At 64.7% G+C, this 56,094-nt stretch carries 53 protein-coding genes and 2 tRNA genes (2 of these 55 only partly in view); 35 read left to right on the top strand and 20 right to left on the bottom strand.

All coding sequences use genetic code 11. The features are described from left to right. The 7 genes from BMI91_RS02485 to BMI91_RS02455 form a co-directional block, all read left to right on the top strand. On the top strand, nt 1-1,523 hold the 3' portion of the coding sequence (locus BMI91_RS02485) for an ABC transporter permease (RefSeq protein ID WP_078604450.1). It extends 40 nt beyond the left edge of the window; the window shows 1,523 of its 1,563 coding nt (coding positions 41-1,563); its start codon lies beyond the left edge, outside the window; its stop codon occupies nt 1,521-1,523. 48 nt (nt 1,524-1,571) lie between these two features. Continuing rightward, a tRNA-Thr gene (locus BMI91_RS02480) sits at nt 1,572-1,647 on the top strand. Between the two features lie 36 nt (nt 1,648-1,683). After that, nucleotides 1,684-2,373, top strand: a complete 690-nt coding sequence (locus tag BMI91_RS02475; RefSeq protein WP_078603854.1) for a MotA/TolQ/ExbB proton channel family protein — start codon at nt 1,684-1,686, stop codon at nt 2,371-2,373. 10 nt (nt 2,374-2,383) lie between these two features. Continuing rightward, nucleotides 2,384-2,767: an ExbD/TolR family protein gene (locus BMI91_RS02470; RefSeq protein ID WP_078603853.1), complete on the top strand. Its 384-nt coding sequence runs from the start codon at nt 2,384-2,386 to the stop codon at nt 2,765-2,767. Further along, nucleotides 2,764-3,177, top strand: coding sequence for an ExbD/TolR family protein (locus BMI91_RS02465; RefSeq protein ID WP_078603852.1), 414 nt, complete (start codon nt 2,764-2,766; stop codon nt 3,175-3,177). The genes BMI91_RS02470 and BMI91_RS02465 overlap by 4 nt, the downstream gene beginning before the upstream one ends. Next, a complete protein-coding gene (locus BMI91_RS02460; protein WP_078603851.1) occupies nt 3,174-4,016 on the top strand; it encodes an energy transducer TonB family protein in 843 nt (280 codons plus the stop codon). The genes BMI91_RS02465 and BMI91_RS02460 overlap by 4 nt, the downstream gene beginning before the upstream one ends. A 57-nt stretch (nt 4,017-4,073) precedes the next feature. Beyond that, nucleotides 4,074-5,246 (top strand): M20 aminoacylase family protein, encoded by a 1,173-nt coding sequence (locus BMI91_RS02455; RefSeq protein ID WP_078603850.1) that lies wholly within the window; start codon nt 4,074-4,076, stop codon nt 5,244-5,246. Nucleotides 5,247-5,249: 3 nt separating this feature from the next. Here BMI91_RS02455 and BMI91_RS02450 read toward each other — a convergent pair whose 3' ends face one another. Next, a complete protein-coding gene (locus tag BMI91_RS02450; RefSeq protein WP_078603849.1) occupies nt 5,250-5,657 on the bottom strand; it encodes a universal stress protein in 408 nt (135 codons plus the stop codon). Between the two features lie 152 nt (nt 5,658-5,809). Then, nucleotides 5,810-6,817 (bottom strand): GTP 3',8-cyclase MoaA, encoded by a 1,008-nt coding sequence (gene moaA / locus BMI91_RS02445; RefSeq protein WP_078546490.1) that lies wholly within the window; start codon nt 6,815-6,817, stop codon nt 5,810-5,812. A gap of 135 nt (nt 6,818-6,952) precedes the next feature. Here moaA and BMI91_RS02440 point away from each other — a divergent pair, with 135 nt between their 5' ends. The 4 genes from BMI91_RS02440 (at nt 6,953) to BMI91_RS02425 (ending at nt 11,207) form a co-directional block, all read left to right on the top strand. Then, nucleotides 6,953-7,441: a hypothetical protein gene (locus BMI91_RS02440; protein WP_078603848.1), complete on the top strand. Its 489-nt coding sequence runs from the start codon at nt 6,953-6,955 to the stop codon at nt 7,439-7,441. An 8-nt stretch (nt 7,442-7,449) separates the two neighbouring features. Beyond that, complete coding sequence (locus BMI91_RS02435) at nt 7,450-7,896, top strand: methyltransferase family protein (RefSeq protein WP_244176536.1); 447 nt, start codon at nt 7,450-7,452, stop codon at nt 7,894-7,896. Nucleotides 7,897-8,183: 287 nt separating this feature from the next. Further along, on the top strand, nt 8,184-9,758 hold the full coding sequence (locus BMI91_RS02430) for a Re/Si-specific NAD(P)(+) transhydrogenase subunit alpha (protein ID WP_078599360.1): 1,575 nt from the start codon (nt 8,184-8,186) through the stop codon (nt 9,756-9,758). Nucleotides 9,759-9,773: 15 nt separating this feature from the next. Further along, on the top strand, nt 9,774-11,207 hold the full coding sequence (locus tag BMI91_RS02425) for an NAD(P)(+) transhydrogenase (Re/Si-specific) subunit beta (RefSeq protein ID WP_078603847.1): 1,434 nt from the start codon (nt 9,774-9,776) through the stop codon (nt 11,205-11,207). A gap of 247 nt (nt 11,208-11,454) precedes the next feature. Here the strand turns inward: BMI91_RS02425 and BMI91_RS02420 are convergent, their stop codons facing one another. Continuing rightward, nucleotides 11,455-11,883, bottom strand: coding sequence for a SufE family protein (locus tag BMI91_RS02420; protein ID WP_078603846.1), 429 nt, complete (start codon nt 11,881-11,883; stop codon nt 11,455-11,457). Nucleotides 11,884-12,021: 138 nt separating this feature from the next. Here BMI91_RS02420 and BMI91_RS02415 point away from each other — a divergent pair, with 138 nt between their 5' ends. Continuing rightward, nucleotides 12,022-12,519: a hypothetical protein gene (locus BMI91_RS02415; RefSeq protein ID WP_078519497.1), complete on the top strand. Its 498-nt coding sequence runs from the start codon at nt 12,022-12,024 to the stop codon at nt 12,517-12,519. Nucleotides 12,520-12,751: 232 nt separating this feature from the next. Here BMI91_RS02415 and rnd read toward each other — a convergent pair whose 3' ends face one another. From rnd to purM, 4 genes are all read right to left on the bottom strand, one after another. Further along, the gene (gene rnd, locus BMI91_RS02410; RefSeq protein WP_078519496.1) at nt 12,752-13,915 is read right to left on the bottom strand and encodes a ribonuclease D; all 1,164 of its coding nucleotides are present in this window, start codon (nt 13,913-13,915) and stop codon (nt 12,752-12,754) included. A gap of 121 nt (nt 13,916-14,036) precedes the next feature. Beyond that, nucleotides 14,037-14,789: an acetyltransferase domain-containing protein gene (locus BMI91_RS02405; protein ID WP_078603845.1), complete on the bottom strand. Its 753-nt coding sequence runs from the start codon at nt 14,787-14,789 to the stop codon at nt 14,037-14,039. A gap of 80 nt (nt 14,790-14,869) precedes the next feature. Beyond that, nucleotides 14,870-15,457 carry a phosphoribosylglycinamide formyltransferase gene (gene purN, locus BMI91_RS02400; protein ID WP_078603844.1) on the bottom strand — a complete coding sequence of 196 codons (588 nt, stop codon included), beginning with the start codon at nt 15,455-15,457 and terminating at the stop codon, nt 14,870-14,872. Continuing rightward, nucleotides 15,454-16,500 (bottom strand): phosphoribosylformylglycinamidine cyclo-ligase, encoded by a 1,047-nt coding sequence (purM, locus tag BMI91_RS02395; protein WP_078603843.1) that lies wholly within the window; start codon nt 16,498-16,500, stop codon nt 15,454-15,456. Before purM ends, purN begins: the two co-directional genes overlap by 4 nt. Nucleotides 16,501-16,635: 135 nt before the next feature. Here purM and BMI91_RS02390 point away from each other — a divergent pair. From BMI91_RS02390 to ybaK, 5 genes are all read left to right on the top strand, one after another. Beyond that, a tRNA-Ile gene (locus tag BMI91_RS02390) sits at nt 16,636-16,712 on the top strand. A gap of 269 nt (nt 16,713-16,981) precedes the next feature. Then, entirely contained in the window at nt 16,982-19,303 is a 2,322-nt protein-coding gene (locus tag BMI91_RS20275; RefSeq protein ID WP_146683990.1) for a Hint domain-containing protein, read from the top strand. A 105-nt stretch (nt 19,304-19,408) separates the two neighbouring features. Continuing rightward, the gene (betC, locus tag BMI91_RS02380) at nt 19,409-20,953 is read left to right on the top strand and encodes a choline-sulfatase (protein ID WP_078603842.1); all 1,545 of its coding nucleotides are present in this window, start codon (nt 19,409-19,411) and stop codon (nt 20,951-20,953) included. A 132-nt stretch (nt 20,954-21,085) separates the two neighbouring features. After that, on the top strand, nt 21,086-21,913 hold the full coding sequence (locus BMI91_RS02375) for an aldo/keto reductase (protein WP_078603841.1): 828 nt from the start codon (nt 21,086-21,088) through the stop codon (nt 21,911-21,913). A gap of 8 nt (nt 21,914-21,921) precedes the next feature. Beyond that, a complete protein-coding gene (ybaK, locus tag BMI91_RS02370; RefSeq protein WP_078603840.1) occupies nt 21,922-22,401 on the top strand; it encodes a Cys-tRNA(Pro) deacylase in 480 nt (159 codons plus the stop codon). Here the strand turns inward: ybaK and BMI91_RS02365 are convergent. The 4 genes from BMI91_RS02365 to BMI91_RS02350 all read right to left on the bottom strand — a co-directional run bounded on the left by BMI91_RS02365 (nt 22,395) and on the right by BMI91_RS02350 (nt 28,953). Then, nucleotides 22,395-23,699: a DUF3422 family protein gene (locus BMI91_RS02365; protein ID WP_078603839.1), complete on the bottom strand. Its 1,305-nt coding sequence runs from the start codon at nt 23,697-23,699 to the stop codon at nt 22,395-22,397. The two genes, ybaK and BMI91_RS02365, sit on opposite strands and share 7 nt — an antisense overlap. Before the next feature lie 199 nt (nt 23,700-23,898). Next, the gene (locus tag BMI91_RS02360) at nt 23,899-26,349 is read right to left on the bottom strand and encodes an ATP-dependent helicase (RefSeq protein WP_078603838.1); all 2,451 of its coding nucleotides are present in this window, start codon (nt 26,347-26,349) and stop codon (nt 23,899-23,901) included. 236 nt (nt 26,350-26,585) lie between these two features. After that, on the bottom strand, nt 26,586-27,680 hold the full coding sequence (folE2, locus tag BMI91_RS02355) for a GTP cyclohydrolase FolE2 (RefSeq protein ID WP_078603837.1): 1,095 nt from the start codon (nt 27,678-27,680) through the stop codon (nt 26,586-26,588). A 97-nt stretch (nt 27,681-27,777) separates the two neighbouring features. Continuing rightward, nucleotides 27,778-28,953 carry an aminotransferase class I/II-fold pyridoxal phosphate-dependent enzyme gene (locus tag BMI91_RS02350; RefSeq protein WP_078603836.1) on the bottom strand — a complete coding sequence of 392 codons (1,176 nt, stop codon included), beginning with the start codon at nt 28,951-28,953 and terminating at the stop codon, nt 27,778-27,780. Nucleotides 28,954-29,162: 209 nt separating this feature from the next. On the opposite strand from BMI91_RS02350, the gene BMI91_RS02345 reads away from it, so the two are divergent. After that, nucleotides 29,163-30,080 carry an alpha/beta fold hydrolase gene (locus tag BMI91_RS02345; RefSeq protein ID WP_078570207.1) on the top strand — a complete coding sequence of 306 codons (918 nt, stop codon included), beginning with the start codon at nt 29,163-29,165 and terminating at the stop codon, nt 30,078-30,080. A 34-nt stretch (nt 30,081-30,114) separates the two neighbouring features. Further along, entirely contained in the window at nt 30,115-30,804 is a 690-nt protein-coding gene (locus tag BMI91_RS02340; RefSeq protein ID WP_078546524.1) for a glutathione S-transferase N-terminal domain-containing protein, read from the top strand. Nucleotides 30,805-30,874: 70 nt separating this feature from the next. Here the strand turns inward: BMI91_RS02340 and BMI91_RS02335 are convergent, their stop codons facing one another. Next, entirely contained in the window at nt 30,875-31,297 is a 423-nt protein-coding gene (locus tag BMI91_RS02335; RefSeq protein ID WP_078603835.1) for an OsmC family protein, read from the bottom strand. Nucleotides 31,298-31,357: 60 nt separating this feature from the next. Next, a complete protein-coding gene (locus BMI91_RS02330; protein WP_075774417.1) occupies nt 31,358-32,569 on the bottom strand; it encodes a deoxyguanosinetriphosphate triphosphohydrolase in 1,212 nt (403 codons plus the stop codon). 93 nt (nt 32,570-32,662) lie between these two features. On the opposite strand from BMI91_RS02330, the gene BMI91_RS02325 reads away from it, so the two are divergent. Next, the gene (locus BMI91_RS02325) at nt 32,663-32,992 is read left to right on the top strand and encodes a HesB/IscA family protein (protein ID WP_078519481.1); all 330 of its coding nucleotides are present in this window, start codon (nt 32,663-32,665) and stop codon (nt 32,990-32,992) included. A gap of 88 nt (nt 32,993-33,080) precedes the next feature. On the opposite strand, the gene BMI91_RS02320 is transcribed toward BMI91_RS02325, so the two are convergent. From BMI91_RS02320 to BMI91_RS02300, 5 genes are all read right to left on the bottom strand, one after another. After that, a complete protein-coding gene (locus BMI91_RS02320; RefSeq protein ID WP_146683988.1) occupies nt 33,081-33,797 on the bottom strand; it encodes a C40 family peptidase in 717 nt (238 codons plus the stop codon). A gap of 98 nt (nt 33,798-33,895) precedes the next feature. Further along, nucleotides 33,896-34,363 carry a DUF6869 domain-containing protein gene (locus BMI91_RS02315; RefSeq protein WP_078519479.1) on the bottom strand — a complete coding sequence of 156 codons (468 nt, stop codon included), beginning with the start codon at nt 34,361-34,363 and terminating at the stop codon, nt 33,896-33,898. 53 nt (nt 34,364-34,416) lie between these two features. Continuing rightward, nucleotides 34,417-34,779: a hypothetical protein gene (locus BMI91_RS02310; protein ID WP_244176535.1), complete on the bottom strand. Its 363-nt coding sequence runs from the start codon at nt 34,777-34,779 to the stop codon at nt 34,417-34,419. A 67-nt stretch (nt 34,780-34,846) separates the two neighbouring features. After that, nucleotides 34,847-36,442, bottom strand: coding sequence for a peptide chain release factor 3 (locus BMI91_RS02305; protein ID WP_078519478.1), 1,596 nt, complete (start codon nt 36,440-36,442; stop codon nt 34,847-34,849). A gap of 222 nt (nt 36,443-36,664) precedes the next feature. Continuing rightward, nucleotides 36,665-37,966: an Nramp family divalent metal transporter gene (locus tag BMI91_RS02300; RefSeq protein ID WP_078603834.1), complete on the bottom strand. Its 1,302-nt coding sequence runs from the start codon at nt 37,964-37,966 to the stop codon at nt 36,665-36,667. A 202-nt stretch (nt 37,967-38,168) separates the two neighbouring features. On the opposite strand from BMI91_RS02300, the gene mntR reads away from it, so the two are divergent. Continuing rightward, complete coding sequence (gene mntR / locus BMI91_RS02295; RefSeq protein ID WP_078519476.1) at nt 38,169-38,594, top strand: manganese-binding transcriptional regulator MntR; 426 nt, start codon at nt 38,169-38,171, stop codon at nt 38,592-38,594. Here the strand turns inward: mntR and BMI91_RS02290 are convergent. Both BMI91_RS02290 and BMI91_RS02285 read right to left on the bottom strand, forming a co-directional pair. Continuing rightward, a complete protein-coding gene (locus BMI91_RS02290) occupies nt 38,577-39,359 on the bottom strand; it encodes a 23S rRNA (adenine(2030)-N(6))-methyltransferase RlmJ (protein WP_078604447.1) in 783 nt (260 codons plus the stop codon). The genes mntR and BMI91_RS02290 overlap by 18 nt on opposite strands. A gap of 685 nt (nt 39,360-40,044) precedes the next feature. After that, nucleotides 40,045-40,248 carry a DUF1127 domain-containing protein gene (locus BMI91_RS02285; RefSeq protein ID WP_078519474.1) on the bottom strand — a complete coding sequence of 68 codons (204 nt, stop codon included), beginning with the start codon at nt 40,246-40,248 and terminating at the stop codon, nt 40,045-40,047. 339 nt (nt 40,249-40,587) lie between these two features. Here BMI91_RS02285 and BMI91_RS02280 point away from each other — a divergent pair, with 339 nt between their 5' ends. The 14 genes from BMI91_RS02280 to BMI91_RS02215 form a co-directional block, all read left to right on the top strand. Next, the gene (locus BMI91_RS02280) at nt 40,588-41,676 is read left to right on the top strand and encodes an Mrp/NBP35 family ATP-binding protein (protein ID WP_078603833.1); all 1,089 of its coding nucleotides are present in this window, start codon (nt 40,588-40,590) and stop codon (nt 41,674-41,676) included. A 722-nt stretch (nt 41,677-42,398) separates the two neighbouring features. After that, nucleotides 42,399-42,884, top strand: a complete 486-nt coding sequence (gene mraZ, locus BMI91_RS02275; RefSeq protein ID WP_078520010.1) for a division/cell wall cluster transcriptional repressor MraZ — start codon at nt 42,399-42,401, stop codon at nt 42,882-42,884. Nucleotides 42,885-42,887: 3 nt separating this feature from the next. Beyond that, nucleotides 42,888-43,895 (top strand): 16S rRNA (cytosine(1402)-N(4))-methyltransferase RsmH, encoded by a 1,008-nt coding sequence (gene rsmH / locus BMI91_RS02270; protein ID WP_078603832.1) that lies wholly within the window; start codon nt 42,888-42,890, stop codon nt 43,893-43,895. Then, nucleotides 43,892-44,269, top strand: a complete 378-nt coding sequence (ftsL, locus tag BMI91_RS02265; protein WP_078519471.1) for a cell division protein FtsL — start codon at nt 43,892-43,894, stop codon at nt 44,267-44,269. The genes rsmH and ftsL overlap by 4 nt, the downstream gene beginning before the upstream one ends. Further along, entirely contained in the window at nt 44,269-46,083 is a 1,815-nt protein-coding gene (locus BMI91_RS02260) for a peptidoglycan D,D-transpeptidase FtsI family protein (RefSeq protein WP_244176534.1), read from the top strand. Before ftsL ends, BMI91_RS02260 begins: the two co-directional genes overlap by 1 nt. A gap of 134 nt (nt 46,084-46,217) precedes the next feature. Then, a complete protein-coding gene (locus tag BMI91_RS02255; RefSeq protein ID WP_078546540.1) occupies nt 46,218-47,699 on the top strand; it encodes a UDP-N-acetylmuramoyl-L-alanyl-D-glutamate--2,6-diaminopimelate ligase in 1,482 nt (493 codons plus the stop codon). Continuing rightward, on the top strand, nt 47,699-49,147 hold the full coding sequence (locus tag BMI91_RS02250; protein ID WP_078603830.1) for a UDP-N-acetylmuramoyl-tripeptide--D-alanyl-D-alanine ligase: 1,449 nt from the start codon (nt 47,699-47,701) through the stop codon (nt 49,145-49,147). The genes BMI91_RS02255 and BMI91_RS02250 overlap by 1 nt, the downstream gene beginning before the upstream one ends. Then, nucleotides 49,147-50,229: a phospho-N-acetylmuramoyl-pentapeptide-transferase gene (mraY, locus tag BMI91_RS02245; RefSeq protein WP_078519467.1), complete on the top strand. Its 1,083-nt coding sequence runs from the start codon at nt 49,147-49,149 to the stop codon at nt 50,227-50,229. Before BMI91_RS02250 ends, mraY begins: the two co-directional genes overlap by 1 nt. A 191-nt stretch (nt 50,230-50,420) precedes the next feature. Then, nucleotides 50,421-51,011, top strand: coding sequence for a hypothetical protein (locus BMI91_RS02240; RefSeq protein WP_078603829.1), 591 nt, complete (start codon nt 50,421-50,423; stop codon nt 51,009-51,011). Nucleotides 51,012-51,242: 231 nt separating this feature from the next. Beyond that, a complete protein-coding gene (gene murD, locus BMI91_RS02235) occupies nt 51,243-52,640 on the top strand; it encodes a UDP-N-acetylmuramoyl-L-alanine--D-glutamate ligase (protein ID WP_078570219.1) in 1,398 nt (465 codons plus the stop codon). A 434-nt stretch (nt 52,641-53,074) separates the two neighbouring features. After that, nucleotides 53,075-53,257, top strand: coding sequence for a Flp family type IVb pilin (locus tag BMI91_RS19980; RefSeq protein ID WP_078599334.1), 183 nt, complete (start codon nt 53,075-53,077; stop codon nt 53,255-53,257). A gap of 70 nt (nt 53,258-53,327) precedes the next feature. Continuing rightward, nucleotides 53,328-54,134: a Flp pilus assembly protein CpaB gene (gene cpaB, locus BMI91_RS02225; RefSeq protein ID WP_078519463.1), complete on the top strand. Its 807-nt coding sequence runs from the start codon at nt 53,328-53,330 to the stop codon at nt 54,132-54,134. Between the two features lie 12 nt (nt 54,135-54,146). After that, complete coding sequence (locus BMI91_RS02220; protein ID WP_078603828.1) at nt 54,147-55,676, top strand: pilus assembly protein TadG-related protein; 1,530 nt, start codon at nt 54,147-54,149, stop codon at nt 55,674-55,676. Between the two features lie 5 nt (nt 55,677-55,681). After that, nucleotides 55,682-56,094, top strand: partial view of a TadE/TadG family type IV pilus assembly protein gene (locus BMI91_RS02215; RefSeq protein WP_078603827.1) — the 5' portion only. 97 nt of this gene lie beyond the right edge of the window; only the first 413 of its 510 coding nucleotides appear in the window; the start codon lies at nt 55,682-55,684; its stop codon lies off the right edge, out of view.

Below are 56,094 nucleotides of genomic sequence, written 5' to 3'. Positions count from 1 at the left end.
TCGCGACGGTGCTGCCGCGTTACCTGATCAATACGGCGGTGCTGACGGGCGGCGTGGGGCTTCTGGCGTCAGCTGTCGGGGCAGGGGCTGCGTGGCTTGTCGTGATGTATCGCTTCCCGGGGCATCGCATCTTGCAATGGCTGCTGCTTCTGCCGCTCGCGATCCCGGCTTATGTCGGCGCTTACGCCCTCACCGATTTCCTCGACTATTCCGGCCCGGTGCAGACCGCGATGCGCGGCGCTTTCGGCTGGGCCTCGGCGCGTGACTACTGGTTCCCCGAGATCCGCTCGCGCGAGGCGGCGGTGGTCGTGCTCTCGGCCGCGCTTTACCCCTATATCTACCTGATCACCCGCGCGGCCCTGCGCGAGCAATCCGGCGCCAGCTACGAGGTCGCCCGCGCCCTCGGCACCGGGCCGTGGGGGATGGTCTGGCGCGTGGGCCTGCCGCTTGCGCGTCCCGCCATCGCCGCAGGCGCCGCGATCGCGATGATGGAGACGGTGGCGGATTTCGGCGTCGTCGATCATTTCGGCGTGCAGACCCTGACGACAGGCATCTTCTCGACATGGCTTTCGGGCGGCAATGCGGGCGGGGCCGCGCAGCTCGCGCTGGTAATCCTCGGGATCGTCCTTGCGCTTCTTATGCTCGAGAAGCTCTCGCGCCGCCGCGTTCACTATTACCAAAGCGCGCGTCAGGCCCGCCCGGTGCAGCCACAACGTCTGAAAGGCGCGGCTGGCTGGGTGGCGACGCTGGCCTGCGTGCTCCCGGTGGCCTTGGGCTTCGTGCTGCCGGTCGCGGTGATGGGCGGTCATGCGCTCGCCAATCCCGAGGCGTGGTTCGGCCGGGGCCTCGGGCTTGCGCTGTGGCACACGATACTGACCGGAGGGGCGGCGGCCGCGATCACGGTGACGCTCGCGCTGTTCATGGTCTACGGGGTGCGCCTGTCGGGGCAGCGCCTGCCGCGCGCGGTGCTGCCGCTGACGACACTGGGCTATGCCGCGCCGGGGGCGGTGCTGGCGGTCGGCATCCTGATCCCGCTCGCCGGTCTCGATCACATGCTGGCCGACACCGTGCTGGCGATCACCGGCCACGATCCCGGGCTGCTGCTGACGGGCTCGGCCTTCGCGATCATCCTTGCCTATGTCGTGCGATTCTTCGCCATCGCCCAAGGCGCGAGCGACGCCGCCTTCGGGCGCGTGCCGCCCTCGCTGCCGATGGCCGCGCGTTCGCTGGGGCGCACGCCGGGCGGCGTTCTGCGCAGCCTCTACCTGCCCCTGATGCGCGGCTCGGTTGGCTCGGCGTTGCTTCTGGTCTTCGTCGATTGCGTGAAGGAACTGCCCGCGACGCTGCTGCTGCGCCCGTTCAATTTCGAGACGCTGGCCACGCGCACGCAGGAAAAGGCGAGCCTCGAGAACCTCGGCGATGCCTCGCCCGCCGCACTTCTGGTCTGCGCGGTGGGGCTGGTCGCGGTCGCGATCCTCGCCCGCGCAGATCAAGCCCGCGCCGATCTTGCCCGTTCCCGCTGAGCGGCGTCTTGCGCGAATTTCCAAGCCGCGCTATTGCGGGCCCGTCACGCCGGCGTAGCTCAGTTGGTAGAGCGTCTGATTTGTAATCAGGGGGTCGGGGGTTCGAGTCCCTCCGCCGGCACCACCTCACCGCGCCTGTGGGCGTGCATTGGAGGGCGCGATGGAAGCTGCCGCTCAGATTTCCGGAGCTCTTCCGGGGCGCATGTTCGATGCGCTCGTACTGGGCGGTCCGGCGATGTGGGCGATCGCGGCGCTGTCCGTGATCTCGCTCGCGGTGATTATCTGGAAAATCTGGGATTTGCTGGCCGCTGGCGCGTGGTCGGGCGGGGCGCATAGCCAGGCGGCGATTGCGGCCTGGGCGGCAGGCGATCCCGACGGGGCCGAGGCGGCTCTGGCCGGGCGGCGCTCGTTGCGCGCGCAGCTGGCCCGTGCCGCGATGGCGAGCCTGCGCGATCCGCAGCTCGATCGGGCCGGGGCCGAGGCCGAAACGGGCCGCGTCGCGCGCGATCTTCTGGCGCGCGCACGCTCGGGGCTTCGCGCACTGGAACTGGCCGTGGTGATCGGCCCGCTTCTGGGGCTTCTGGGCACGGTCGCGGGGATGATCGCGGCCTTCCGCGCGTTGCAGGAGGCAGGCGTTCAGGCCGATCCGGCGACGCTTGCGGGCGGCATCTGGGAGGCGCTTTTGACGACGGCGGCGGGCATGGCCGTGGCGATCCCGGCGCAGATCGCGCTGTCGGGCTTCGACGCGGTGGTGGACCGCCTGCGCCACGACATGGAAGACGCCGCGACCCGCATTTTCGCCCGCGCGCCCGCCACGCTCACCGAGCGGCCCCGCGCCGCCGCCGAGTGAGGCGCGCGCGATGTTCGCCTTCGGTCAACCGCGCCCCCGCCGTCGCCCGGCGCTGACGCCGATGATCGACGTGGTCTTCCTGCTTCTGGTGTTCTTCATGCTCGCCTCGCGCTTTGGGGTGGAGCGCACGCTGGACCTGACCTTGGGTGGCGGCACGTCTGGCGCGGAATGGTCCGGCCCGCCGCGTCTGGTCGATGTGGGCGAAGGCGGTACGGTCAGCCTGAACGGGCAGGTGGTCGCGCTCTCCGATCTGGCAGGCGCGCTGCAGCCGCTGGTGGAACAGCCTTCCGATCCGGTCGTGCTACGTCCCAAAGAGGGCGATCTGAGCGCGCTGACGCAGGTGATCGAGGCGTTGCGCGGCGCGGGGCTGAGCAATCTGGTGCTGGTGCCATGAGGCTCTTCACCGATCCGCCTCGACGCAGCTTGCCCGAGCCGCTTTTGCCGATGATCAACGTGGTCTTCCTGCTGCTGATCTTCTTCCTGCTGGCTGCGACGCTCGCCCAGCCGACGCCCTTCGAGGTGACCCCGCCCGAGGCTTCGGGCGAGGGCAAGGCCGATCCCGGCGCGCTGGTCCTGTTCGCGAATTCCGAAGGCGATATCGCCTATGGCGAGGCGCGGGGCGACGCGGCGATTGCGGCGCTGGGGGCGGCTGCGCAGGATGCGCGAGCGGACTGCGGCGATTGCGCCGACAGCCTGACGCTGCGCGCGGACGGGCAGCTTCCCGGCGACGCGCTGGCGAAGCTGATGCCGCAGCTGGCGGGTCTCGGTTTCACCGATCTCAAACTCGTGGTGCGGGACAAATGACGCTGCGCGGGTTGGCTTTCGCGGGCGCGCTCGGCGCGGCTTTGGCGGTCCATGCGGGCGTGCTGATGGTCTGGGAGCCTGCGCCTGCGGGCGGGGCGCAATCGGCAGGCGACGGGGGCGAGGCGCTCGTCTCGCTTGCGCCGTCTTCGCCGTCCATGGCCGCGCGCGTGGCCGAGTGGGAGCGCCCGCCCGAGGTCGAGACGGAGGTCGCGGCGACGCAGCCTGAGGCGCCAACCGCGCCCGAAGCACCTGAAGCCCCGACCGAGCCGGTCGAGACCGCGCCGCAGACTGCCGCAGCCCCCACGCTGACCGCGCCACCTGCGCCCGATGCGGCGCTGCCCGAACAGGCCGAACCCACGCCGCCCGACATGCCGCGGCCCGAGGCCAAGCCCACGCCGCCTGCGCCGAAACCGGCGAAGCCGAAGCCCAAAGCGCCCGCGAAGAAACAGGCCTCGCAGCCCGCCCCCGCCCAACCGAAGCAGCAGGCGAAGGGGCAGGGCGACAAAGGGGCCGCAGGCGACCGGCGCGCGGCCCCGGCGGCGACGCTCTCGGCGGGGCAGATCCGGTCCCTGATGGGATCGTGGGGCGGCGAAATTCGCGCCCGGATCGAACGCGCCAAGCAAACGCCCTCCGGGGCAGGCGCGGGCCGCGTGGTGGTGGCTTTGAGCATCGCGCGCGACGGGCGGCTCGTCGGCGCGTCGGTGGCGCAAAGCTCGGGCAATGCGGCGCTCGACCGGGCGGCGCTCGATGCCGTGCGCCGGGCGGGTCGTTTCCCCGCAGCGCCGCAAGGCTTGGGCAAACCCAGCTACAGCTTCTCCTTGCCGATGGCCTTCCGCTGAGCGCGGCTTGCACCCGAACGCGCAGCGAGGCAGGGTAGCGCCAACCAAGGAGCGAGCATGCCGATCAAGAACCGTTTCGCCGAGATGCACGCGGAAGCCACCGCATGGCGGCACGATTTTCACCGCAATCCCGAACTGCTCTACGATCTGCCGCGGACCTCCGCGCGCGTGGCCGAGCTGCTGCGCGAATTCGGCTGCGATGAGGTGGTTGAGGGGATCGGGCGCACGGGCGTCGTCGGCGTGATCGAAGGGCAAGGCACGCGCCAAGGCGGGCTGCGCTGTGTCGGTCTGCGCGCCGATATGGATGCGCTGCCGATCCGCGAGAAAACCGGCGCCGAACATGCCTCCGAAGTCGAGGGCAAGATGCATGCCTGCGGCCATGACGGGCACACGTCCACCCTGCTCGCGGCGGCGAAATATCTCTGCGAGACGCGGGCTTTCGCGGGCCGCGCCGTGGTGATCTTCCAGCCCGCCGAAGAGGGTGGGGCCGGGGCCAAGGCGATGATCGAGGACGGTCTGATGGAGCGTTTCGGCATCGAGGAGGTCTATGCGCTGCACAACATGCCGGGGATGGAAGCGGGCAGCTTCGGCATCCGGCCTGACGCGATGATGGCGGCGGCGGATTTCTTCGACATCGTGGTGACCGGCAAGGGCGGCCATGCCGCGAAACCGCAGGAGGTGATCGACCCGGTGCCGATTTCCGCGCATCTGATCCTCGCGCTGCAAAGCATCGTGTCCCGCGCGACCGATCCGCTGGAGGAGATCGTGCTGTCGGTCACGACGCTGGAGACCGACTCGAAAGCGCTCAACGTGATTGGCAATTCGGTGAGCCTTGGCGGGACGGTGCGTACGATGAGCGCCGAGACCCGCGATCTGGCCGAGCGTCGCCTGCGCGAGATCGCGCAGGGGGTGGCCGCGACGCATGAGGGGACGGCGGAGGTCGACTACCGGCGCGGCTATCCCGTCACGCGCAACGATGCGGCAGCCGCCGAGGTCGCAGCGCAGGTGGCCGAGGCCGTGGCAGGCACTTGCGATCGCAACGTCGATCCGATGATGGGGGCGGAGGATTTCGCCTATATGCTGGAGGTGCGCCCCGGGGCCTATGGCTTCATCGGCAATGGCCCCAGCGCGCCGCTTCATCACGCGGAATACGATTTCAACGACGCGATCCTGCCTGCGGGCGCAAGCTGGTTCGTCGGCATGATCGAGGCGCGCCTGCCCCCAGCGTGAGCCTCAGCGCATGACCATGACCGCGCATTTCGCATGGCGCACGACGCGCGAGGCGGTCGAGCCGATTAGGTAATCGCCAAAGCCCGGACGGTGCGACGCGATCACGATGCAATCGGCCCCGATATTTTCGGCGTAGTCGAGGATTTCATGGCCGGGCTGACCTTCGACGATCGCCCAGGCGCCCGCGTCGAAATCCGCCGCGCGCGTGGCGAGGTCTTGCTCCAGCGTCTTGCGCAATTCTTCGGCATAACCCTCGGGCATGTAATTGATCGCATAGGCGGGGACATCTTCCATCACATGCAGCAAGGTGATGCGCGCCCCGTCGCCTGCCAGCGCCCGCGCGACATTGAGCGCGGCATCGGGGTTGTGATCTTCGTCGAAGGCGACGGGCACGAGAATGTTGGAATACATTGGTTTGGCTCCCTTTCTTTGTCGGGAGCCTGCCAGACGGTCTGGCCCTGCGCATTGATTTGGGTCACGCCGGAGGGGAGCCACGCCACCAAATTCCCGTGAGTTGCCCGGGACCTGCGCCGCGCGCGTAGCCGACGCAGGTCCGGTGAGGCTCAGCCGCCGGTATGGCTCATGTGGCGCGACATCTGGCCCGAGACGGTCTGGCGTGAATAGTCGAAATCATGGCCTTTGGGCTTGCGCGAGATCGCCTCGCGGATCGCGGCTTCCAGCGCCGCGTCGTCCTCGTTGGCTCGCAGGGGCGCGCGCAGATCGGCGTTGTCCTCCTGGCCCAGGCACATGAACAGCTCGCCCGTGCAGGTCACCCGCACACGGTTGCAGTTCTCGCAGAAATTATGCGTGAGCGGCGTGATGAAGCCGATCTTCTGGCCGCTTTCCTCCAGCCGGACGTAGCGCGCGGGCCCACCGGTCGATTCCGCCAGATCGGTCAGGGTGAACCGCTCGGCCATCGCCTTGCGCACATCCGAGAGCGGCCAGTATTGATCGAGCCGCAGATCGTCGCCCATCTCGCCCATCGGCATCACTTCGATAAAGGTCAGATCGAAGCCCTCCGCCGCGCACCAGTCGATCAGGGTGAACAGCTCGTCCTCGTTGAAGCCCTTCAGCGCGACGGTGTTGATCTTGACCTTGAGACCCGCGCGTTTCGCGGCCTCCAGACCTTTGAGCACCTGTTCGAGCCGTCCCCAGCGCGTGATCTTCGCGAATTTGTCGGCATCGAGCGTATCGAGCGAGACGTTGATCCGCTTCATGCCCAGTGCCGCGAGATCATCGGCGAATTTCGCAAGCTGCGAACCGTTGGTGGTCAGCGTCAGCTCGCGCAGATCACCGGTCTCCAGATGCCGCGAGATCGAGCGGAAGAAGGTCATGATGTCACGCCGCACCAGCGGCTCGCCCCCGGTGATGCGCAGCTTCTTCACGCCGAGGCGGATGAAGGTCGAGCAGAGCCGGTCCAGTTCTTCGAGCGTCAGCAGTTCTTTTTTCGGCAGGAATTGCATGTGTTCGGCCATGCAATAGGTGCAGCGAAAGTCGCAGCGGTCGGTGACCGAAACCCGCAAATAGTCGATAGGGCGGGCGAAGGGGTCGATGAGGGGCGTGTTATCCATGGTTCGGAAAGTAAGGCGCGGCGGGCGGGGCGGCAAGGGTCGTCGCGTGGATCACGTGCGGGCAGGGCGCAGAGCGGGGGGTGGCAGTCGCCTCGGACTGCGCATAGGCTCAACGAAATTTTAAGGAGATTTCGAATGCGCAAACCCCTCTCCCGCCCGATCTTGGCGCTTACGCTGATGACGCCTATCGCGGGCTGCGCCACACTGGGGCTGAACGGCCCGAACGCCACGGGCCCGGCGACCACGGCAGCCCCCGACGCCGCCGCTCCGGTCGCGGCCCCGATCCCGAAACCGAGTGCGAAAACCGCCGATTCCCTTGATACCACCACCGCGGAGCAGCGCGCAGAGGCGGCGAAGAAACCCATGGGCGGCGAGACCAAGCTTGGCACCACAATCGCGAGCCTTGGCGATCCGGCCGATCCGGGCTTCTGGGTGAAGACCGGGCTGGTGAAAAGCGAGACCCCCGGCCGGATCGAAGACCCGAAGACCGGCAAATCCGCGAAGGTCACGCTGATCCCGTCGGGCAAGGCGGCTGGCTCGGGCTCGGAAGTGTCGCTGCCGGCGCTGCGCCTGCTCGAGGTGCCGCTGACCGATCTGCCTGAACTCACCGTCTACAAACTGTAAGCAGCGCGATGAACCCTCTGCGCGAGATCGACATTCCGCCGCTCTGGCTCGTGCTGTTCGCGGCGCTGGTCTGGGCGCTGGGGCAGATCGTGCCGATGCCGTTTCGCTATGATCGCGCGCTCGGGATGATCGCGATCGCGTTGGGGCTCGCACTCATGCTGGCCGCGGTGGGGCAGATGCTGCTTCACCGCACCACCTTCATTCCGCGCCGTGACCCGTCCGACCTCGTGACCTCCGGCGTCTTCGCGCTGTCGCGCAACCCGATCTATCTCGGCGACGCGCTGGTGCTGGCGGGGCTGGCGCTGATCTGGCATGCGCCTTTGGGGCTTCTGCTGGTGCCGGTCTTCATGTGGTTCATCACGCAGCGCTACATTCTCGGCGAGGAAGCCCGGATCGCCGCGCATTTCGGCGACGCGTACACCGCCTACCGCGCCCGGACCCGCCGCTGGCTCTGATCGAGCCGCGGCAAAGTGCTGCGCCCGTCAAAAAAGCTGGTGGCGGTGCAATCGGGTCGCAGCGCAAAATGGACGACCTAACGCTCTGATATTAAACCATAAATCACCCAAAAGTTCGGTATTCAATGGTATACACGAACCGGTGAGGCGCGCCGTGACCGATTAACAAGGTTTTACGGCCCATCGGTGCTTGTGAAACATTATTGCGCGATGCTAAGGAGTACGACGCAAGATTCCGGGTGCGCAGGCCATCGGCTAAACGCACCGCTATCCAAGGGGGAGTTAGAGTGAAAATCGGAGCTCCAAAGGAGATTTTCGAGGGCGAGGCGCGGGTCGCCATGACGCCCGACTCGGCTTTGCAGCTGCAAAAGCTGGGCCATGAGTGCTTCATCGAGACCGGGGCAGGCGTCCGTGCCGGCTTCACAGACGAGGCTTACGAGGCCGCGAATGTGACCGTCATCAAGACCGCCGCCGCGCTGTTCAAAGAGGTGGATTTCGTCATCAAGGTTCGCCCGCCGAGCGATACCGAGGTCAAGCGCCTCAAGCCCGGCCAGACCCTGATCTCGTTCTTCTACCCGGCCCAGAACGAAGAGCTTCTGAAAGCCGCCGAGAAGACCGGTGCGAACGTGATCGCGATGGACATGGTCCCGCGGATTTCGCGCGCGCAGAAGATGGATGCGCTGTCGTCGATGGCCAATATCGCGGGCTACCGTGCGGTGCTCGAGGCAGGCAACAACTTTGGCCGCTTCTTCACCGGTCAGGTGACGGCGGCGGGTAAGGTTCCGCCGGCGAAAGTGCTCGTGGTGGGCGCAGGCGTCGCGGGTCTCGCTGCGATCGGTGCCTCGACCTCGCTGGGGGCGATCACCTACGCGTTCGACGTGCGTCCCGAAGTGGCCGAACAGATCGAGTCGATGGGCGCCGAGTTCGTCTATCTCGACTTCGAGGAGGCCGCGAAAGACGGCGCCGAGACGGGTGGCTATGCTGCGCCGTCCTCGCCGGAGTTTCGTGAAGCCCAGCTTGCCAAATTCCGCGAACTGGCGCCCGATATCGACATCGTCATCACCACCGCGCTGATCCCGGGCCGTGACGCCCCGGTGCTCTGGACCAAGGACATGGTCGAGGCGATGAAGCCGGGTTCGGTGATCGTGGACCTCGCCGCCGAGCGCGGCGGCAACTGCGAACTGACCGTGCCGGACCAGAAGATCGTGAGCGACAATGGCGTGACCATCGTCGGCTATACCGATTTCCCGAGCCGCATGGCGACGCAGAGCTCCACGCTCTACTCGACCAACATCCGTCACATGATGACGGACCTGACGCCCGAGAAGGACGGTGTCGTCGTTCATGACATGGAAGACGACGTGATCCGCGGCGCGACCGTGGCCTATCAGGGCGAGATCACATTCCCGCCGCCGAAACCCAAGGTGGCCGCGATCGCGGCGCAAAAGCCGAAGGAAAAGGCCAAGGAGTTGACGCCGGAAGAGAAGCGCGCCGCCGAGGTGGCCGAGTTCAAGAAGCAGACCCGCAATCAGGTGACGCTGCTCGCCGTGGGCGCGATCGTGCTTCTGGGCGTGGGCCTCGTGGCGCCGGCCAGCTTCATGCAGCACTTCATCGTTTTCGTGCTCAGCTGTTTCGTGGGCTTCCAGGTGATCTGGAACGTCTCGCACTCGCTGCACACGCCGCTGATGGCTGTGACCAATGCGATCTCGTCGATCATCATCCTCGGCGCGCTGTTGCAGATCGGATCGGGCTCTTGGCTCGTGATCGTGCTGGCCGCGCTTTCGGTGTTCATGGCCGGGATCAACATCTTCGGTGGCTTCATGGTCACCCGGCGCATGCTCGCCATGTTCCAGAAGTCGTAAGAGGGGGAGAACGTAATGGAAAACGGATTCTCGACCGCCGCCTATGTCGTCGCGGCAGTTCTCTTCATCCTCTCGCTGGGCGGCCTTTCGGGGCAGGAAAGCGCGAAACGGGCCGTGTGGTATGGCATCGTCGGCATGGGCCTTGCGGTTCTGGCGACGCTGATCGGCCCGGGTTCGGGCCTGTGGCTTCTCTCGGTCATCCTGATCGCGGCCGGTGGCATCATCGGCTGGTTCGTCGCGAACCGGGTGCAGATGACGGAAATGCCTCAGCTTGTGGCCGCGATGCACTCGCTGGTCGGTCTCGCCGCCGTCTTCGTGGGCTACAACGCCTATATCGAGATGGCGCGCGTCGGCGCGATGGGCGCGGAAGAGCAGCACGCGCTGAAGGGCTTCGCCGCTCTGATCGCGCATAAGACGCCGGTCGAGCTGTCGATCCTGCGCGTCGAGCTGTTCCTCGGCGTGTTCATCGGGGCCGTGACCTTCACCGGTTCGGTTGTCGCCTTCGGCAAGCTCGCGGGCAAGGTGACCTCGAAGGCCACCAAGCTGCCGGGCGGTCACATGCTCAACGCCGCAGCCGCGATCCTCTCGGTGATCCTGCTGATCCTGTTCATCAACGGGGCGGGCGCCTGGGCGCTGATCGCGATGACGCTTCTGGCCTTCTTCATCGGTTACCACCTGATCATGGGTATCGGCGGCGCCGATATGCCGGTCGTGGTGTCGATGCTGAACTCCTATTCGGGCTGGGCCGCGGCGGCGATCGGCTTCTCGCTGGGCAACGATCTTCTGATCGTGGTCGGCGCGCTGGTCGGCTCCTCGGGTGCGATCCTGTCCTACATCATGTGTAAGGCGATGAACCGCTCGTTTATCAGCGTCATCCTCGGCGGCTTCGGCGGCACCTCCGGTCCCGCGATGGAAGTCGAGGGCGAGCAGATCGCGATCGACGCCGATGGCGTGGCTTCGGCTCTGCGCGACGCCGATAGCGTGATCATCGTGCCGGGCTACGGCATGGCGGTGGCGCAGGCTCAGCAAGCCGTGTCGGAACTGACCCGCAAGCTGCGCAGCCAGGGCAAGGACGTCCGCTTCGCGATCCACCCGGTCGCGGGCCGTCTGCCGGGCCACATGAACGTGCTGCTGGCCGAGGCGAAAGTGCCTTACGATATCGTCCTGGAAATGGACGAGATCAACGAGGACTTCCCGGATACCGACGTGGTGATCGTCATCGGTTCGAACGACATCGTGAACCCCGCCGCACAAGAAGATCCGAACTCGCCGATCGCCGGCATGCCGGTTCTGGAAGTGTGGAGGGCCAAGCAGGTCTTCGTCTCGAAGCGCGGTCAGGGCACCGGTTATTCGGGCATCGAGAACCCGCTATTCTACAAAGAGAACACCCGGATGTTCTATGGCGACGCCAAGGACTCGGTGAACCAACTGCTGCCGCTGATCGACTGATCGGCAGGGCAGGAAAATTGGAAACGGCCGGTCGATGGACCGGCCGTTTTCGTTTGGGATGACTGGCTCGGGGCGACTAGCCCCGGGCCGCGCCCGACCCTCCCCCCGGGAGGGCGCATTGGCGATGTCGGCGCGGGCATGGAAGTTGTTCGGGCTTGCGAGATAAACCGCCCAGCCACATGCGTTGCAACGCGCCCATCCGAGGCTCGGGCGCGTCCCTCTGTCGCTAAGTGGAAAATCTAGGGCCTTACGCCCCCACGGCCTCACCGGCCAGCTTGCGAATCCGCTCCACCATCGCGCGCAACCCGTTCGAGCGCTGCGCCGAGAGGTGGTCGTTCAGGCCCAGACGGCCCAGCTCGGCGGGCGCGTCGACCTTCAGAACGTCCTCGGCCGTCAGGCCGGAGTAAAGCGCATGCAGGATCGCGATCAGGCCCTGAACGATCATCGCATCGCTCTCGCCCTGAAAGTCGAAGGTCGCCTGCGGGCCCTCGCCCTCGATCCGGGGCAGCAGCCAGACCTGGCTCGCACAGCCCTCCACCTTGGTCGCGGGCACCTTCACCGCATCGTCCAGGGGCGGTAATTCGCGGCCCAGCTCGATCACGTGACGGTAGCGGTCCTCCCAATCGTCGAGAAATTCGAAGGTCTCGGCAATCTCTTCAAAGGCTTCGCGCGCCATGGTTACTCGCTCCTACGGACAGGGAATTGCCTATTGGGTAACGGGTTCGCGCCCGAGGGTCCAGACGCGGCTTTTCAAAAGCGCTACAATGGGCTACCACAAATCCGGGTCCAGACCCGGGACAGTATCGGAGCCATCATGAACAAAGCCCTGATCGCGGCACTTGCCCTGACGCTCACCACCGCAGGCTGCGGCACAATCCGTGACAGCAAGCTCAACCCGTTCAACTGGTTCGGGCGCGACACGGCTGCACCGGTGGAAACACTCGCGCCGCGCGGCGGCTACCCCGTGAAGGTCGGCAAGCCGAACCAGCAGCAGGTGTCGCAGGTTTCCTCGCTCTCGGTCGAGAAGATCCCCTCGGGTGCGATCATCACCGCGATGGGCCTGCCGCCGACGCAGGGCTATTGGGATACCGATCTGGTCCCGCTGAATGGCGGTGCGCCGGATGAGAACGGCACGGTGACCTATGTCTTCATGGTTTCGCCGCCGCCCGCCGACAGCCCCGATGCGCGCCGGGTGATGACCCCGCAGTCGCGCGAGGTTTCGGCGGCTGCGTTCCTGAGCACTTACAAGCTGCAGGGCGTGCGCAAAATCGTCGTGCAGGGCGTCTCCAACGCGCGGTCCGTCGCGCGTTGATCGTCACTTCAGTTGATTGAGATGAGGCTCGGGAGACCCCGAGCCTTTTTCTTGTCGCCTTGCCCGGATCAGCCGCGACAGCGGCCCGGGCAGCGCCCAAGCGCCCCCACGGGCGGGCGCTTGTGGGGTGTCAGCGCGCGCACTGAACGCGTCCGAAACTTTCAGGGATAAAGCGAAGACCACCAAAGAAGGGGGCGCCCACCCGGCGGTCAGGCGCAGCCCTCTGGTGACCTCACACGTCGATCAGCTTCACCGCGCCGCTATCGGCGGTCAGCGCCACTTCGCCTTTGGCCAGACGCAGCGCGTCAGTGCCGAAGACCTCCGCGCGCCAGCCCTGCAGGGCGGCGACGTCGCGCTTGCCGGCGGCGATGCGATCCAGATCGGAGGATGTCGCGATCAGCTTCGCGGCGACGCCTGCCTGCTGCGATTTCGCCTTCAGAAGCACCCGCAGCAGATCGCCGAGCGCGGTGTCGACCTGCAATTGCTGGGCCTGATTGTCGGGGCGGGGCAGCTTCTCGTTGGGCATCTCCAGCCCTTCGCGCACTGCCGTCAGAATGCCCTCGGCGATCTCGCCCTTGCGAGCTTCGCGCAGTAGCAGGCGCGACTTGCCCAGCTCTTCGATCGAAGAGGGCTTGGTCGAGGCCAGCTCCAGCAACGCGTCATCCTTGAAGATACGGCTCCGCGGGATGTTGCGGTTCTGGGCGTAGCCTTCGCGGAACTGCGCCAGCTCGCGCACGATGGCGAGGAAACGACCCGAATTGGTCCGCGTCTTCACACGCTTCCACGCCTCTTCGGGGCGGTTGATATAGGTCTCGGGGTTCAGCAGAACCGCCTCTTCCTCTTCCACCCAGGCATCGCGGCCGGTTTTCTTCAGCTGTTCGTCGAGGAATTCGTAGATCACGCGCAGATGGGTCACATCGGCGATGGCATATTTCTTCTGCGCCTCGGTCAGCGGACGGCGCGACCAGTCGGTGAAGCGCGAGGATTTGTCGAGCGATTGCTTGGCGATCTTGCGCACCAGCGTCTCGTAGCCCACCTGCTCGCCGAAGCCGCAGACCATCGCGGCGATCTGCGTGTCGAACAGCGGATCGGGGAAGACCTGCGCGTCGGTGTAGAAAATCTCCAGATCCTGCCGCGCGGCGTGGAAGACCTTCACGGTCTCCTTGTGGCGGTAAAGATCGTAGAGCGGCTCGAGCGAGAGATCGTCGGACAGCGGATCGACCAGAACGGCCTCGCCTTCGGTCTCGCCATGATTGGGGAGCGCCATCTGCACGAGGCACAGCTTGGACCAGTAGGTCCGCTCGCGCAGGAATTCGGTGTCGACGGTGACGTAGGGCTCTTGCTTGGCCTTTTCGCAGAAGGCCGCGAGGGCCTCGGTCGTGGTGATGGTCTGCATATCGCGCTTTCAATTCGGTGCGGGCTCATCCCGCGCAGGTGCAAATTCCCTAGACCTTCATGGGGCAAAAGGGAAGGGCGGCGCGTGTTACGGCCCGGTTTGCGTGGCAGAAGCGCCAGTTTCAGTGCTGAAGGAGGAACGCGGCCCAGGTCAGCCCGTAGAGCACCGGCTGGTGGATCAGGTAGATCGGCAGGGTGTGACGCCCCGCAAACAGCGCGACTTTCATCACCCCGCGCGTCTGATCGGGCTGGTAGCGCGCGGCCCGTTTCCAATAGCCCAGACGGTCGAGCAGTTTCGCCGCGCCCATGCCGATCAGGAACGGTCCGATCCACGGGAAGACCGGCTCGAAATCCATCGAGGGGCGCCACTTCGTCGACAGCCCCAGCCACCACAGCCACGGGTGATTGAGCAGCTCGAACGCGTAGTTCAGATGCACCCAGACCGCGATCACGCCAAGCGCCGCCAGCAGGATCCACGGCAGGAACAGAAGCGCGGCACCGATCAGCGAACTGACCGCGATGGAATGCAGGATGCCGTAATAGATGAAGTATTCCGGCATCATCACATAGGTCGCCGCACTCACCAGCGCCGCCGCGACCACCACCTTGCCGATCCGCTTCCAGAACGGGGCGGCACGGAAGCCATGGCGATGGGCGAGCACGAGGCTGGCGCCGGCCATGAAGATGAAGGTGCTGGCGACCACGCGGGCGAAATCGAGGAAGGCGGGGTGAAACACCGTGCCACGCGGCACAAAGCCGAAATTCTCGAGATCGTAGGTCAGGTGGAAGATCGCCATGCCGATCAGCGCCACGGCCCGGATCAGGTCGGGGGCGATCATGCGCCCGCGCGGGGCCGTATCCGGGGTCGTTTCCATGCGTCAGTCATGCGCGAAGCGACGGCCGCTCGCAAGCGGATGCGGCGCATTTCGGCGTGAGCGTGCTTACAAATGGGCGCTTACAGAAAGACCGGCGTGCGGTCGCCCTCGGCGAAGCGGCGCAGCACCGCCGGGTAGAGGCGGTGTTCCTGCACCAACACGCGGGCCGACAGATCGTCAGGCGTGTCGCCCGGCTCGATCGGAACGCGCGCCTGACCGAGGATCGGCCCGTCATCGAGCACCGGCGTCACCTCATGCACGGTGCAGCCCGCCACCGCATCGCCCGCCTCGATCGCGCGCTTATGCGTGTGCAGACCGGGATATTTCGGCAAGAGCGAGGGGTGGATATTGAGCATCCGGCCCTCGAACTGCGCCACGAATTCCGGCGTCAGCACCCGCATGAAGCCCGCGAGGCAGAGGATATCGGGCTTCGCGGCGAGGATCGGTTTCAGCAGCTCGGCCTCGAACGCGGCGCGATCCTTGCCATAGGGGCGGTGGTCGATGGCGGCGGTCGGTACGCCCATCCGCGCGGCCTTCTCCAGCCCTGACGCCCGCGCGTCGTTCGATGCGACGAGCACCGGGCGGGCAGGGTGGTCCTCTGCCATGCTCTCGACCAGTCGGACCATGTTCGAGCCACCGCCCGAGATCAGGATCGCGACACGGATCACAGCAGCGCGCCCTCGTAGGCGATGCCCTCATTGGCGGTGACGGTGCCGATGCGGGTGACGCTCTCGCCTTCGCCTGCGAGCAGGGTGGCGACCTCGTCGGCCTTGTCCGCTGCGACCACGACGATCATGCCGATGCCGCAATTGAAGGTCTTGAGCAGTTCGCGCTCTTCCATCGAAGCGGTCTCGGCCAGCCAGCGGAACACGCCGGGCAGTTCCCACGCGTCGAGGTCGATCGTCGCGCCCATGCCCTCGGGCAGAACGCGGGGCAGGTTCTCGGTCAGGCCGCCGCCGGTGATATGGGCCAGCGCGTGAACGCCGCCTGCGCGCACCGCGGCCAGGCATTGTTTGACGTAAAGCCGGGTGGGCGCCAGCAGCGCCTCGCCAAGCGCGCCCTCATCGAAGGGGCAGTCCGCGTCCCAGCCGAGGCCGGACATCGCGACCACCTTGCGCACGAAGGAATAGCCGTTGGAATGCACACCGTTCGAGCCGAGGCCCAGAAGCACGTCGCCCTCGGCCACGCCTGCGGGCAGGTCGGTGCCCCGCTCCATCGCGCCGACCGCGAAGCCCGCGAGGTCGAAATCGCCCTTGGAATACATGCCCGGCATTTCCGCCGTCTCGCCGCCGATCAGCGCGCAGCCCGATTGCGCGCAGCCTTCCGCGATGCCCTCGATGATGCGCGCGGCCTGATCCAGTTCAAGCTTCCCTGTCGCGAAATAATCAAGGAAAAACAACGGCTCCGCGCCTTGGCAGACCAGATCGTTGACGCACATCGCCACGAGGTCGATCCCGATCGTGTCGACATTGCCGGTGTCGATCGCGATGCGCAGCTTGGTGCCCACGCCATCGGTCGCGCCGACGAGGATCGGATCGTTGTAGCCGGCCGCCTTCAGATCGAACAGCGCGCCGAATCCGCCCAGACCCGACATCGTGCCCGAGCGCTGCGTGCGCTTGGCTGCGGGTTTGATCCGGTCCACCAAAGCATTGCCCGCGTCGATATCGACGCCCGCATCGGCATAGGTGAGGCCCTGTTTTTTCTCGGTCATCGCGGCGCACTCCGGCAAGTAAACTCCTGGCCGAAGCCCTAGCGTAACCGCACGCGCCCCGCAACGTCGAAGGGGATGGGGGTGCGCGCTTTCTTGACGCGCGCGTGCGGCCTGACTAGAGGAATACGCAATGGTGGGCCTGTAGCTCAATTGGTTAGAGCAGGGCGCTCATAACGCCTTGGTTGCGGGTTCAAGTCCTGCCGGGCCTACCAGTTTTCCGCCGAAATTTCCGCGGCTTCGTGGCCGTGTTGCCACGACTCTCCCTATGCGTGTCGCCTCGCCCGGAAAGCCCCCATTTCGCCCAATTTGCGCCGTGAGACGATCACGAACCCGCGCCAAATGAGGGCCTTGTTAGAGTATCAGTAACTATAAAAATCGAGCAGCCACGTCATAGGCCCCGATATTTTTGCACAGTCTTCGAAAGTCGGAGACCGGTCCCTCGCGGGCCTGTCCGGCAGAAACAAGGTAAAGCAGCGGCGACATGGCCACGACGTTCAACTGGATATATCTCGGCGTCGCCGAGGACGCGAACGGCAATATCTACTACTTGGATTCCCAAGAGGGAAATTCGAGCATGGAGAATTACAACCTTCTCCAGAACGCCTCCGCCGGGTCCTCCACCGATCCGCTGTTCAGCCACATCACCGAAGCAACGCTGATCGACAATGGCGGCTCGAGTGGCGTTCTCGACACCAATAACAACACGTCCAACGACACGATCCGGACCGATATCGGTGACGGTCAGGGCGTTCGCGATTTCACCTATGACGGTCTGGTGGTCTACAACACGACCATCACCTACACCGACGGCACCACGGCGAATGTGCAATCGGTCCTCGTGCAGACCACGACGGGCGAAGTGTTCCTCGCGCCGGAACTGTCGAATAATGCAACCACGGCGGCCTATGAGGCCAAACCGATCCAGTCGATGATCATCGGCTCAGCGGTGAGCTATCAAAACACCAATCTCGCGCAGGATCGCTACGTCACCGGCTTCGACGACGGCTACGTCGACGGCACCGATAGCGCGGACCGGATCGACGTGAACTACGTCGAGCCGATCGCGAATGGCTCCGACCGCGTGGACAATAACGATGCGGGGCTCGCGGGCAGCAGCGGCAATGACGACTACATCCGCGCCTATGGCGGCAACGATACCGTGCTGGCCGGGCTCGGCAACGACACGGTCGATGGCGGCACGGGCGACGATTCGATCGATGGCGGGTCGGGCAATGACTCGCTGATCGGCGGCACTGGCAATGACACGCTCCTCGGTGGCAGCGGAAACGACACGCTCACCGGCAACGACGGCAACGATTCCCTCGATGGCGGCGCGGATAATGACTGGCTCGACGGTGGCATCGGTAACGACACGCTGATCGGCGGTCTCGGGAATGACCGGCTGATCGGCGGCGCGGGCAACGACTCGCTCGACGGCGGGGCGGGGACCGATACGCTCGACGGCGGCACGGGCAACGACACGCTGCATGGCGGCGCGGGCGGCGATATCCTGTCGGGCGGAACCGGCATGGACTATGTCGACTATTCCGATTCCGCGAGCGCGGTGAACATCAACCTCGGCGCGGGAACGGCCACGGGCGGCGATGCGACGGGCGATACGCTCAGCGGCGTCGACGGGATTTACGGCTCGGCAGGCAACGACACGCTGATCGGCTTCGACGGCGCCTCCTCGGACCCGACGGATGGCTACACCAACGTCTTCTACGGCAATGGCGGCGACGACTATATCGACGGCGCGGGCGCGGATGACATCCTCTACGGCGGCACCGGCAACGACACCGTGCTGGGCGGATCGGGAAACGACTCGCTTTACGGCGACGAAGGCAATGACAGCCTCGTTGGCGGCACCGGCGATGATACGCTCTTCGGTGGCGACGGGAACGACGTCCTGCAGGGCGGGGCCGGGAGCGACCAACTCGACGGCGGCGCGGGCAATGATACGCTCTCGGGCGGCGGCGGCGACACTCTCGTCGGCGGCGCGGATGCCGACAGGTTCATCGACCTCGTCCCCGGCGACACGATCGACGGCTCGGAGACGGGCGACGATTTCGACATCATCGACCTCAGCGACTGGGGCTGGGACAATGTCGCCGTGCATCGTGACGCGGCGAACCCGGAAAACGGCACGATCGATTTCTATGACGGCAATGGCGCGGTCGTCGGCACGGTCAACTTCTCGAATATCGAAAAGGTCATCCCCTGCTTCACGCCGGGCACCTTGATCGCGACGCATAGCGGCGCCCGCGCGGTCGAAAGCCTGCAGGTCGGCGATCGCATTCTGACTCGCGACAGCGGCTTTCAGGTCATCCGCTGGATTGGCACCCGTGCGCTCAGCGCGGCGGAACTGCTGGCGAAGCCGGAATTCCGCTCCATCAAGATCGCACCGGGCGCGCTGGGCGCGAACCAGCCCGAGCGCGAGATGCGCGTCTCGCCGCAGCACCGCATCCTGCTGACCGGGCCGCGCGCGCAGCTGATCGCGGGCGAGCCGGAGGTGCTGGCTGCCGCGCGCCATCTTGTCGGACTGCCGGGGATCGAGATCGACGAAGAGGCCGAGGCGGTCACCTATATCCACGTGATGTTCGACAATCACGAGATCGTTTTCTCCGACGGGCTCTGGACCGAGAGCTTCCAGCCGGGGCAGGCGACGATGAACGATATGGATCAGGCTCAACGGGCAGAATTGCTTGCGCTGTTCCCCGAACTGGACGGCAAAGTCGAAAGCTACCTCGCCGCGCGGCCCAGCCTGAAGCGCCACGAAGCCCGGATCATCGTGGCCGCCTGATCGGGCAAGAGCCACTTCCGTGCGACCTGCTTGCCCTTGCGTTCCCCCGCTCCGGATCGCTACAGGGGTTATTGACCCGTGGATCAATAAAAGGAGCGCGCCGCTATGCCTGACCTCGAAACCGCCGCCAAGGACGACAGCAAGCCGCGCCCGAATATCCTGATTCTGATGGTCGACCAGCTTAACGGTACGCTCTTTCCCGACGGTCCGGCGGAGTGGCTGCACACGCCCAACCTGCGCAAGCTGGCCGAGCGTTCCGTGCGGTTTGAGAACGCCTATACCGGCTCGCCCTTGTGTGCGCCGGGACGGGCGGCCTTCATGTCGGGCCAGCTTCCCTCGACCACGGGCGTCTATGACAACGCGGCCGAGTTCCGCTCGGACATTCCGACCTATGCCCACCACTTGCGCCGCGCGGGCTACCAGACCTGCCTCTCGGGCAAGATGCATTTCGTGGGCCCCGATCAGCTTCACGGGTTCGAAGAGCGACTGACCACCGATATCTACCCCGCCGATTTCGGCTGGACCCCGGATTACCGCAAGCCCGGCGAGCGGATCGACTGGTGGTATCACAATATGGGCTCGGTGACCGGGGCAGGGGTAGCCGAGATTTCCAACCAGATGGAATATGACGACAACGTCGCCCATGAGACGAAGATGAAGCTCTACGATCTGGCGCGGGGCAATGATGCGCGCCCGTGGATGCTGACCGTCAGCTTCACCCATCCGCATGACCCCTACGTCGCGCGCAAGAAATACTGGGATCTCTACGAGGATTGCGACCATCTCGAACCCGAGGTCGGCACGATCCCCTACGAGGAGCAGGACAACCACTCGAAGCGGATTTTCGACGCCAATGACTGGCGCGAGTTCAATATCACGACCGAAGATATCCGCCGCTCGCGCCGCGCCTATTTCGCGAACCTGTCCTATCTCGACGACAAGATCGGCGAGCTGCTGCAGGTGCTCGAAGACACCCGGCAGGAGGCCACGATCCTCTTCGTCTCCGATCACGGCGACATGCTGGGCGCGCGGGGGCTGTGGTTCAAGATGAGCTTCTACGAGGGCTCGTCCCGCGTGCCGCTGATGATCTCGGTGCCGGGGCTGGAGCCGGGGCTGGTTTCCGATCCGGTCTCGACGATCGACGTCACGCCGACGCTGTGTGATCTGGCGGGCATCTCGCTCGACGAGATCGCGCCCTGGCTCGACGGGCATTCGCTGCTGCCGCAGGCCAAGCGCGAACCCCGCGCAGAGGCGGTCGCGATGGAGTATGCGGCCGAGGCGTCTTACGCGCCGCTCGTGAGCCTGCGCAAAGGGCGCTACAAGCTGAACCTGTGCAATCTCGATCCCGATCAGCTCTTCGACGTCGAGGCCGATCCGCATGAATTGACCAACCTCGCAGACGATCCTGCCCATGCCGAGGCCTATGCCGAGCTGAAAGCCGAAGCCGCCGCGCGCTGGGATCTGGATCGTTTCGACGCGGAGGTCCGGGCCAGTCAGGCGCGCCGCTGGGTCGTCTACGAGGCGCTCAGTCAGGGCGGCCAGTATCCGTGGGATTATCAGCCGCTCAAGAAAGCTTCCGAGGCCTATATGCGCAATCACATGGACCTCAACGTGCTGGAAGAAAACAAACGCTTCCCGCGCGGCGAGTAAGATCTCGCGGGCCCGGGGCGCGCCAGCCCCGGGCCAATCCCTAGGGCCTTTCACTACCCCGTGAGCGCCTTTCCGGAACGCCGCGCCGCCCTAAGCTGTTGTCCAACCCAACAGGCAGACAGGAGATCGACCATGAGCGTTCCGACCCTCACCCTCAATGACGGCATCAAGATCCCGCAGCTTGGCCTCGGCGTCTGGAAAATGGACGATGCCGATGCGCCCGCCATCATCGAAAACGCGCTCGACGCGGGCTATCGCCATATCGACACCGCCGCCGCTTACGGCAACGAGGCGGGCGTGGGCCGCGGCATCGCGCAAAGCGCCGTGGCGCGCGAAGACATCTTCGTGACCTCGAAGCTCTGGAACGACCGGCAGGGCTATGACGAGACCAAGCGCGCCTTCGACGAGACGATGGGCAAACTGGGCTTCGATTATCTCGATCTCTACCTGATCCATTGGCCGATGCCCACCAAAGACAAATATGTCGAGACGTGGAAAGCGCTGATCGAGCTGCGCGACGCAGGCCGCATCCGCGCGATCGGCGTGTCGAACTTCCTGCCCGACCATCTCGAGCGGCTGATCGAGGAGACCGGCGAGGCGCCCGCGATCAACCAGATCGAGCTGCATCCGCGCTTCCAGCAGGCCGCGCAGCGCGAGGTGCATGAAAAGCTCGGCATCACCACCGAATGCTGGTCGCCGCTGGGGCAGGGCGAGGCGCTCTCGAACCCGATCCTCACCGAGATCGCGGCGCGCTATGGCAAGTCGGCAGCACAGGTCACGCTGCGCTGGCAGATTCAGCTGGGCTGCGTGACGATCCCGAAATCCGCTAATCACGAGCGGATGCGCGAGAATATCGACGTGTTCGATTTCGAGTTGACCGAGGATGAGATGGCGCAGATCAAGGATATCGACAGCGCGGAAGGCCGCATCGGGCCGGACCCCGCCACCGCCGATTTCTGAGGAGCCCGATGGGTCATGCCACCCCTGCGACGCAGGCGCTGACCCGCGCCAAGCTCGCCTTCGATCTGCACGAATATGCCTATGAGGCCGGTCAGGAGAAGATCGGCCTCCATGCGGCTGAGGCGCTCGGAGTGGAGCCTTCGCGGGTTCTCAAGACCCTGATGGTCGAGGTGGATGGCAAGCCCGCCTGCGCGGTGATCCCGTCTGATGCGATGCTGTCGATGAAGAAGGTGGCCGCAGCTTTCGGCGGGAAATCCGCGAAGATGATGGAGCCCGCCAAGGCCGAGAAGCTGACCGGGTTTCGCACCGGCGGCATCAGCCCCTTCGGGCAGAAACGGTCAAGCCCCGCCGCGTTTGAGCAGAGCGCGCTTGGCCATGGCACAATCATCTTGAACGGCGGCAAGCGCGGGCTGATGATCGAACTTCGTCCCGCTGCGGCGCTGTCAGCCGCGCGGGGCGAGGCAAAGCCCCTCATCGCCGATCAGTGACCGCCCATCCCCTTGCGGATGCGCCGGATCATCAGCCAGACCGCGAGGATCACGATCGGCGTCAGCCCCGCCATCATCAGCTCTTTGCTCAGTCCGATCTTCTTCGAGAGCGGATAGGCGAGGTAGCCCGCGACCGAGATCGCATAATAGCTGATCGCGACCACCGACAGCCCCTCGACCGTGTGCTGCAGGCGCAGTTGAAGGTCCGACCGGCGATCCATGCTTTCCAGCACTTTCTGGTTCTGCGCCGAGCGTTCCACATCGACCCGCGTGCGCAAGAGCTCGCCCGCGCGCGCCGCCCGCGTCACCATCTGGCGCAGCCGCGTTTCGGCCGATTTGACCGTGCGCACCGCCGGATCGTAGCGCCGAGCCATGAATTCGCTGAGCTTCTGTCGCCCCTCGAAGCGGCTCTCGCGTAGGGCCTCCACCCGCTCGCGCACGATCGCCTCATAGGCACCGGTCGCGGAGAAGCGGAAGGAATGTTGCACAGCGAGGCTCTCCAGCTCGGCGGAGATTTCCAGCAGGTCGTGCAGCGTCTCTTCGGCGGAATTGGCGTCATTGCCCATCCCGTCGACGATCTCGGTCAGACGCGGGTCGAGCGCATTGAGCCGCTTCGACAGGTCGCGCGCCCGCGCCAGCCCCAGCATCGACATCGCGCGATAGGTTTCCAGCTCGCAAAGCCGCTGCACCGTGCGCCCGATCCGCCCGGGCCCGGTGCCGGGTCGCGCGAAGACGGCAAAGCGCATCTGCCCGTTCGGGTCGATCCGGAAATCGCCCGCGACCACCGCCGCCCCGTCGAGCACCCAGGTGCAGACGAGGCTTTCGGTGACGAACCATTGCTCCAGCAGCGGCGAGATGTCGTCGGGGTTCTCGGGCAGCTCCTCGATGCGAATCTGCACCGCTGCGATCCGTCCGCCGGGCGCCGCATCGATCCAGCTATCGGGGTAGATCTCGGTCTCCGCCGGGTCGAAGGCGCGCGACGACACGCCCTTGCCGAACGCGAGATAGGTGGTGAACTCGGTATGGCTTTCCCATTTCACCTCGTGGCGCCCGATCTTGCCGCCGTAATGGGTGATCCCCGCCTTCGGCTGCGCCGCGCCATGACGCGTCAGCAGATCGACGAGGTGATCGTGATCCTTGCTGCGGTCGCGATTGGCGGCATCGCGCGGCTCCTTGAATGCGACATAGACCGCATGTCCCGGCACGCCCAGTTTCGGATAGGGGCGGGCGTGCAATTCGTTCACAAGCGCATAGCGCTGCGGATGATCGGGCAGGTGGGGCTTTGGATCGGCGGTCATCTTTCAAGTCTCGCTCACGCGGGTGTGACCCTCTAGCTGCGGCGAAATTCCCCGCTGATCAAGCGTTTGACGGCATGCATCGGAATACCGGGCAAATCTGCCACAGAGCCGCGCGGATCGCGACGGGGCAGGGGGCGCTGCCCCCTCGGCCTGACGGCCTCACCCCCGGGATATTTGCGCCAAGGCGAAGGGCGAAGGGTTAAAACGGCACGTCGTCGGCATCGGCGGCGGGCACGACGAAGCTCGACAGCAGACGCTTCTCGCCCGCCTTGTCGAATTCCACGACGAGCTTGTCGCCTTCCGAGCCCATCACCTCGCCATAGCCGAACTTCTTGTGGAAGACCCGGTCGCCGATCTCGTAATCGCTCTCGCCCTTGGCGTCGATCACCATATGGCGCGCCTCGCGGGGCTGGCTGGTCCCGCGCGATTGCGCGTTTTGCAGCCGCCGCCATCCCGGCGAGTTGTAGACATCGGCGCGCGAGACGCGGTCTTCCATCGCGCTGGACCCGCCGAAGCCGCCCCCGTTCATGCCACCACCGTAGAGCCCCGGAGGCGTCAGGACGTCGATATGGGCAGGTGGCAATTCGTCGATGAAGCGCGAGGGCATCTGGCTTTGCCACTGGCCATAGACGCGGCGGTTACCCGCAAAGGAAATCGTGCAAAGCTCCTCGGCGCGGGTGATGCCGACATAGGCCAGACGCCGCTCTTCCTCGAGCCCCTTCAGGCCGCTCTCATCCATCGAGCGCTGCGACGGGAACAACCCGTCCTCCCAGCCCGGCAGGAAGACCACGGGGAATTCCAAGCCCTTGGCCGCGTGCAGCGTCATGATCGAGACCTTCTCCTCGGTCTCGGCCTTGTCGTTGTCCATGATCAGCGCGACGTGTTCGAGGAAGCCCTGCAGATTGTCGAACTGCTCCAGCGCCTTGACGAGTTCCTTGAGGTTCTCGAGCCGCCCGGGCGCTTCCGGCGTCTTGTCGTTCTGCCACATCTCGACATAGCCGGATTCCTCGAGGATCCGTTCGGCCAGACGCACATGGCTGAGATCATTCGCGGGCGCCACACCATCCTCGGCAGGCTCGATCAGCAGATCGTCATCCTCGGCCCGCGTCACAGCGGTCGCGGGCGAGGCCTGCACGACCTCCTCATGCCAGCGCGCGACGTTCTCGACGAACAGCCGCAGCTGCCCACCCGCCTTGCCCGACAGCGCGCCTTCGGCCACCAAGAGCCGCGCGCCGTCCAGAAGGCTCAGCCCGTTCTCGCGCGCGGCGACCTGAATGCGCTGCTGCGCCTTGTCGCCAAGGCCGCGCTTGGGCGTGTTGATGATCCGCTCGAAAGCCAGATCGTCATCGGGCGAGGTCACGAGGCGGAAATAGGCCATCGCGTCGCGAATCTCGAGCCGCTCGTAGAAGCGCGGACCGCCGATGACGCGATAGGGCAGACCGATGGTCAGGAACCGATCCTCGAAGGCGCGCATCTGATGCGAGGCGCGCACGAGAATGGCCTGCGAATTCAGGCTGATCGGCGGATTGCCACGGGTCCCGCGCTGGATCGCCTCGACCTCTTCGCCGATCCAGCGGGCTTCTTCCTCGCCGTCCCAATGGCCGATCAGGTGCACCTTTTCGCCGCCCTCGGCCTCGGTCCAGAGCTCCTTGCCCAGACGCCCTTCATTGGCCGTGATCAGCCCCGACGCGGCAGAGAGGATATGCGCGGTCGAGCGGTAATTCTGCTCCAGTCGGATCACCGCGGCGCCGGGAAAATCCTTCTCGAATTTCAGGATGTTGCCGACCTCGGCGCCCCGCCAGCCATAGATCGACTGGTCGTCATCGCCCACGCAGCAGATATTCTTGTGGCCCTGCGCCAGAAGCCGCAGCCACAGGTACTGCGCGACGTTCGTATCCTGATACTCGTCGACGAGGATGTATTTGAACCAGCGCTGATATTGCGCGAGCACATCCCCGTGGGTCTGGAAGATCGTGACCATGTGCAGCAGCAGATCGCCGAAATCGACCGCGTTGAGCGTCTTCAGCCGCGCCTGATAGGCCGCGTACAGCTCGGACCCGCGATTGTCGAAGGCGGCCGTCTCGCGGCCCGAGACCTTCTCGGGCGTCAGCGCCTTGTTCTTCCAGCCGTCGATTAGGCCCGCCAATTGCCGCGCAGGCCAACGCTTCTCGTCCATATTGGCCGCAACGATCAGCTGCTTGAGCAACCGGATCTGGTCGTCGGTATCGAGAATGGTGAAATTCGACTTCAGCCCCACCAGCTCGGCGTGGCGACGCAACAGCTTCACGCAAATTGCATGAAAAGTTCCCATCCATCTAATTGGCTCATTCAAATGGAAGGGCGTCCTTTCAAGGCGGTCCTTCATCTCTCGGGCTGCTTTATTGGTAAAAGTAACCGCTAAGATTTCGTCAGACCTTGCACGCCTTTGGGTGACGAGATGCGCAATCCTTGCCATAAGCGTTTTCGTCTTACCCGTACCGGCCCCCGCGAGAATCAACAAAGGTCCATCAAGTATCTCGACAGCCTTTCGTTGTTCAGGATTCAGATCATCGAGATACGGCGCGCTCCGCGCTTGCATGGCGCCCGCCATGGCACGTTGCGACAGGCTCGCAGCCCCTTCATACGGATCGTCGTCATCAGCCCAATTCATGGGAGGCAATCTAGCGGTTCGGCCCTCAGAGGGAAAGGGGCATGTTCGGCATATGTTCGCCTGACGTGAGCTTCCGCGCCTCTCTTCGCTCTTGTGAAAATATCCCGGGGGCCCTGAGGGCGGGGGCAGAGCCCCCTTACCAATTGTGATGCGCGCAGACGCGCGCGGGGGGCAGCGCCCCCTCACCGCCTGCAACGCGCATCAACGCGCGCCGGGACAGCGCCCCGTACCCGGGCTCAGCCCTGATGGATCAGTGTGGCGAACAGCTTCGGATCGACGCTGGCGGATGCGAAGGTCTCGCCCTCGGTCAGCATGGCCACGGCGTCATGGCTGTGCAGGCTTTCCTGATGGCTGGCCACGATGCGGAAATCACCGACGCGCGGTTCCGCAAGAAGGCGCTCGGCGAAGGCGCGCACGGCATCCTCGACGAAGATCGGGTTGGCGGCGTTCAGTTCGGCGAAGGCCTGTTCGTCCTCGCGCTTGACCATGACCTGCGTCTCGGTGGGCACGGCGGCGCGGGCGAGATCGATCATATCCTCGAACCACAGCACCTCGCCGGGCTCGACCACGGCCGAGATCCGCGCGACGGAGCGCTGCGAATGGGGCGTCGCCAGCTGGCCGCGGGTGGCGCGGGCATGTTCGGACAGCTCCAGCGAGCACGGGCAGGTCGAGGAATAGACGTAATCGAGGTGGATCACCTTGGTGCGCACCCCGGCCGTCTCTATCAGCTCCAGCGCGATATCGTAATACTGCCAGCCTTCCAGCCCGGAGCGCAGCGAGGGCCGCTTCACCGGGAAAGAGACCCGCATCATCAGACGGGCGTCGAAGCTCTCGAGATCATCCATGTAATCGTCGAGCGCGGCTTCCATCACCTCGAAGGAGAAGGTCTTCTCCGCGTGGGTGTAGAAGCTGCGCATCACGCGGGACATGTTGATGCCCTTCTTCTCCGCTTCGAGGCTGACCGTCCCGGTGACCGACGCCTCCAGCGTCAGATCGCCATTGTCGCGGGTATGAAACCGCACCGGCAGGCGGAAATTCGAGATGCCGACATGTTCGATCCGGGTATGGGCGCCTACGATCAGCGAGGACGGGCCGTTCTGCAGGTCGGGCATCGTCGCCTTGTAGGTCTCGTCCGCCTCGAAATCCGCGTCGTAGTCGCGGCTCAGATCGGGATAGTTCGAGACCTCGTGGCCCGGCAGCAGCCGCGCGATCGCCGGATCGAGCTGTGCGACCTCGACCGGGTCGGCCTTCGCCGCCCATGCGCGCAGCACGTCGAGCGCGGCGCGGGCGTCGTCATTGTCGGGGGTCTCGATCCTGCCTTGCACGTTCATATCCTGTCCTCCGGAGCGCCCGGTCCCGCCAGATATGGGGTTTTTGAGGGCGATGTCCAAGACAATACGCCGGATCGCGGCAATCGGTTCACCCCGTTCAGGCCGCGTCGAGCGCCCCCTTGATGTCGGCGATCAGGTCGCCCCCGTCCTCGATCCCCATCGAGATGCGGATCAGACCAGGCGTAATCGCGATCGCCTCCCGCTCCTCTTCCGACAGGTTCTTGTGGGTCGTCGTCGCCGGATGGGTCGCGATGGATTTCGCATCGCCGAGGTTGTTCGAGATCGACACGATCTGCAGCGCGTTGAGGAAGCGGAACGCCGCCTCCTTGCCGCCCTTCAGGTCGAGCGCGAGCATTGTGCCGCCCGAGCCCATCTGCTCCATCGCCAATGCATGTTGGGGATGATCCATCAGGCCGGGATAGACGGTGCGGGCGAGTTTCTCATGACCTGCCACGGCGCTGGCCACGGCAGCCGCGTTGGCCGCCTGCGCGCGCACCCGCAGGTCGAGCGTCTGCAACCCGCTCAGCAGAACCCAGGCGTGGAACGGGCTCATCGCGCCGCCGGTGTGCTTCACATAGGTCTCAAGCGGACCGCGGATATATTCCTTCGTGCCGAGTACGACACCGCCGAGCACGCGCCCGCCGCCATCAATGTGCTTGGTCGCGGAATAGACGATCACATCTGCGCCAAGCTCCACTGCACGCGAGAAGATCGGCGAGGCGAAGACGTTGTCGACTACCACCGTCGCGCCGCCCTCATGGGCGATTTTCACGATGCCCGCGACATCCATCACTTCGAGGCCGGGATTCGAGACGCTCTCGAAGAAGCAGACCTTCGTCTCGGGACGCATCGCGGCGCGCCACGCGTCGAGATCGGTGCCGTCGACCAGCGTCACGTCGACGCCGAAGCCCTGCAGAACTTTCAGCACATGCAGGCAGGAGCCGAACATCTGGCGCGCTGCCACGATGTGATCGCCCGCCTTCACGAGGCAGGTCAGCGCGCCGTTGATCGCGGCCATGCCGGAGGCGCAGGCGAAAGCGTCTTCAGTGCCTTCGATCGAGGCCATTCGGTCTTCGAACATGCGCGTAGTGGGGTTGCCGTAGCGCGCATAGATGAACTCATCATCGGAGGCGTTGAGGAACCGCGCCTCGGCGGCTTCGGCCGAGGGGTAGGCAAAGCCCTGCGTCAGGAACATCGCCTCGGCCAGCTCGCCATATTGGCTGCGGCGAATGCCGTCATGGACGAGTTTGGTGCGGGTCTTGCGCTCGGTCATCGGTGCCTCCTGCGGCGGTCTGTCGCGGCTTGGGGCTGCGATAGCGCGCAGGCGGCGCTGGGTCAACGCATAGCGGCGATGTCACGATCGCACAAAACGAATGCGTACCGTCGCTGCAGGCTCACGCGAGGGCACGGGAACTTTCCGACGAAAAGCCGCGTTCGGATTAGAACAACAACCCGCGCCTGCGCTCCTCCCCCGAGGCCCAAATGCCGCTTCTCAAGGTCCATGCCAGCTCCGAGCTGCCCGCCGATGTCATCGCTCAGGCGCGCGCGCTGCCAGAGGGTGCCCCGGTCGTCTTGATGATCCACGGCTACGGCTATGCGGCGGGCGTCGAGGGGCGCGATCCATATCAGCATATCTTCGCGATGGAGCCGAGCTTCAATCTGCATACCGCGATCAGCTGGCCGCGCGCGCTCGGCTTCGACGGCAGCAATCCTGGCGAAGGGCTGGGCATCGCGTTCAGCTGGCAATCGACGGGGCGGCTGACCCGGATCTACGACATGGCCGAGATCGCCGCACAGCGCCTTGCCCGCCTGATCGGCGCGCTTCATGCCGCGACCGGGCGTCCGGTGGGCATCATCGGCCATTCAATGGGCGCGCGGGTCGCCCTGCGGGCCCTGCGCCATGCCCATGCGGGGCAAGTCGCGCGGATGGTGCTGCTGGCCGCCGCGGAATTCCAGAGCCGCGCCGAAGAGGCGATGGCGAGCCCTGCGGGCCGCAGCTGCGAGGTACTCAACGTCACCAGCCGCGACAACGACCTGTTCGATTTCCTGTTCGAGTGGGGCGTCGCGGGCGGGCGCGAGCGGTCTTTGGGAAATGGCCTGTCGCAGCCGATGCGCAACTGGCTTGACCTGCAGATCGACGCGCCCGAAGTGATCGAGGTGCTCGAAGATCTCGGCTATCCCGTCGCCCCGCCCGCGAAACGCGTGTGCCATTTCGCCTGCTACATGCGCGAGGGGCTGTTCGACCTTTACCGTCAAGTGCTGCGCCAGCCCGACCGGCTGCCGCTTCCCTTTCTCGCCGAAGCACTCCCCAAGGCGCAAGACCCCCGCTGGTCGCGCCTGTTTGCGCGTCCGCGCACACCGGGTTTCGCATTGCCCTCGTTCCAGCGTGCGGCAAAGTAGAGCGGAACCTGCCGCCTAACCTGACGGAGACCCCATGATCGACCTTTATTATTGGCCCACGCCGAACGGCTGGAAAATTTCCATCGCGCTCGAAGAGATGGGCCTGCCCTACGAGACCCACCTGGTGAATATCGGCAAGGGCGAGCAATTCGAGCCGGAATTCCTGAAAATCTCGCCCAACAACCGGATGCCCGCGATCATCGACCGCGACGGCCCGGATGGCGAACCCGTCTCGATCTTCGAGAGCGGCGCGATCCTGCAATACCTCGCCCGCAAGACTGGTCAGTTCTACGGTGAGACCGAGCGCGACCGGATCGCGGTCGACGAATGGCTGTTCTGGCAGGTCGGCGGGCTCGGCCCGATGGCCGGTCAGGCGCACCACTTCCTGAAATACGCGCCCAAGCTGGAGCCGTCGCAGGACCTTCCTTATGCGAAGGATCGCTACCGGGCTGAAACCGGTCGTCTTTATGGCGTCATGGACCGCCGTCTGGCCGAGACCCGCTACCTCGCGGGCGATTTCTACTCGATCGCGGATATGGCGTCCTGGGGGTGGGCTTCGCTCTGGGAAGGGCAGGAGCAGACGCTCGACGACAAGCCGAACCTGAAGCGCTGGCTCGACGAAGTCGGCGACCGCCCGGGCGTCAAAGCGGGCCGGGCCCTCTCTGCCGATGAGCGCAGCGACAATTCGAGCCGCGAAGCGCAGAAGCATCTCTTCAAGCGCTGAACGCGAGACCCAAGACATGAAAAAGGGCGCCTCACCGGGCGCCCTTTTGCTTTGATACATCAAAACCTGCTCAGTTGATCGTCAGGTCCAGCGTGATCTCGCAGCTCAGAAGTTTCGAGATCGGACAGCCTTCCTTGGCGCCCTCGGCCGCCTTGCGGATGGCCTCCTCGTCGCCAGTACCTTTCACGGTCGAGGTCAGCGCGGATTTCTTCACCGCGAAGCCGTCGCCTTCCTTGTCGAGCGAGATTTCCGCCTTGGTGTCTATCACGACGTCCGAGACGCCTGCCTGCTCGAGCTGAAGCGACAGCGCCATCGAGAAGCAGGACGCGTGAGCCGCGCCGATCAATTCCTCGGGATTCGAACCGGGCTCATCCTCGAACCGGGTGTTAAAACCGTAGGGCTGCGACTTCAGCGCGCCGCTCTCGGTCGAAATCGTGCCTTTGCCGCCCTTGATGGTGCCTTCCCAATGGGCCGATGCGTGCTTGCGGATCATGAATCCCTCCTATGCGTTGCATTCGCGGAGACAACGAGACGGAACGCCAGTTGTTCCGCTTCAGCGCCCGCGCCCCACCAGCCTATCATATTCCTGAATGGCGAAGCGGTCCGTCATCCCGGCCACGTAATCGAGCACGACCCGCGCCAGCGCCTGCTTCGATTCGGGCCGGGTGCAGTCGCCGCCGAGGATGCGCGCGCGGGAGACTTCCTCCTGCCATTCCTCGGGCAGAAGCTCCGGGCGTTCCATGAACAGCGGGAACAGCGCGTTGATCATTTCGGTCACGCGCTTGCGCTCCACCACCACGGAGGGCGCGCGATACATACGCTCGAACAGGAACTGCTTGAGCACCTTGAGGCTTTGATAGAGCGGCTTCGAGAAGCGGATGATCGGCCCGTCCATCTGGCGGATATCATCGACCGATTGCGGCCCGAGCGAAGTCAGCCGGTTCTCGGCCACTGCGATCACGTCCTCGACCATCACGCCGAAGACCCGGCGCAGCGCCTCGTGCTGGCGGCGCGTGCGGTCGAGACCGGGATGCAGCTTGTCCACCTCGGCGAAACAGGCCCCAATCACCGGCAATTCGCACAGGTCATCCTCGTCGAAGAGCCCCGCGCGAAGGCCGTCATGCAGATCGTGGTGGTTATAGGCCACGTCATCGGCCACCGCCGCCACCTGCGCCTCGGCGCTGGCATTGGTCTCCAGCTCCAGATCCCAGGCCGCATCGACCTCGGCCAGCGCATAGGGCAGTTCCTCGCGGCTCGGGAAGCTGTGCGAGCCGCCCTTGTCGGAAATCGCGGGCCCGTTGTGCTTGGCGATACCTTCCAGCGTCTCCCAGGTCAGGTTCAGCCCGTCGAAGCCCGCGTAATGCTTCTCCAGCTTGGTCACGATCCGCAGCGCCTGAGCATTGTGATCGAAGCCCCCATAGGGCTTCATCAGCTCGGCCAGCGCATCTTCGCCAGTATGCCCGAAGGGCGGATGGCCCAGATCATGCGCCAGCGCCACCGCCTCGGCCAAATCGGTGTTCAACCCCAGCGTCCCCGCGATGGTGCGCGCGACCTGCGCCACCTCGATCGTGTGGGTCAGGCGCGTGCGGTAATAATCGCCCTCATGTTCGACGAAGACCTGCGTCTTGTGCTTGAGCCGTCGGAAGGCTGAGGAGTGGATGATCCGGTCCCGATCGCGCTGGAACGGCGAGCGGAAAGTGGACATGCTTTCGGGGTGAAGCCGCCCGCGGCTCTCGCCGGGCTGGCAGGCATAGGGCTTGAGCACTGGTAAAACCTCGTCTTGTCGGCACGCTTCGGCCCTCCTATATCTCGGATGTGACGGAAATACAGGCCCCGTGGGGTCAGGAAGGCCAATCCGATGCAACTCCCTCCGAAAGTGACCGAGCGCGCCTTTGCGCGTCTGGCGGAAATCAATGAAGGTCGCGAGGCGCCGCAAGCGCTGCGCGTGGCCGTCGAGGGCGGCGGCTGTTCCGGTTTTCAGTATGATATCAAGCTCGAAGAGACGCCTGCAGGCGACGACATCGTGCTTGAAGGCGCGGGCCAGAAGGTGCTGATCGACCCGGTCTCGCTGCCCTTCCTCGAGAACGCCACTATCGACTTCACCGAAGAACTGATCGGCGCGCGCTTCGTGATCGAGAACCCGAACGCGTCGAGTTCCTGCGGCTGCGGCGTCTCCTTCGCGATGTAACGACGCAGGCGATGCGCCTTATCTGAAAGGCGCATCCTCGCTTCCTCTTGATATAAATATCCCCGCCGGAGGCTCCCCTCCTTCGGCGTCATTCCTCCAGTGGCAATTTGCGAAAATCGAACCCGTCTTCCAGCGTCGGCTTGATCACATCGAAATAGGGCGAGAGATCGAAATCGCGCGGCGTGAACAGGGACGAGTGCCGGATATGCAGAATCTCGCCCTGACTGTCGGCGCTGCCCATCTCGATATCGGGCAGGATCGGGTAATGGACCGAATGAAACGCCTCGGCGATCACGGTCGAACAGATCGCGCGCGTCGGGTCGCCTGATCCCAAAGCCAGCATCCGCCGCCGAAATCGATGCGGCACAGGCGGGCGCGGTAGCAAATACCGCACGAGGTCGATCACGTTCTTCAGATCATATTGCCGCCCGACCGCGCTCTGCATGTAGTCGATCACCTCTTCGATCTGGTCGTGCCCAAGCCCCACGGGGCGGCAGATGCGCGTGTTGAGATGTGCATAGGCCGCCAGCCCCGCAATCCGCACGCCTGCCTCCAGATCGGCCTCGATCAGTTCGCCACCGGGCGGGCCGCCCGAATAGAAGGCTGCATGCGACCATGTGGAATGGGTGAGATATTTGATGGCCGCCGAGATCCGCCGGTCGCCCTCGACCAGAAGCACATCGCCGGGACGCAGCGTGGCGCGCAGCGCGCGGGTCGGGATCACGCCGAAGGGCTGGTAGAAGCGGGTCTGCTTTTGCAGGAACCGCGCCATTCTCTTGCCGGACACCCGAGACAGCTGCGCCATGATCTCCTCCTTGCTCAGAGGTAGGTCCGGCGCGCGCTGCCGCACAGCTCAGGCGCAAAGATGTGATTTTCGTTAATTGGCGCGCGATACGCCTGCGCTCATTTCGGCGGCAGCGGCCCGCCCATATCGAGCCCCGTATCCATCGCCGCCGCGCGCGCCTTCTCGATCCGCGCCCAAAGGGTGGGGTCTTCCTCGCCCTGCGGCCAGACGCCCGTCAGCGCAAAGCGGAAGCGCGCGGAATGGCGCGCCTCGCGCTCGATCCGCTCGATGAACTCCGCGCCATGTTCCGCCACCAGATCCTCCAGCGGCCCGGCGGCGAGCATCACCACCTGCCAGATCGTCGTGGCCCCCGTCAGCGCCTTGCGGATGAAGGTCCAGAGAACCTCGGGATATTCGCGCAGTTCGAACACACAGAGCACCGACCACGGGAACTCCTCGCCCTCGGGCTCCTCGGCATTGTCGGCCAGCCACAGATCGACCAGCGCCTCGACCGTGCGCACGTCTTCCGGCGCGCTGGCCTCGTTGCACAGGATCGAAACGAGTTCGGGGGGAAGGGGGGTGGTCATATAAAGTTCTTCTCTTCTCGCGCATAGCTACACTCGTATCCGAGATAGCGAAGTTATTCACAGTTAAAAGTCGGTTTTCGATAACCGGTAACGACCCAGTCTTTTCCATTTGGCTTTGCCAGCAGCGTGTAGACGCAGGTTTTGCTGTAGGGAACCCAGTTCGTTTGGCTACCTGAGACGGTCGCCAGTCCGGCAGGCCCATAAACGGTCGAGGTCGTCGGTGTCACAATTGGAACCGCGCCGGAATCTGACATTTTCCACTGATAGGCCCTCGACCCGTCCGGCAGATCAAGGACGTTCATAGGTGGCCCGTAATCCAACACCGGTTCCGATATCGATTTGCCGACATAGGAGTCCATAATCTGTGAGGCACACCCTGACAAAACCATGAAAAAGGCAATCAAAACTCTTTTCATCTCAGCACCGTAGTTATGAATTAACAAAACTACCGTAACACTAAGACTTTTGAGTCCAGTAGATTATTTACTGCATCATTTCCTTGGTCGCCGACAGCGTCACGCCCTCATAGTCGCGCTCGACCCGGTCGATGTCCCATTGCAGGCGGGTCAGGAACACCACGTCGCCGTCGTGATCATAGGAGATGTGCTGTTTGTTGGCGTTGACCAGCTTTTCGACCGCCGCTTTGTCGCCCAGCACCCAACGGGCCGAGGTGAATTGCGAGGCCTCGAACCGCACGGGGATGCCGTATTCCTGCTCGATCCGGCTGGCCAGCACCTCGAATTGCAGCGCGCCGACGACGCCCACGATGAAGCCCGAGCCGATCGCGGGCTTGAACACTTTCGCAGCGCCCTCTTCGGCGAATTGCATCAGCGCCTTCTCCAGATGCTTGCCCTTCATCGGATCGGTCGCGCGCACCGACTGCAGCAGTTCCGGCGCAAAGCTCGGGATGCCGGTGAAGCGCAGCGCCTCGCCCTCGGTCAGCGCATCGCCGATGCGCAGTTGGCCGTGGTTCGGAATACCGATGATATCGCCGCCCCAGGCCTCTTCCGCCAGTTCGCGGTCGGCGGCAAGGAACAGAACCGGGTTCGACACGGCCATCTGCTTTTTCGAGCGCACATGCAGCAGCTTTTGTCCGCGGGTGAAATGACCCGAGACGAGGCGTACGAAGGCCACGCGGTCGCGGTGCTTGGGGTCCATGTTCGCTTGCACCTTGAAGACGAAACCCGCGACTTTCTTCTCCTCGGGGGCCACATCGCGCTCAGCGGATTTGAAGACCTCCGGCTCGGGGCCGAATTCGCCGATCCCGTCCATCAGTTCCTTAACGCCGAAGCTATTGATCGCCGAGCCGAACCAGATCGGCGTCAGGTGTCCCTCGAGGAAGCTCTGGCGATCGAAAGCGGGCAGCAACTCGCGCGCCATCTCGACTTCCTCTTTCAGCTTTTCGAGCTGGTCGGCGGGCACATGCTCGGCCAGTTTCGGGTCGTCCAACCCGCTGATCTTGATCGATTCCGCCACCTTGTTGCGATCGGCGCGATCCATCAGCTCCAGCCGGTCGTGCAGCATGTCGTAGCAGCCGAGGAAATCGCGGCCCATCCCGATCGGCCAGCTGGCAGGCGCCACGTCGATCGCGAGGTTTTCCTGAATTTCGTCGATGATCTCGAACGTATCCCGGCTCTCGCGGTCCATCTTGTTACAGAAGGTCAAGATCGGCAGGTCGCGCAGACGGCAGACCTCGAAAAGCTTCCGGGTCTGACTTTCCACGCCCTTCGCGCCGTCGATCACCATGATCGCCGCATCGACCGCCGTCAGCGTCCGGTAGGTATCTTCCGAGAAATCCGAGTGGCCGGGCGTGTCGACGAGGTTGTAGCGGAAGTCGCGATACTCGAAGGACATGGCCGAGGCCGATACCGAAATCCCGCGATCCTGTTCCATCTTCATGAAGTCCGAACGCGTCCGTCGCGCCTCGCCCTTGGCACGCACCTGTCCCGCCATCTGAATGGCGCCGCCGAAAAGCAGGAACTTCTCGGTCAAGGTGGTCTTGCCCGCATCCGGGTGCGAGATGATCGCGAAGGTGCGGCGACGGGCGATTTCGGGCGGGAGCGCGGGACGGTTCATCATGCGCGCTCGTTTAGCCTGCCCGCGCGCGCCTTGCAATCGCGGCGATGGGGGGCGCCGGGGTTGTCATGCAGAGGGGGGCTCCGCCCCCGCGCTGACGCGCTCCCCGGGATATTTTGACCAAAGCGAAGTGCAATCCCGCGTGGCCTTCCTCTTGGCGGAAATATCCCGGGGGTGAATTGGCGCAGCCAAGAGGGGGCAGCGCCCCCTCTCGCTCCGTCTGGCTTAGCTCACCAGACCCGGCACCGGCAGCCCGGCCGATTGCCAGAGCAGCACGAAATTCAGCCCCAGCACGATGAGCGCGCCCAGTACGGCGAACCAGAACAGCGGCCCGCGCAAGGCGAATTTGCCCATGATGTCGCTGCGCCGTGCGAAGATCAGCAGTGCGACCATCGGGACGGGCAGGGCGATCGACAGCACCACCTGACTCATCACCAGCGCGTCGGTCGTGTTCACCCCCAGCCAGACGACGACGAAGGCGGGCGCCATCGTGATGACCCGGCGCAGCCAGACCGGGATGCGACGGCGGATGAAGCCTTGCATGATCATCTGCCCCGCCATCGTGCCGACGACCGAGGAGGAAACCCCCGAGGCAATCAGCGAGGTCAGGAAGGCTGCCGCCGCGAACCCGCCCAAGAGCGGCGTCAGCGTGTGATAGGCGGTCTCGATCTCGGCCACTTCGGAATGCCCGCTATGGAAGGCCGAGGCCGCCATGATCACCATCGCCATATTGACCATGCCCGCAATCGCGAGCGCGATGATCACCTCGCGGTTGGAGAACTTCACCAGTCGCGCCTTCTGCACCGGATCACGCGTCAGGGCGCGGTTCTGCGTCAGGCCGGAATGGAGGAAAATCGCATGCGGCATCACGGTCGCACCGATGATGCCCACCGAGATCGTCAGCGCCGTCGCATCTGGCATCGAGGGCGCGAACATCCCCGCCACGGCCCCGGACCAGTCGACCGGCGCCACGAACATCTCGGCGAGGTAGCACGCCCCGATGAGCGCCACGAGCGCACCGATCACGATCTCCATCGGGCGGAAACCGCCGCGCTCGAACATCAAGATTGCATAGGTGACGACGGCGGTGACTCCCATCCCCCAGATCAGCGGCCAGCCGAACAGGAGCGAAAGCCCCAACGCGCCGCCCAGAAACTCCGCCAGATCGGTGGCCATCGCCGCGATCTCCGAGACGATCCACATCGCGATCGTCACGGGTTTCGAGAAATTCTCGCGCGAGAGTTCCGCGAGGTTCTTACCAGTGACGATACCCACGCGCGCCGAGATCGCCTGAAACAGCATCGCAATCAGGTTCGCCCCCAGCACGACCCACAAAAGCGCATAGCCATAGCCCGCGCCCGCCTGAATATTCGTCGCGTAATTGCCCGGGTCCATATAGGCGACCGAGGCGATCACCGCCGGCCCGAAGAACAACAGATACCCGCCGCGCCGGTTGCCCGACAGCACGGCCTCCATCGCCGTGCGGGTGCGGCTCGTCATGTTTTCCTTGCGGGTTAGTTCAGTCATTGGGCCCTCGTTTATGCTGCTCCTGCGAAATGTAGCCTTGGCTACAAGATTCGCAAGTGGCTAATTTTCGTTGACAGCACAACGCGCGCCGCGCGAAGCTTTGCTTGGCATATCGGGCGTGACGGGTTATCCGGTCCGCTCCGGAAATGGCGCCCGACAGGCCCCCGACTGGTACCGAGACCACGACCGTCAAGGCAGGCGAATGACTGACACCGATCCCTCCCAGATCAAGGGGTTCAACCGGGCCCGAGAGCGTGCGGCGCGCGCGCTCTTGGAAGATTATGTCGAGATGATCGCCGATCTGACGGCGGAATTCGGCGAGGCGCGGATTACCGAGATCGCGGCGCGACTCGGGGTGGCCCATCCGACCGCGACGAAAGCCGTGGCGCGGCTCAAACGCGAAGGGCTGGCCGTGTCGCGGCCCTATCGCGGGGTGTTCCTGACGGAGACGGGGGAGGCGCTGGCCGATCAGGTGCGCGAACGCCACCGGACCGTAGTGGCCCTGTTGCGCGCCGTGGGCGTGCCGGAAGAGGTCGCGGAGATCGACGCCGAAGGGATCGAGCACCATGTCTCGTCCCGCACGCTTGAAGCGTTCGAGGCCTTCCTCGCGTCAAAGGCTGGCAAATAGCTCCGACAGCCGCTCGGCCTCGCCCGCAAGACCCCAGGGCGCGTTCACGATAAACATCCCAGAGCCGATCATGCCGTGGCCTTCGCGCGCGGGCGGGAATCGCACCTCATGGCTCTGCGCCTCGGGGAAATCGCGGCGCAGGGTGCGGACCATCGTCTCGTGTGCGCCCGAGGCCAGCATCGGATACCAAAGCGCGATGATGCCGACGTTCCATTTTTTCGCGATATGGCCGATCAGCTTCGGCATCGCCGTGTAGTCGGCCTTCTCCTCGAAGCTCGGATCGATCAGCATCATCCCGCGACGCGGGGTGGGGGGCGTAAGCGCCAGCGCCATCTCGCGCCCGTCGGCCTTGTGCGGGACCGCGCCGCTTCGCCGCATGGCCGTGCGCAGGGCGGAAAATTCCTGCGGGTGCAGTTCACATAGCTGAATCGTGTCCATCGGCCGCAAAAGCGCTTGTGCCACCAAAGGCGAACCCGGATAGGCCTGCGCCCCGTGTTGCGCCCGCACAGCGGCCAGCGCGCGCATGTAGGGATGATCGGGCGCGAACCAGCCCAAGCCTTCCACCCGCGCAATCCCGGCCGCCGCCTCGCCGGTCTTCGCGGCCTCCGCCCCGTCGAGCGCATAAAGCCCGCGCCCGGCATGGGTTTCGAGATAGCTCAGCGGCTTGTCCTTGCGCGTCAGGTAATCGAGCGCAGACGCAAGCAGCGCGTGCTTGTGCACATCGGCCAGATTTCCGGCGTGATAGGCGTGTTGGTAAGACAGCATTGGTTCGGTCTCCTTGCGCCCTTCCTGCCGTTCACTGCGCGCGAGGGCAATGCCGTTCTTCTTGGCCGAAATATCCCGGGGGCGCGCGAAGCGCGCGGGGCAGCGCCCCTCCATCGTGTCAGCCTGTCGGAGAGTAAAAGAAAACGGCGGCGCCCAGGGAGGAGGAGGGGCGCCGCCGTCTCTTTTCTGCCGTCAGGTCTCAGGGAGGAGGAGAGAGACCCTTCGGCACTGTCGACACCGCTTCAGGGAGGAGGAGGAAGCGGCGTCACACCCTCGGGTCCAGGGAGGAGGAGAGGACCCTCGGTATTTTGTGGCGGCACCCTCAGGGAGGAGGAGGAGAGTGCCGCCGAAACGATCGGCCCAGGGAGGAGGAGAGGGCCTTTCGTATCACATTGGACCTGTCGGCCCGGATATCAAGTGCTGCACTGCAGCATGCGACAGCCTGTCGCAGCTTTCCGCCGGTGATAGGCGGCGACCTCAGGGAGGAGGAGAGAGGTCGCCGCCTGCTCGGCGCGGATCTCTCAGGGAGGAGGAGAGAGAGATCCGGGCAGCTCGGATCCGGCATCGCAGCGTCGCGCCGCTTGAGGCCGGTATGTTTGGTGTGGCGGCGCTCTCAGGGAGGAGGAGAGAGAGCGCCGCCGCAGTCCTGAGCCCCAGGGAGGAGGAGAGGGGCTCGGGAAGCGAATTACTTGCCGTATGCGGCCTCGTAGGCCACGCGGGTGATCATCGAGCTGTGCAGCCCGAGGTCGTTCAGCTCGCGGCTGTTGAGCGAGCGCAGTTCGTTGAGCGTCTGGCGATACACCTTGCGGCGGGCCAGGGCTTCGGTCAGTTTCGATTTCAGCGCGGCGAAGCCGCCTTCGTTCAGTTGGATGTCTTGTACGAGTGCCATCGTTTCAGCCTCATCTATCTACTTGCGAGGGCCGCTGCCGGTTCCAGCTTGTCGGCCCGAATTCGTTACTTCGTGTTCCGTCGTTGGGCTAAAGATGGCGCTAATGCTGCGACTGCACAATGCCGGGAAGCCTCATTGCCGCCATGCAGAAAATGCATGAATGATTCTGACCCATTTTCGCGACGCAGACGCAAGATATGTGCGCTTGCCTTGGGGCGTTTGGGGGATTCCTGACCATTTGGGCAGTTCTCGACTTGAACTGCGCGGCAAAAACGCCACAGTTCCGGCCAAATCACGAGCAGTCGGGCCGATGACGGACCCGGGAATGGAGGAATCTGCATGGCTCTGAGCAAGGAAACGGTTCTTGCGACGTTGCAATCGGTGGAAGTGCCGGGCGGCGGGACCGCGATCAGCCGCGATCTCGTGCGCGCGCTTGCAGTGCAAGACGGCGTGGTGCGCTTCGTGCTCGAAGGCGCGCCGCAGCCCGAACTGGAAGCAATGCGCCCGACGCTGGAAACGGCGATCAAGGCGCTCCCCGAGGTGACGAGCGTGACGGTGGTGGTGCCCGCGGGCGCGCCGCGCGGTTTTGGCGGCACCGCTCAGCAATCGCAACAGCGCGGCCCCGCGATCGGCGGGCATCCCAAGCCCCAGCAAGGTCCGCAAAAAGTGCCGGGCGTGAAGAAGATCATCGCTGTCGGGTCCGGCAAGGGTGGCGTGGGCAAATCCACGGTCGCGTCCAACCTCGCCGTGGCGCTGACGCGCGCGGGCAAGAAGGTCGGTCTGCTCGACGCGGATATCTATGGTCCCTCGCTGCCGCGCATGATGGGCGCGAGCAAGCGGCCCGCCTCGCCGGACGGTCAGACGATCCTGCCGCTGCAGGCGCATGGCGTCACGCTGATGTCGGTCGGCCTCATGCTCAAAGAGAGCGAGGCGGTGATCTGGCGTGGCCCGATGCTGATGGGCGCGATGCAGCAGATGCTGTTCCAGGTGAAATGGGACGAATACGGCCCGCTCGACGTGCTGCTGATCGATCTGCCGCCGGGGACGGGGGATGTGCAGCTCACGCTGTGCCAGAAAACCGAGCTGGACGGGGCGATCATCGTCTCGACCCCGCAGGATGTTGCGCTGCTCGATGCGAAGAAAGCGATCGACATGTTCCAGCGGCTGAAAACCCCGATCCACGGGCTGGTCGAGAACATGTCTTCTTATGTCTGCCCGAATTGCGGCCACGAGGCACATCTCTTCGGGCATGGCGGGGTCGCTGCGGAAGCCAAAGCGCTCGGGCTGCCCTTCCTCGGTGCGCTGCCTGTCGATCTGGATGTGCGGCTCGCCGGCGATGCGGGCACCCCGATTGCGGCGAGCGAGGGGCCGGCGGCCGAGGGCTATGCCGCTCTTGCGCAGGGGCTGGTCGACCGCGATCTGATCTGACCTCGGGACCAAGGTCACATTTGGAAAGGCGCCCGATCCGGGCGCCTTTTTTCTGGTCACAGGGGTGTTATGGGAAATCATGGCACCTTTCATGGAACTTCACGGGAGCGTAGAAGGCATGTGAGCGGAGATTCGCCATTATACTGGGCGGAATCACGCGCGCTTCACGCGTCCTCGCGCAAAATCACCCTGTGGTGAGCGCTGAAATCAGTGGTGTCGCGGGTTCAAATTGCGGCTCAAAAACCACAGGTTCCGCATTGGGCGAAAATTTTTGGGATTTTACGGGAAGCTCTGACGGCTCCGGTTTTTCTACCATATATAGTAAATCTACGTCATGCTTTCGCTAGGTGTGGTCCGATCTCGGCGCAACACCTTGTAATGAAGTCTCCTCCCGAACAACATATGCCCAGTATTCGGCAACTTTTTTCTTGCGTGCCATGAATTCCCATGGCATCCCTAATTCATCGGAAGCGAAGACAAATAGAGGCACTAAGACCTCACGGCGAAATGCAGGTTTCATACAGGCCATCGCTTCACGAAAACAAAGAGATCCGGCGCGCGAGCGAGCAGATATCCCCATCCCCCCAGGTGGCGCGTGCAGTCGGACATACCCAGTAATGGGAACGAGGGCGGCGGATTGGGCAGTGGCAGCAGCCCAATCCGCTGTTTTCATTTCGGGCCCCGCCCGGCGGGACAGGTGATAGGAGCGCGCTTTGGCGGGCATGTTCATAGGCGAATACACTTTCAAGGTGGACAGTAAGGGTCGCGTGTCGATCCCCGCGCTGTTTCGTCGTGAGCTGGAAGAGGGCGACCCCGAGCGCCCGAACAAAGATCGCCCCCGCATGGTCATCGTCTACGGTGCCGACACCCAGAAAATGCTCCAGATCTACACGCAGGCCGCCTTCGAGGCGCTGGCCGCCGATATCGCGGCGCTGCCGCGCGGCTCTAAGCAGCGCACGATCCTGCAGCGGATGGTTCTGTCCAAATCGCACCCGACCGAAGTCGATCCCGATGGCCGCCTGGTTCTCCCGGCGGCTTTGCGCACGAAGATCGGTCTCGACAAGGAGGCCTATTTCTCCGGCGTGGGCGAGACCTTCGAGATCTGGAACCCCGAGACCTTCGCCGCTGCCGATGAAGCCAATATCGATCAATGGATCGAGGAGCAGGGCGAAGATTTCGACCCGCTCAGCCTATTGTCGCAGGGGTGAGCCATGACGGATCGGGACGCCCTGCCAGACGCCCCCCACGTCCCGGTTTTGCTGCGGCCGCTCCTTCGGGCGGTCGCGCCTGTCTCTGGGACCTGGCTTGACGGAACCTTCGGCGCGGGCGGTTATGCGCGCGGATTGCTGGAGGCGGGCGCCGACAAGGTGATCGGCGTCGACCGCGACCCGGCCGTGTTCGAGATGGCCGAGGCGTGGCGCGGCGAGTATGGCGACCGGCTGGAGCTGGTCGAGGGCACCTTCTCCGAACTCGATACCTATAGCGACGAATTGCTCGACGGCGTGGTGCTGGATCTTGGCGTCTCCTCGATGCAGCTCGATCAGGCGGATCGCGGGTTTTCTTTCATGCGCGACGGGCCGCTCGATATGCGGATGTCGCAGGAAGGGCCTTCGGCGGCCGATCTGGTGAATGAGACGGACGAAGCCGAACTCGCGGATATCCTTTATCAATATGGCGAGGAGCGCGCCTCGCGCCGGATCGCCAAGGCTATTGTCGAAGCGCGCAAGACCCAGCCTTTCGAGACCACACAGCAGCTGGTCAAAGTGATCGAGCGCTGCCTGCCGCGCCCGAAACCGGGGCAGAGCCATCCCGCCACGCGCAGCTTCCAGGGGCTGCGCATCGCGGTGAACGACGAATTCGGCCAGCTCATCGAGGGGTTGGAAGCCGCGGAGCGCGCGCTGAAACCCGGCGGGCTTCTGGCTGTGGTCAGCTTCCATTCGCTCGAAGACCGGGTGGTGAAGCGCTTCTTTGCGGCGCGCTCGTCGACGGGCGGGGGCGGGTCGCGCCACGCGCCGGTTCAGCAAACCCTTGATCCCGCGTTTGAGATTACCGTCAAAGGCGACGGGCCCGACGCAGAGGAGCTGGCTGAAAATCCGCGTGCACGCTCGGCCCGGCTTCGGGTGGGACGGCGCACGAATGCGCCTGCGGGCAAGGCCGATCGCACGCAATTGGGGCTTCCGAAGCTCGTCACCGGGGAAAAGAAGGGGAAACGCCGTTGAGACTGCTTGCCTATCTTGCCGCCTCCGCCTGTGTCCTCGCGCTCGCCTTCTGGGCCTATCACGTCAACTACGACACGCAGGACCGGATCGACGAGCTGCGCGACCTCAACCGGGAAATCGCCTCGCTCAACGAGGGGCTGTCCGTGCTCAACGCCGAATGGGCCTATCTCAACCGCCCGCAGCGCCTTCGCGAACTGGTCAATCTCAACTTCACCTCGCTGCGTCTCCTGCCGATGACGCCCGAGCAATTCGGGACCGTGGCGCAGATCGCCTATCCGACGCCGCAGGCCGATGATGCAGACGCGTCGAACGCCGATTTGTCCGGCCTGTCCGACCCGATCGAGGTCAAGGCCGATCCTGAGGGAGGGAACTGATGCGCACGCCCCTTCGTCCCCTTGCCCGTATTCTCGACGCCCGCGAAAAGGGTGAGAATCCCGACGCGATCGAACGCGAGAACCGCCGTCTGCGCGGCGAGGCCACCCGCGACAAAGCGCGTCAAAGCGCCGAGGGCCGCCTGCTGGTCATGTCGGTGATCTTCCTCGCGGCCTTCCTGACGGTGGGGCTGCGCATGGGCTCCTTCGCCGCCGCGCGCCCCGAAGAGCCGCAGACCGATTCCACGACCGAGCAGATTCACGCCCAACGCGCCGATATCGTCGACCGCAAGGGCAGGGTGCTCGCGACCAACCTGCTGACCCACTCGCTCTATGCACAGCCGCCGATGATGATCGACCCGCTAGGCACCGTGGACAAGCTGGTGAAGATCTTCCCCGATCTCGACCGCGAGCGGCTGAAGAAGGATTTCACCGGTCATCGCAAATTCGTCTGGATCAAGCGCCGCATCAGCCCCGAGCAGATGCAGGCGGTCCATGATATCGGCGATCCCGGCCTTCTGTTTGGTCCGCGCGAGATGCGGCTTTATCCCAACGGCCACCTCGCCTCGCATATCCTTGGCGGCGCGCGCTACGGCACCGAGGGCGTGAACTCGGCCGAGATCCTCGGCGTGGCCGGGATCGAGAAGGAATATGACAAATGGCTGCGCGATCCGGCCAATGGCGGGCAGCCGCTGAAGCTCTCGCTCGATCTGACCGTGCAGTCCGCGCTCGAAGACGTGCTCTCGGGCGGCATGAAGCTAATGAATGCCAAGGGCGCAACGGCGGTGCTGATGAAGGTTCAGACCGGCGAGATCGTCGCGATGGCGAGCCTGCCCGATTTCGACCCCAACGACCGGCCCGCGCCGCTTCTGAAAGGCGATCCCTCCGACAGCCCGCTGTTCAACCGCGCGGTTCAGGGGATGTACGAGCTGGGCTCCACCTTCAAGATTTTCGCTGTGTCTCAGGCGATGCAGGACGGTCTGGTCACGCCCGAGACGATGATCGACACCAAGGGGCCGCTGCGCTGGGGCAAGTTCCGCATCCACGATTTCCACAATTACGGCAAGCAGTTGTCGGTCACGGATGTGATCGTGCACAGCTCGAATATCGGCACTGCGCGGATCGTCCAGAAGATCGGCCCCGAGAAGCAGCGCGAATTCCTCGGCAAGCTGGGCCTTCTGGAGCCCTCGCCGGTGGAGCTGATCGAGGCGCCGACGGGCCGCCCGATTCTGCCGAAGAACTGGTCGGAGCTGTCCGCGATGACCATCGGCTACGGCCACGGTCTCTCCGACAGCCCGCTGCAGCTCGCAACGGCCTATGCGACGATCGCCAATGATGGGCGGCGCGTGCTGCCGACGCTGATCGCCAACGGCGGTCCGCGCAAGCCGCATAAGCAGGAATTCGGGGCCCCCGAAGGCGCGCAGGTCGTGTCTCCGGCGGTGGCCCGCAAGGCGCTGGCGATGATGCGCGCCGTGGTGACGCGCGGTACGGCGAGCTACGGCAATGTCGCGGGCTATCAGGTCGCGGGCAAGACCGGCACCGCCGACAAGCCCGATCCGCAGGGCGGCTATTACGACAAGAAGGTGATCTCGACCTTCGCGGGCGTCTTCCCTGTGACCAACCCCGAATATGTGCTGGTTCTCACGCTGGACGAGCCGACGGATACCTCCGGCGACACGCCGCGTCGCACCGCGGGCTGGACCGCCGTGCCGGTCGCTGCCGAGACGATCCGCCGTGTCGCGCCGCTTCTGGGCCTGCGCCCCGAACCGACCACGCCCGACACGCTCGACGGCATCAGCCTCGTCAAGAAAGACTGACCTTTCCGGGCTGGCAGCGGGTCTCGCGCCACGCGCATGAACTCGCGCAAAGAGACCGGGGGAAGGGCCTGTCGCCTTGACCTCGCAGACGCGTCGCCGGATAAGTGCGGCAAGCTGAATGAAGGACGGATACGATGGCTGCGGGCACCAAAATGCTGAGCGAATTGGGGCTGACGCCGCTGCAAGGCGCAGACTGCGCGATCTCGGGGCTGTCGGTCGACAGTCGGCAGGTCAAGCCGGGCCATCTCTTCGCGGCTTTGCCGGGCACCCAAATCCACGGGGCCGAGTTCATCCCCTACGCATTGCGCATGGGCGCGGCCGCCGTTCTGACCGATCGCGCAGGTGAGAAGGCCGCGCGCGAGGCGCTCGAAGGCACCGACACCGCCATTGTCATCACGCAAGATCCGCGTCAGGCGCTGGCCTTCGCAGCGGCGCTGTGGTTCGAGCGCCAGCCCGAGACCCTGATCGCGGTGACCGGCACCAACGGCAAGACCTCGGTGGCCACCTTCACCCGCCAGATCTGGCAGCTTATGGGGTTCGAGGCCGCGAATATCGGCACAACCGGCGTGGAAGGCAGCTATTCCGCCCCATCGCCGCATACCACGCCCGAGCCGATCACCCTGCATCGCCTGCTCTCGGATATGGCGGCCGTCGGCGTGACCCATGCCGCGATGGAGGCCTCGTCCCACGGGCTGGCGCAGCGCCGGCTGGATGGCGTGACGCTCTCGGCGGCCGCGTTTACGAATTTCACGCAAGATCACCTCGATTATCATGCGAGCTTCGAGGAGTATTTTGCCGCCAAGGCCGGGCTCTTCACCCGGGTCCTGCCCGAAGACGGGGCGGCGGTGATCAATCTCGACGATCCCAAGGGTGAGGAACTGGCGCGCTATATCACTGCGCGCGGTCAGGAACTGATCGGGATCGGCCATACCGAGCAATGCGAGATGCAGATCCTCGGCCAGCGATTTGATGCGACCGGGCAGGATGTGCGCTTCTCGTGGGAAGGCTGGACGCAGATGACCCGCCTGCCGCTGATCGGCGGGTTCCAGGCGATGAACGTGCTCACCGCGGCGGCGCTCGCCATCGCCTGTGGTGCCGACCCCGAGGACGTCTTCGCGACGCTGCCGAAGCTCTCGACCGTGCGCGGGCGGATGCAACTCGCCGCGACCCGCGACAATGGCGCGACGGTTTTCGTCGATTACGCCCATACGCCCGACGCGGTGCAGACCGCGCTCAAGGCGCTGCGCCCGCACGTGATGGGACGCCTGATCGCCATCGTCGGCGCGGGCGGCGATCGTGACGCGACCAAGCGCCCGCTGATGGGGCAGGCGGCGGCTGAGAACGCCGATATCGTCATCGTCACCGACGACAACCCGCGCTCCGAAGACCCCGCGACGATCCGCGCCGCCGTGCTGGAAGGCGCGCCCAAGGCGATGGAAGTGGGCGACCGGGCCGAGGCGATCCTGCGCGGCGTCGATCTTCTTCAGCCGGGCGATGCACTGCTGGTGATGGGCAAGGGCCACGAGAGCGGCCAGATCATCGGCTCTGACACCTATCCCTTCGACGATGCCGAGCAGGCCTCGGTCGCCGTCGCCGCGCTGGACGGAAAAATCTGATGGCCGTTCTCTGGACCTCGAGCGACGCGGCCGCCGCGACCGGTGGCGAAGCCACGCAAACCTTTGCCGCGACCGGGATCTCCATCGATACCCGGACGATTCATCCGGGCGATCTGTTCGTAGCACTCAAAGACGTGCGCGACGGCCATGACTACGTGCGCCAAGCCCTCGACAAGGGCGCAGCGGCGGCGCTGGTCAGCCGCATCCCCGAGGGCTGCTCGAAGGACGACCCGCTGCTGATCGTGGATGACGTCCTCGCAGGCCTAGAGGCTTTGGGACGGGCAGGGCGCGCACGTGCGCGGGCCCGCGTGCTCGCCGTGACCGGTTCCGTCGGAAAGACGTCGAGCAAAGAGATGCTGCGCGCCGTCCTCTCCGCCCAAGGCACCGTCCACGCCGCCGAGGCGAGTTTCAACAATCATTGGGGCGTCCCGATCACGCTGGCGCGCCTGCCGCAGGACGCCGATTTCGCTGTGATCGAGATCGGTATGAGCAACCCGGGCGAGATCGCGCCGCTGGCGAAGATGGCGCAGCCCCATGCCGCGATGATCACCACCGTCGCGCCGGCCCATCTGGCCGCTTTCGACAGCATCGAGGGCATCGCGCATGAGAAAGCATCGATCTTCGAGGGGCTCATCGACGGCGGCATCGCGATCGTGCCGTCCGGTCTTGAGGTTTCCGACATTCTGCGCAAGGCCGCCCAGCAGGCCGGAACCATGGTCAGCTTCGGTCCCGAGCCGGGCTCGGATTACCGTCTGATCGACGCCCGCATCGCGGGCGACGCGACCGTGGTTCAGGCCGATCACCATGGCACGCAGATCCTGTTCAAGGTGATGACCCCGGGGCGGCATTTCGCGAATAACGCGCTCGGCGTGCTGGCCCTGGCCGAAGCCGCGGGCTGCGATCCGACCATCGCCGCGATGGATCTGGGCAACTGGCAGCCCCCCGCCGGGCGCGGCCAGCGCGAGCGGGTCTATATGGATGTCGTGGACGAGGCCGAGAGCTTCGATCTCTTCGACGACGCGTTCAACGCGAACCCGGCCTCGATGTCGGCAGCTCTCGAGGTTCTGGCAGGCGCCAAGCCGCGCGACGGGGTGGGGCGCACCGCGAAAGGGCGCCGCATCGCGATCCTCGGCGACATGCTGGAACTGGGCGACGACGAGGCGGCGCTGCACGCGGCCATTGCCGATCACCCCGCCATGGCGAAGATCGACCTCGTGCATCTCGCGGGACCGCGCATGGCGGCGCTGCGCGAAGCGCTTCCGCGCGCCAAACGCGGCGAATGGTATGAAAAGGCGGACAAGCTGGCAGAGCGCGCCCGCCACCTGATCGACCCCGGCGACGTCGTTCTGGTCAAAGGATCCAAAGGCTCCAAGGTGAGCGTCGTCGTGAGCGTATTGAAAAAACTCGGCCAGCCCGGCGCGGCCGAGGCCCATAAGGGAAAAGACTAATGTTGTATTGGCTGACTGACCTCTCGGATGGCGGGGGCGTCTTCAACCTGTTCCGCTACATCACCTTCCGCGCGGGCGGGGCCTTCTTCACGGCGCTTCTGGTGGGGTTCATCTTCGGCCCCTGGCTGATCGGCATCCTGCGCCGCACGCAAGGCAAGGGGCAGCCGATCCGCGACGACGGGCCGGAGGGGCATATCTCCAAGGCCGGGACGCCCACCATGGGCGGCATCCTGATCCTGACGGCATTGCTGGTGTCGACGCTTCTCTGGGCGCGGCTCGACAACGGCTATATCTGGGTCGTGCTGATGGTCACCTATGGCTATGCCGCGATCGGGTTCGCCGATGACTACGCCAAGGTGTCGAAGCAAAACACCAAAGGCGTCAGCAGCAAGGCGCGGCTTGCGCTCGGCTTCCTGCTCGCGCTGCTCGCGTCTCTGCTGACGTGGTATCTGCACCCCTCCGATCTGGAAGGGCGTCTGTCGATCCCGTTCTTCAAGGACCTCGTGCTGAACCTCGGCTATTTCTACATCCCCTTCGCGATGATCGTGATCGTCGGCGCGGCCAATGCGGTGAACCTCACCGACGGGCTCGACGGGCTCGCGATCATGCCGGTGATGATCGCCGCGGGCACGCTGGGCGCCATCGCCTATGTCGTGGGCCGCACCGACTTCACTGAATATCTGGGCGTGCAATTCGTGCCCGGCTCCGGCGAGCTGGTGATCTTCACCGCGGCGCTGATGGGCGGCGGTCTGGGCTTCCTGTGGTATAACGCCCCGCCGGCTGCGGTGTTCATGGGCGACACGGGCAGCCTCGCGCTTGGCGGCGCGATCGGCGCGATCGCGGTCTGCACCCAGCACGAGATCGTCCTTGGCATCGTGGGCGGCCTCTTCGTGGTCGAGGCGCTCTCGGTGATCATCCAAGTCGCCTATTTCAAGCGCACCGGGAAACGGGTGTTCCTGATGGCTCCGATCCACCACCATTTCGAAAAGAAGGGCTGGTCGGAGCCCCAGATCGTCATTCGGTTCTGGATCATCTCGCTGATCCTCGCACTGATCGGTCTGGCGACGCTGAAAATTCGCTGAGAATTCCTTCCCGTATACCTCTTATTTAGCGCGTATGCGGGTGCGCGCGAAGTCGCAAAAGGGCGTCGCGGTTCCACCGCGGCGCCCTTGGTTTACGTCACCTTTATTTGAGCGAACCAAAGCGAAATCCACTGGTTGTCTCCCCGAACCGCGACGCGAGACGTCGTAAAAGTTTTAACGAGGAGAACCCGATGACCCGCAAGTTCAACATTATTCTGTCGACGACTGCTCTCGCTGCCACGCTGTCGCTGGGCACTGTTGCCAGCGCTGAAGACGGCGTGACCACCGGTGGCTCGTCCGAAAATGGCCAATATGGCTTGGTCGACTACAAGATGCAGATCGTTCCGAATGACCAGAGCTCCGACGGCACCGCACCCGCGGTCAACGTCACCTCGGGCGGTGATGTCAACAACACCGCTGGCGTCGCAGACGAAAAGGTCGGCGCTGCCATGACCGACCAGACCTCGAATGGCGAAGAGTCGATTCCCGCCGAGAACCAGTTGAACAAAGATGCCGGCATCGTCGGCAACAAGGTCCAGACCGGCGTCAACGATGCAGTCGTGTCCTCGGACGGCGCTGCAATCGGTACGATCGAGAAAGTCATGAACATGGGCGACAGCGACGAAGTCTATGTCCGCACCGACGACACGCTCGACACGACCGTTTCGATGTTCAAGATCACCGTTCCGGCCTCCGAAGTCGGCTCGGGCAAGCTGATGCTGAATGCAAGCCTGTCGGACATTCTCTCGACGCTCGAAAAGCAGCAAGACCAGAAGTCGTAATCTAGCGATCTTCGCTTGAAGAGCCTTTGCGGCGCGCACGGTTCCTCCCCTCCGTGCGCGCCGTTTTTGCATGTCCGGCGACTTGCGCGCTGCGTTCCCCCTTTCCCCTTCGTATTGGTTCAAATATCCCGGGGGTGCGGGGGCTGGCCCCCGCGATAGGACGACGTGATAGAACGACGAAAGACGCGAGGCGGCCCCCGCTGCCCTTGCGCGAGGCGACAGGAGAGACCCATGATCCCGGTGCAGGGCTTTGACGGACAGAAGGTGGCGGTGCTCGGGCTCGGGCGCTCGGGTCTGGCGACGGCGGCCGCGCTGCGCGCAGGCGGGGCCGAGCCGCTGTGCTGGGACGACAGCCCCGAAGGCCGCGCCCGCGCCGAGGAAGCGGGCTATAGCTGCCGCGACCTGACGCGCCACGGCGCTTTCGAGGAGGTCGCAGCCCTGATCGTCTCGCCCGGTATCCCGCATCTCTACCCCAAGCCCAACCAGGTTATTTCGGCGGCGATGGAGGCGGGCGTGCCCGTCGATAACGATATCGGCCTGTTCTTCGCCTCCTGGGCCACTGATGATTTCATGCGCTACGATCAGGCGCCGCGCACGATCTGCGTCACCGGCTCGAACGGGAAATCCACGACGACGGCGCTGATCCATCACATTCTGGAAGAGGCCGGGCGACCGACCCAGATGGCGGGCAATATCGGGCGCGGCGTGCTCGATCTGGAGCCTGCCGAGAATGGCGAAGTGGTGGTGCTGGAGCTGTCTTCCTATCAGACCGATCTGGCGCGCGCGCTGACGCCGGACATCGCGGTCTTCACCAATCTCTCGCCCGACCATCTCGACCGCCACGCGGGCATGGGCGGCTATTTCGCGGCCAAGCGTCGTCTTTTCGCGGAAGGAGGCCCGGATCGCGCGGTGATCGGCGTCGATGAGCCCGAGGGCGTCTATCTCGCCAATCAGATCATGATGGGTCGCAACGATGACCGGCTGATCCGGGTGTCCTCCGCGCGCAAGCTGGGCGACTGGGGCTGGTCGGTCTACGCGCGCAAAGGGTTCCTCAGCGAATGGCGCAAGGGCAAGCAGGTGGCCTCGATCGACCTGCGCGACGTGACCGGGCTGCCCGGTGCGCATAACCATCAGAACGCCTGCGCGGCCTATGCAGCCGTGCGCGCGCTGGGAATTGCGCCGCGGGTGATCGAACAGGCGTTCCATTCTTTCGCCGGGCTTCCGCATCGCAGCCAGACCGTCGCGGAGAAGCGTGGGGTGCGCTGGGTCAACGACTCCAAGGCGACCAACACCGACAGCGCCGCGAAGGCGCTCGAGGCGTTCCCGAATATCCGTTGGATCGCGGGCGGTCTGGGCAAGGAGGGCGGGGTGGCCTCACTGTCCGAACATCTTGGCGCGGTGAAGAAAGCCTATTTCATCGGCCATTCCGCGCGCGATTTCGCGCTGGAACTGGCGGTCGAGCATGAGATTTGCGAAACGATGGAAGCCGCCGTCGCCGCCTGCGCCCGCGATGCCGAAGAGGGCGACACGGTGCTGCTGGCGCCTGCCGCGGCCAGCTTCGACCAATATCCGAATTTCGAGAAACGCGGCGATCACTTCGCCCAACTTGTGGATGCACTGCCCGGCTGAGGGTTGAGCGTCTACGCCGTCCGCTCTCACATCTCGCGAAAACGGCAGTCCCGCTTCGGGGCTGCTGAATGCCCCGCTGCCTCTTCTGTCTCCTTATCCGTACTCGGCCTGTAGCTCGAACGGTGTGGCGTCCTGAACGGCGCCGTTCGTCCTTATGCGCCAAACCTCCGAAACAAGACGAAAATCGCGCCCCGCGTACTGAGTCGCGGCGGCGCCCCAGTTGCATGCTTCGGCAATCAAACGGCGTATCTGGCGTCCAGATTTCGGCATCTCTGACAAGAAATACAATCCTTGGTTGTGATTTTGCGACGCTGAACCGATGTCGCCGCGTCAAAAGGCTCGCAAGCTGGATCTTGGCTGCCCGGCTCAACTGGGGACACGGGGCCAGATTTAAACGCCGGGGTGGGCCGGCATTTCAGAAACGGAGAAAGACCATGAAACTGTTCAAACTCGCTTCGCTGCGTCGTCTGAAGAAGGACGAAGAGGGCGTCACCGTCGTCGAATACGGTCTCGCGCTGGCCATCGCTTTGGCAATCGCGGGCACCGTCTACACTGCCCTTGGCGATGCCGTGGAAACTCAAATGACCAGCGCCACGACCATCATGACTGGCGGCTAAACTTATCTGGCGGTTCGCGATTGGGGGCGGGCCGCCAATATCTTTTCCATTCCACGAAACGGAGAGCGCCATGCGTATCGCATCTTTGCTGACCTTCACCGCAGGACTCGCCGTGGCAGGTGGCTCGGCTTACCTGGCGCGCGATTTCTTCGAGGCGAAATACAAACGCGACCTTGCCGCCGAGCGCGAAGGGCTCGTCGAGGTACTCGCCGCTGCACAGAACATTCCCTTCGGTCAGACCATCGAGGCGCAGAAGCTGACTTCGATCTCCTGGCCGAAAGAGGCGCTGCCGCCGGGTGTCTTTACCGATTACGCGGCCCTTCTGCCCAAAACGGGCGGAGAGCCACGCCGCGCCCGGGCCGAGATCGCGCAGGGCGAGCTTATCCTCGCCTCCAAGGTCTCGAACTACGGCGAGAAGGTCACCATCGTTCAGACCCTCGGCCCGAACAGCCGCGCCATGGCGATCGAGGTCAACGCCTCGAGCGGCGTGGGCGGTTTCGTGACGCCGGGCGACCGCGTCGACGTGATGATGACCCGCGGCAAGAACGAGTCGCTCAAGACCGTGACGATCCTTCAGGACGTTCGCGTCATCGGGGTCGATCAGGAAGCCGATGAAAAGGTGAAAACCCCCGGCGTGGCGCGCACTGTCACCGTCGAGGTCTCGCCCGATCAGGGCCAACGCCTCGCGCTGGCGCAGAAGGCGGGCACGCTGAGCCTGACGCTGCGCACGCTCGACGAGGCCGAGAGCGATCCGCTGCCCTCGATCGGGCTGGCGGATATTCTCAGCGAGCGGTCTGCGAACAAGCTCGAACCCACGCCCGTGCGCACGGTGACGATCCGGCGCGGCACGGAAGTGACCCATACGACGGTCAAGTGAGGCTCGGGGTCGATGGGGCGCATTCAGAACAGCATCCGGCGTTTCGCCCGAGAGGAAGACGGGACGATCCTCGTCTTCTTCGGGATGAGCCTCGTGGTGGTGCTCGGTCTGGTCGCGCTCTCCTTCGATCTGGGCCGGCTCGGCAGCACCCGCTCGGAGCTGCAATCCTTTGCGGATTCGGTGGCGCTTGCAGCGGCGGGCGAGCTTGACGGCAATTCCGACGCGATCACCCGGGCCAATGCGGCCGCGCAACTCATCGTCGACAGCCAGACTTTCGCGACTGGCTCGCAGGTGCTGGGGGCTGCGAACGATGTGACCCTGACCTATCTCAGCGCCCTGCCGGACAGCGATAGCGACGCGACAAACGCGGTGACCACCGATCCGGCGAAGGCCGCCTTCGTGCGCGTCGATGTCGATGAGCGTGAGGTTCAGGGTGTCTTCGCCGCCGCGTTCACCACGATGGGCGGGTATGACGCTTTCGACGGCTCGGCCACGGCTCAGGCGGTCGCGGGGCTCGAAATCCTGGCCTGTGACGTGACGCCCTTGATGTTCTGTGTGCCGCCGGGCTTCGATGCGGAAAAGGATATCGGACAGATGATCCTGCTGCGCTCGGGCGGGGGCGGCGACGCCGCTTGGGGGCCGGGCGATTTCGGGTTCCTCGATCCGAACGGCGCGAAAATCGATGACGAAGGGCCTTGCGCCAAGAAATCCGGCGCGCAGCTCGACGCCTGCCTGCTCGGCGCCGTCAGCAAGATCACTCAATGCTTCAACCAGCGTGGCGTCGATCTCGAGCCGGGCCAGAAGGAAGGGCGCAACGCGGCGATCTTCAACGTGCGCTTCGACATGTATCAGTCGATCATGAACGGGCTGAGCAACGATCCCGATTACGCGCCCGCGCCGAATGTCATCAAGGGGATCGTCGCCGCCAATCCGAGCGGGAAGGATGGCACGACGTCGAATGGCGGCGGAAAAAACACCTGCATCAAAGAAAATGAAGAGCTTTCGCCCGACACGGTCGGCCTGCCGCGTGACGATTGCTTCATGGAGGGGGCCGCTGAGCCCTGCGGTCGCTTCGGCGATGGCGACTGGTCGCAGGGCCGCATCACCTACATGCAGAAGAATTACGGCATCGACATCACGGCAGAGGGTGCCACGGATCCCTTCGCCGACGCCGAAACCCGCTATGACCTCTATCTTGCCGAAATCGCGGCGGCGGCTGGCGGCGACATCCTCTCGGGACGCGCCGAGACGGGCCTGCCGAGTTGCGCGCCCGCGGCCGCCCCCAATGCCGACCGACGCGTGCTGATCGTCGCGGGCATCGATTGCAGCGCGGAGACGGGCACGGTTATCAAGGGCGCGGCGTCTGGCGTGCCGGTGAAGGAATTCGTCAAAGTCTTCCTGACCGAACCGGTGGGCGAAGACGGATCGAGCCCGCCGACGATGGATATCTGGGGCGAAGTGATCGGGTCGGCCAGCAATGGCGACCAAGAGGAACTGGGCACGGGCGGCATGGTCCGCGACGTCGTCCAGCTTTACCGGTGAGCGCGATGCGGTGGTTTCGCGCATATCGCCTCCGCGCCCCGCGCCGCATCTGGCGCAACGACGAGGGCGCGCAGCTGGTGGAATTCGCGCTGGTGCTGCCGCTGATGCTCATCCTCTTCGCGGCGATCATCGAGAGCGGGCGGATGTTTCTTGCCTATCAGACGGTGATCGGCGGGGTGCGCGATGCAAGCCGTTACCTCGCCCGGATCACCCCGCGCAGCATCTGCGAAACCGGCGGCAGCGTCGATGATCAGGCTGAAACGCTTGCCGGGATCGTCGGCAATGCGATCACCGGCGGCAGCGTTCTGGGGGGCGGGATCACCGTCACGACGGTCGAGCCGAGCCTCGATTGCATCGAGGGCAGCTATCGCTTCGGGGATGCGCCGATCGTCGAAGTGGCGGCGAATGTCACGATCAC

Origin of the sequence: Thioclava sediminum, assembly GCF_002020355.1 — a bacterium.
Taxonomy (GTDB): Bacteria; Pseudomonadota; Alphaproteobacteria; order Rhodobacterales; family Rhodobacteraceae; genus Thioclava; species Thioclava sediminum.
This window is presented reverse-complemented; position numbering and strand designations above follow the sequence as displayed.

Excerpts from the sequence above, each read along its gene's own strand:
- rnd (WP_078519496.1), bottom strand. The coding sequence starts at position 13,915 with ATGCAGACCATCACCACGACCGAGGCCCTCGCGGCCTTCTGCGAAAAG.
- BMI91_RS02320 (WP_146683988.1), bottom strand. The coding sequence starts at position 33,797 with ATGGCGCAGCTGTCTCGGGTGTCCGGCAAGAGAATGGCGCGGTTCCTG.
- BMI91_RS02285 (WP_078519474.1), bottom strand. The coding sequence starts at position 40,248 with ATGGCACTCGTACAAGACATCCAACTGAACGAAGGCGGCTTCGCCGCG.
- purM (WP_078603843.1), bottom strand. The coding sequence starts at position 16,500 with ATGACCGAGAAAAAACAGGGCCTCACCTATGCCGATGCGGGCGTCGAT.
- BMI91_RS02450 (WP_078603849.1), bottom strand. The coding sequence starts at position 5,657 with ATGTATTCCAACATTCTCGTGCCCGTCGCCTTCGACGAAGATCACAAC.
- BMI91_RS02350 (WP_078603836.1), bottom strand. The coding sequence starts at position 28,953 with ATGACCGAGCGCAAGACCCGCACCAAACTCGTCCATGACGGCATTCGC.
- BMI91_RS02460 (WP_078603851.1), top strand. The coding sequence starts at position 3,174 with ATGACGCTGCGCGGGTTGGCTTTCGCGGGCGCGCTCGGCGCGGCTTTG.
- BMI91_RS02360 (WP_078603838.1), bottom strand. The coding sequence starts at position 26,349 with ATGAATTGGGCTGATGACGACGATCCGTATGAAGGGGCTGCGAGCCTG.
- BMI91_RS02345 (WP_078570207.1), top strand. The coding sequence starts at position 29,163 with ATGCCGCTTCTCAAGGTCCATGCCAGCTCCGAGCTGCCCGCCGATGTC.
- BMI91_RS02415 (WP_078519497.1), top strand. The coding sequence starts at position 12,022 with ATGAACAAAGCCCTGATCGCGGCACTTGCCCTGACGCTCACCACCGCA.
- BMI91_RS02220 (WP_078603828.1), top strand. The coding sequence starts at position 54,147 with ATGGGGCGCATTCAGAACAGCATCCGGCGTTTCGCCCGAGAGGAAGAC.
- BMI91_RS02405 (WP_078603845.1), bottom strand. The coding sequence starts at position 14,789 with ATGGAAACGACCCCGGATACGGCCCCGCGCGGGCGCATGATCGCCCCC.
- mraZ (WP_078520010.1), top strand. The coding sequence starts at position 42,399 with ATGTTCATAGGCGAATACACTTTCAAGGTGGACAGTAAGGGTCGCGTG.
- BMI91_RS02340 (WP_078546524.1), top strand. The coding sequence starts at position 30,115 with ATGATCGACCTTTATTATTGGCCCACGCCGAACGGCTGGAAAATTTCC.
- BMI91_RS02440 (WP_078603848.1), top strand. The coding sequence starts at position 6,953 with ATGCGCAAACCCCTCTCCCGCCCGATCTTGGCGCTTACGCTGATGACG.
- BMI91_RS02335 (WP_078603835.1), bottom strand. The coding sequence starts at position 31,297 with ATGATCCGCAAGCACGCATCGGCCCATTGGGAAGGCACCATCAAGGGC.
- BMI91_RS02325 (WP_078519481.1), top strand. The coding sequence starts at position 32,663 with ATGCAACTCCCTCCGAAAGTGACCGAGCGCGCCTTTGCGCGTCTGGCG.
- moaA (WP_078546490.1), bottom strand. The coding sequence starts at position 6,817 with ATGGATAACACGCCCCTCATCGACCCCTTCGCCCGCCCTATCGACTAT.
- BMI91_RS02240 (WP_078603829.1), top strand. The coding sequence starts at position 50,421 with ATGACCCGCAAGTTCAACATTATTCTGTCGACGACTGCTCTCGCTGCC.
- BMI91_RS02455 (WP_078603850.1), top strand. The coding sequence starts at position 4,074 with ATGCCGATCAAGAACCGTTTCGCCGAGATGCACGCGGAAGCCACCGCA.
- BMI91_RS02250 (WP_078603830.1), top strand. The coding sequence starts at position 47,699 with ATGGCCGTTCTCTGGACCTCGAGCGACGCGGCCGCCGCGACCGGTGGC.
- BMI91_RS02475 (WP_078603854.1), top strand. The coding sequence starts at position 1,684 with ATGGAAGCTGCCGCTCAGATTTCCGGAGCTCTTCCGGGGCGCATGTTC.
- BMI91_RS02315 (WP_078519479.1), bottom strand. The coding sequence starts at position 34,363 with ATGACCACCCCCCTTCCCCCCGAACTCGTTTCGATCCTGTGCAACGAG.
- BMI91_RS02375 (WP_078603841.1), top strand. The coding sequence starts at position 21,086 with ATGAGCGTTCCGACCCTCACCCTCAATGACGGCATCAAGATCCCGCAG.
- BMI91_RS02310 (WP_244176535.1), bottom strand. The coding sequence starts at position 34,779 with ATGAAAAGAGTTTTGATTGCCTTTTTCATGGTTTTGTCAGGGTGTGCC.
- BMI91_RS02290 (WP_078604447.1), bottom strand. The coding sequence starts at position 39,359 with ATGCTGTCTTACCAACACGCCTATCACGCCGGAAATCTGGCCGATGTG.
- BMI91_RS02435 (WP_244176536.1), top strand. The coding sequence starts at position 7,450 with ATGAACCCTCTGCGCGAGATCGACATTCCGCCGCTCTGGCTCGTGCTG.
- murD (WP_078570219.1), top strand. The coding sequence starts at position 51,243 with ATGATCCCGGTGCAGGGCTTTGACGGACAGAAGGTGGCGGTGCTCGGG.
- BMI91_RS02300 (WP_078603834.1), bottom strand. The coding sequence starts at position 37,966 with ATGACTGAACTAACCCGCAAGGAAAACATGACGAGCCGCACCCGCACG.
- mraY (WP_078519467.1), top strand. The coding sequence starts at position 49,147 with ATGTTGTATTGGCTGACTGACCTCTCGGATGGCGGGGGCGTCTTCAAC.
- BMI91_RS02365 (WP_078603839.1), bottom strand. The coding sequence starts at position 23,699 with ATGACCGCCGATCCAAAGCCCCACCTGCCCGATCATCCGCAGCGCTAT.
- BMI91_RS02465 (WP_078603852.1), top strand. The coding sequence starts at position 2,764 with ATGAGGCTCTTCACCGATCCGCCTCGACGCAGCTTGCCCGAGCCGCTT.
- BMI91_RS02420 (WP_078603846.1), bottom strand. The coding sequence starts at position 11,883 with ATGGCGCGCGAAGCCTTTGAAGAGATTGCCGAGACCTTCGAATTTCTC.
- BMI91_RS02425 (WP_078603847.1), top strand. The coding sequence starts at position 9,774 with ATGGAAAACGGATTCTCGACCGCCGCCTATGTCGTCGCGGCAGTTCTC.
- BMI91_RS20275 (WP_146683990.1), top strand. The coding sequence starts at position 16,982 with ATGGCCACGACGTTCAACTGGATATATCTCGGCGTCGCCGAGGACGCG.
- ybaK (WP_078603840.1), top strand. The coding sequence starts at position 21,922 with ATGGGTCATGCCACCCCTGCGACGCAGGCGCTGACCCGCGCCAAGCTC.
- BMI91_RS02470 (WP_078603853.1), top strand. The coding sequence starts at position 2,384 with ATGTTCGCCTTCGGTCAACCGCGCCCCCGCCGTCGCCCGGCGCTGACG.
- BMI91_RS02255 (WP_078546540.1), top strand. The coding sequence starts at position 46,218 with ATGGCTGCGGGCACCAAAATGCTGAGCGAATTGGGGCTGACGCCGCTG.
- cpaB (WP_078519463.1), top strand. The coding sequence starts at position 53,328 with ATGCGTATCGCATCTTTGCTGACCTTCACCGCAGGACTCGCCGTGGCA.
- mntR (WP_078519476.1), top strand. The coding sequence starts at position 38,169 with ATGACTGACACCGATCCCTCCCAGATCAAGGGGTTCAACCGGGCCCGA.
- BMI91_RS02280 (WP_078603833.1), top strand. The coding sequence starts at position 40,588 with ATGGCTCTGAGCAAGGAAACGGTTCTTGCGACGTTGCAATCGGTGGAA.
- folE2 (WP_078603837.1), bottom strand. The coding sequence starts at position 27,680 with ATGAACGTGCAAGGCAGGATCGAGACCCCCGACAATGACGACGCCCGC.
- betC (WP_078603842.1), top strand. The coding sequence starts at position 19,409 with ATGCCTGACCTCGAAACCGCCGCCAAGGACGACAGCAAGCCGCGCCCG.
- rsmH (WP_078603832.1), top strand. The coding sequence starts at position 42,888 with ATGACGGATCGGGACGCCCTGCCAGACGCCCCCCACGTCCCGGTTTTG.
- BMI91_RS19980 (WP_078599334.1), top strand. The coding sequence starts at position 53,075 with ATGAAACTGTTCAAACTCGCTTCGCTGCGTCGTCTGAAGAAGGACGAA.
- BMI91_RS02305 (WP_078519478.1), bottom strand. The coding sequence starts at position 36,442 with ATGATGAACCGTCCCGCGCTCCCGCCCGAAATCGCCCGTCGCCGCACC.
- BMI91_RS02260 (WP_244176534.1), top strand. The coding sequence starts at position 44,269 with ATGCGCACGCCCCTTCGTCCCCTTGCCCGTATTCTCGACGCCCGCGAA.